This is a genomic window from Bacillus rhizoplanae (assembly GCF_917563915.1).
In the GTDB taxonomy this organism is placed as follows: Bacteria; Bacillota; Bacilli; order Bacillales; family Bacillaceae_G; genus Bacillus_A; species Bacillus_A rhizoplanae.
On the sequence record NZ_CAKJTI010000006.1, the window covers coordinates 114,292 to 171,806 of the forward strand.

A 57,515-nucleotide genomic window follows, 5' to 3' on the forward strand; every position below is an offset into this window, starting at 1 on the left:
GAGAAAAGAACACAGCGTGTAGATGAATTGATTCGTCTCGTTGGTTTAGAAGGACGAGAAGATGCGTATCCATCTCAGCTAAGCGGTGGACAAAAGCAGCGCGTTGGTATTGCAAGAGCATTAGCAAATAACCCGAAAGTACTATTATGCGATGAAGCGACATCAGCACTAGATCCAGAAACAACAGATCAAATTTTAGATTTGCTTCTCGATATTAATAAACGCCTCGGTTTAACGATTGTACTCATTACACATGAAATGCACGTTATTCAAAAAATTTGTAACCGCGTTGCTGTTATGGAAAAAGGAAAGATTGTTGAAAGCGGCAGTGTGTTAGATGTATTTCGTAATCCGCAGCAAGACATTACAAAGCGTTTTGTTAAGCAAATAACAGATTCTGAAGATACAGATGAAGCAATTGAACATTTAGTAGAGAAATACCCGGAAGGAAAAGTTGTGAAACTGCAATTTATTGGTGAAGCGGTAGAAAGACCAGTTTTGCAGGAGTTAATGAAGCAAGCTGGAGTGGAAGTGAGCATTCTGCAAGGGAATATTGCTCAAACAACAAACGGGGCGTATGGAAGTTTAATTGTTCATTTAAAAGGTGACGAAGATGTAGTTGCAGAGGCAGTTGCAACAATTCAACAAGAGCAAGTAGAGCTGGAGGTGATTGCACATGGATAATTTGTTTCAAAATGTCGATTGGGATCAAATGTTAGAAGCAACACAAGAAACTTTATATATGACGGCAATTGCCACGCTTGCAACGTTCGTATTGGGTCTTATTCTTGGATTAGTACTGTTTCTCACAGGAAAAGATAATCTGTGGGAGAACAAGCCAGTCAATATTGTAATTGGCGCGTTTGTAAATATTTTCCGTTCCATTCCGTTCATTATTTTAATCATTTTATTGATTCCGTTTACGAAGTTTCTTCTTAATACGATTCTTGGAGCAAGTGCCGCATTGCCAGCATTAATTGTTGGAGCAGCGCCGTTCTATGCGAGAATGGTTGAAATTGCGCTTCGTGAAATTGATAAGGGCGTTATTGAAGCTTCAAAAGCGATGGGAGCAAAGACGAGTACAATTATCTTAAAAGTATTGATACCAGAATCTTTGCCAGCACTTATTTCGGGTATTACGGTAACGGCAATTGCACTTGTAGGCTACACAGCAATGGCTGGAGTTGTTGGAGCAGGTGGTCTTGGTACACTTGCTTATTTAGAGGGGTTCCAACGTAATAATGGTGATGTCACTCTCATGGCAACAATTCTTGTACTTGTTATTGTATTTATTATTCAAATACTTGGTGATCTTCTTACGAAGCGTCTTGATAAAAGATAAAGGAAATCTAGTTATTACTGGGATAAGGAGTTTTCGTCTCATACGAAAACTCTCTATAGATTTTATATTTAGAATATTGAAAAAAGAGGGTGTCATAACATGAAGAAGGTATTATTTTCAGCACTTCTTGCTGTATTTGTGTTTGCATTAGCTGCTTGTGGCGGCGGCGGAAAAGATAAGAAGACACTTGTAGTTGGTGCTTCTAACGTACCGCATGCAGTTATTTTAGAACAAGCGAAACCACTATTAGAGAAAAAGGGTATTACATTAAAAATTGAAAAATTCCAAGATTATGTATTACCAAACAAAGCATTAGCTGATAAAGATCTTGATGCGAACTATTTCCAGCACATTCCGTATTTAGAGAAAGAAATTCAAGAAAAAGGATATAATTTTGTAAATGCAGGAAAAATTCATTTGGAGCCTATGGGTATTTACTCTAAGAAATATAAAAGTTTAAAAGACCTTCCAAATGGTGCAACGGTCATTATGAGTAATAACGTATCAGAACGTGGACGTATGTTAGGACTTCTGCAAAAAGGCGGCGTTATCAAACTTAAAGATGGTGTAGATATCGTAAAAGCGACAGAAAAGGATATTGTAGAAAATCCGAAAAACTTGAAATTCAAAACAGATGTTGAGCCAGGGCTTACACCGAAATTATATGAAAACAATGAAGGCGATGCATTATTCATCAACTCAAACTATGCAATTGATGCAAAATTAAATCCGACAAAAGATGCAATTGCAATTGAAGGATCAGACTCTCCTTACGCAAATATTATTGCTGTTCGTAAAGGTGACGAAAACAGAAAAGAAATTAAAGAACTTGTCGAAGTATTACATTCAAAAGAAATTCACGATTTCATTAAGAAAGAGTACAAAGGAGCTGTACTTCCTGTAAGTGAATAAGGCAAAAAAAGGGCTGGAATTTTATAGCCCTTTTTTCTTTATATAAGTAGGAAGAAAGGTGTATCATAATATAATGTGCAGAAAATACCTGCTCGTATTTGTAGAAAAATTGTTACATTTTCTTAACGTTTGCGATATCATTTTATTTGATATAAAATTAGAATGAGAATAAAATGAGAATGTGAACGTTTTAGGAATTTTTAAAATGTATATAGATGATTAATGGAGGTATTGAGATGGCTGGTTCTACATTAACGATTAAAGATTTACATGTATCAATCGATGGCAAAGAAATTTTAAAGGGTGTAAACCTTGAAGTAAAAGGTGGAGAAATCCACGCAATTATGGGTCCTAACGGAACAGGTAAATCAACTTTATCTTCTGCAATTATGGGTCACCCAAAATATGAAGTAACACAAGGTAGCATCATCATCGACGGTGAAGATGTATTAGAAATGGAAGTAGATGAGCGCGCACAAGCGGGTCTATTCCTAGCAATGCAATATCCAAGTGAAATTAGCGGAGTAACAAACGCTGACTTCTTACGTTCTGCAATTAATGCACGTCGTGAAGAAGGCGATGAAATTTCTCTTATGAAATTTATCCGTACATTAGATAAAAACATGGAATTCCTAGAAATGGATCCATCAATGGCACAACGTTACTTAAACGAAGGTTTCTCTGGCGGTGAGAAAAAACGTAATGAAATTCTTCAATTAATGATGATTCAGCCAAAAATCGCAATCTTAGATGAAATCGACTCTGGTCTTGATATCGATGCGTTAAAAGTTGTATCTAAAGGTATTAACGAAATGCGCGGCGAAGATTTCGGTTGCTTAATGATCACGCACTACCAACGTTTATTAAACTACATCACTCCAGATCATGTACACGTTATGATGAATGGTCGTGTTGTGAAATCTGGCGGCCCTGAGCTTGCACAACGTTTAGAAGCTGAAGGTTACGACTGGATTAAAAAAGAACTAGGTATTGAAGACGAAACAGAAGAGCAAGAAGCGTAAGAGAGGAGCATAAACATGACAATTGGTACATTACCTTTCGATCAAGAAACAATCCGTCAACGCGCAAGTGAAGCGAATGAAGCTGCTTGGTTGACTGAGTTCCGCTTACAAGCTCTTGCAAAGGCAACTGAACTTCCAATGCCAACGCCTGATAAAACAAAAATTGATAAATGGGATTTTATCGGCAAAGGTCACACTGCAAAGCAAGAGCCTGTACGTTCTTTAGAAGAACTTCCAGAAGCAGTGAAAAATTTAATTGACGAAAATAATAGCGTTCTTGTAGGTCGCAGCGGTACAACTGCATTCGTTTCTTTATCAGAAGAGGCGAAAACAAAAGGCGTTATTTTTACAGATATCGTAACAGCTGCAACTGAACATGCTGAACTAGTACAAAAGTATTTAATGAAAGACGGCGTGAAAGTTGACGAGCATCGTTTAACAGCGCTTCATGCTGCACTAATCAACGGCGGTGCGTTCGTATACGTTCCGAAAAACGTTGTTCTTGAAACACCACTTCAAGCTGTATTCTTAGTAGACGGTGAAGAAGCAAATGTATATAACCACGTATTATTTGTAGCAGATGCAAATAGTTCTGCAACATATGTAGAAAACTACGTGGCAAATGAAAATGTTACTGGTATTGCAAATATCGTGGCAGAAGTAATTGTAGAACAAGGTGCACAAGTGAAATTTGGTGCAGTTGACTTATTAGCAAAAGATGTAACATCTTACGTAAACCGTCGTGGCGTAGTTGGACGAGATGGACGCCTAGAGTGGGCATTAGGTCTTATGAACGATGGAAACACAATTTCTGAGAACGTAACAAACTTAATGGGCGACGGTTCATTTGCTGATACAAAAACAGTAACAATTGGCCGTGGTAACCAAACACAAAACTTTACAACAAAAGTTGTTCACTTCGGTAAACATTCTGAAGGCTTTATCTTAAAACACGGTGTACAAAAAGATAGCGCAACATCTATCTTTAACGGAATTGGTAAAATTGAGCACGGTGCTTCTAAATCAAACGCACAGCAATCTTCTCGCGTTCTGATGTTAAATGAAAAAGCACGCGGCGATGCAAACCCAATTCTTTTAATCGATGAAGATGATGTAATGGCAGGTCACGCAGCTTCTGTAGGACGCGTAGATCCTACACAACTATACTACCTAATGAGCCGTGGTATTCCGAAGAAAGAAGCAGAACGTTTAGTCATCCATGGATTCTTAGCACCTGTAGTAAATGAGCTTCCAATCGAAGGAGTAAAAGCACAGCTTGTTGAGGTAATTGAAAGGAAAGTTCGCTAATGGATATTCATGAAATACGCAAACAGTTTCCAATTCTTGATCAAAAAGTGAACGGCAAACAACTTGTTTATTTCGATAGTGCGGCAACTTCTCAAAAACCAATTCAAGTCATTGAAACGTTAGAACGTTACTATAAAGAATACAACTCTAATGTTCATCGCGGTGTTCATACGCTCGGTACGAAAGCAACCGATGCGTATGAAGGCGCACGCGAGAAAGTTCGTAAGTTTATTAATGCGAAATCTATGGAAGAAATTATTTTTACGCGCGGTACAACAACAGCGTTAAATACAGTTGCGGCAAGCTATGGTATGGAACATGTAAAAGAAGGCGATGAAATTGTCATCTCTTACATGGAGCACCATAGTAACATTATTCCTTGGCAACAAGTTGCGAAGAAAACAGGCGCAACATTAAAATATCTTCCGCTTCAACCAGACGGGACAATTTCATTAGAAGATGCTCGTCAAACGATTACACCAAATACGAAAATCGTATCTATTATGTACGTATCAAACGTACTTGGAACGATTAACCCTGTAAAAGAAATTGCAGAAATTGCACACCAAAACGGAGCAATCATGGTCGTTGATGGTGCACAAAGTACACCGCATATGAAAGTGGACGTACAAGATTTAAACTGTGATTTTTATTCTTTATCCGCTCATAAAATGTGCGGGCCTACAGGTGTCGGCGTATTATATGGTAAGAAGGAATTGCTTGAAAATATGGAGCCAATTGAATTTGGCGGTGAAATGATCGATTTCGTAGACTTACAAGAGTCTACATGGAAAGAGCTTCCGTGGAAATTCGAAGCGGGTACACCGATTATCGGCAACGCAATCGGGCTTGGAGCTGCAATTGATTTCTTAGAAGAAATCGGTCTTGATAATATTGAAAAGCATGAACATGAATTAGCGCAGTATGCTTTAGAAAGACTATCAGAAGTAGACGGTGTTACAATTTATGGTCCAAAGCATCGTGCAGGTCTTGTTACATTTAATATTGATGACGTACATCCACACGATGTTGCGACAGTATTAGATGTAGAAGGCATTGCGGTTCGTGCAGGTCATCACTGTGCACAGCCGCTAATGAAGTGGCTGAAAGCTTCTTCTACAGCACGCGCAAGCTTCTATTTATATAATACAAAAGAAGAAATTGATACATTTGTCGAAGCGCTGACGAAAACAAAGGAGTATTTCACAAATGTCATTTAATAATTTAGATACGTTATATCGTCAAGTTATTATGGATCATTATAAAAATCCACGTAACCATGGCGTATTAGAAGATAGTGTTACGGTTAATTTGAACAATCCAACTTGCGGTGACCGCATTCAACTTACAATGAAAGTAGAAGACGGTATTGTTCAAGAAGCAAAGTTTGAAGGAGAAGGTTGTTCCATCTCTATGTCTTCTGCTTCTATGATGACGCAAGCAGTAAAAGGAAAGAAAATTGAAGAAGCACTTAAGCTTTCTAAAATTTTCTCTGATATGATGCTAGGAAAAGAGTATGATGACAGCGTTGATTTAGGAGATATTGAAGCATTACAAGGTGTATGCAAATTTCCAGCGCGTATTAAGTGTGCAACATTAGCTTGGAAAGCGTTAGAAAAAGGCTTGAACGAAGAGAAGTAATGCAAATGAGTTCCTAAATACGAAGTTTATCCAAGGAGGGATATACGAACATGGCGAAGCAGTTACCAGATATCGGCGATTATAAATATGGTTTCAAAGATAAAGACGTTTCGATTTTCCGTGCTGAGCGCGGTTTAACAAAAGAAATCGTAGAAGAGATTTCACGTATGAAAGAAGAACCACAGTGGATGTTAGACTTCCGTTTAAAATCACTGGATCACTTCTATGAAATGCCAATGCCACAATGGGGCGGCGACTTAAATGATTTAAATTTCGATGAAATTACGTACTACGTAAAACCATCTGAGAAATCTGAGAAGTCTTGGGATGAAGTGCCTGATGAAATTAAAGCAACATTTGATAAATTAGGTATTCCAGAAGCAGAGCAAAAATATTTAGCGGGTGTATCTGCACAGTACGAATCTGAAGTTGTATACCACAACATGAAAGAAGATTTAGAAGAGCTAGGAATCGTATTTAAAGATACAGATAGCGCATTAAAAGAGAACGAAGATATTTTCCGTGAGCATTTCGGAAAAGTAATCCCGCCAACTGATAACAAATTCTCTGCATTAAACTCTGCGGTTTGGTCTGGTGGATCATTTATCTACGTTCCAAAAGGTGTAAAAGTTGATACACCACTTCAAGCGTATTTCCGTATTAACTCTGAAAATATGGGACAATTCGAACGTACGCTTATTATCGTAGACGAAGGCGCACACGTACACTACGTAGAAGGTTGTACAGCACCTGTATACACAACAAACTCACTTCACAGTGCGGTAGTAGAAATCATCATTAAGAAAGATGCATATTGCCGTTATACAACAATCCAAAACTGGGCAAACAACGTATATAACCTAGTTACAAAACGTGCAGTTTGTGAAGCAAACGCAACGATGGAATGGATTGACGGTAACATTGGATCAAAATTAACGATGAAATACCCAGCTGTTATCTTAAAAGGCGAAGGCGCTCGCGGTTTAACATTATCAATCGCGATTGCTGGTAAAGGCCAACACCAAGATGCTGGTGCGAAAATGATTCACTTAGCGCCAAACACATCTTCAACAATCGTTTCTAAATCGATTGCAAAACATGGTGGTAAAGTAACATACCGTGGTATCGTACAATTCGGACCAAAAGCGACAAACTCTCGCTCTAACATCGAGTGTGACACATTAATCATGGATAACCAATCTACATCTGATACAATTCCTTACAACGAGATCAAAAACGATCACGTATCACTTGAGCATGAAGCGAAAGTATCAAAAGTATCAGAAGAACAATTATTCTACCTAATGAGCCGCGGTATTTCTGAGCAAGAAGCAACAGAAATGATCGTAATGGGCTTCATCGAGCCATTCACTCGCGAACTTCCAATGGAATACGCAGTAGAAATGAACCGTCTAATCAAATTTGAGATGGAAGGTTCTATCGGTTAATTTAAAAGTAGAAGCGCCCTGTTTACAGGGCGCTTTTTTAATTGGCGGCAAATATATCGGCGGAAGTGGGGTATTTATCGGCGCTTTTCACGAAATATCGGCGCAAATGGGGCATTTATCGGCGCTTCGACACAATATAAAGACCCTTCAACGACATTCGACATAGGAAAGGATTTTACAGTTAAAAGAAGAAACTTTTGCTTTTTCCATCAATGAGAGTACAATGTAAAATAGCAAGAAAAGACGAAAAGTATTTACAGGATTCGAGCTTACATGTAGCGTAAACAAGAAGTATGGAATTGAGAGGAGGTTTTTTCTCTGCATATAGATACGGAAGTAACAATTCACCTTTATCATACAAATGATATACATAGTCATTTTGAAAATTGGCCGCAAATTTCTCGATTTGTTGTAGAAGAGAAAAAGCGTCGTCTTGCTGCTGGTGAAGCGGTCTTTACATTAGATATTGGCGATCACGTTGATCGCTTTCATATGATTTCTGAGGCAACGAGCGGAAAAGGAAATGTGCAGCTATTAAATGAAGCGTTGTACGATTATGTAACGATTGGGAACAATGAAGGGATTACACTTGCGAAAGAGCAACTGGATCATTTATATGACAATGCGAATTTTGAAGTGCTCGTTGCGAATTTATTTGAAATAAATCAAACACGCCCTAGCTGGGTAAAACCATATGTGCTGCAAACACTTGATAATGGGATTACAATTGCATTTATCGGTTTAACAGTGGCATATCCTGATTTTTATGCGAAGTTAGATTGGCATATTGAAGATCCATATCTACATTTAGAAGCCATTTTAGAAGAGGTGCGTTCAAAGGCGGATGTTATTGTTGTATTGTCTCATTTAGGAAAGAATGCAGATGAATATATGGCAGAGCATTATGATATAGATGTTATTTTAGGCGCACATACCCATCATTTATTTGAGCGTGGTGTATTAGTGAATGGAACGCTTCTTTGCTGTTGCGAGAAGTGGGGACATTATGTGGGGCATGTGCAAATAACGGTGGACTTACAAACAAAGAAAGTGACGAAAAAAGATGGACGGGCAATTAGTGCGAAGCGATTAGGCACATATGGAGAGCACCATGTTTTATTAGGGGAGCTTGAACAAGAAAGTAAGTTCATCATGGCAGAGCCTGTTGTAAGTTTAAAGGAATCGTTAGAAATGGACTGGTTTCAGGAAACGAAATTTGCTCATATGCTTGCCGAATCCCTTAGGGAATGGTGCGATGCTGAAATTGGTATGGTGAATGCTGGTGTATTACTCGAAGGATTACAGGAAGGTGTAGTTACCCGAGGAGATATTCATCGCATTTGTCCACATCCGATTAATCCATGCCGCTTGCAAGTGAAAGGGAAAACATTGCGAGATGTTATTTTGAAAGCACGACGTCCAAACATGGAACAGCTTGAAGTAAAAGGTTTAGGTTTTCGGGGGAAAGTCATGGGGAAAATGATGTATGCTGGCGTAGAAGTTGTACCAGATACGATTCCGGGTAATAAAGTTTTACTCGAGGACGTAATCATTAACGGGGAATCATTAGATCTAGAACGAATCTATACAGTAGGAACGATTGATATGTTCACATTCGGTTACTTATACCCAGAGTTTGCGGTCGTGCCAGAAAAAGAATATTATATGCCGGAATTGCTCCGTGATGTTTTGAAGGATACATTAATGAAATGCGCATCATCTGTAAGATTATAGCCTACTGATTGCAGTAGGCTTTTTGTATTCACATTCTTTTTTCTCTTTTCATACAGATAAAGGAGAGAGGAGTGTGAACTATGGTTAATATAGAACCAATTATAATAAAGGAATACACGTTTATAGCAGTGAGTGTAAAGCTTCCAAAGACAAATTTGTTAGCTGTTATGAGCGATAAAGGATATATTATGTGCGGGGCGTTAGATGTGGCGTTGTTAAACGAAAAGTTAAGCGATCGCGGCATTCTTGCGGGGCGCGCTGTTGGCGTAAGAACGATTGAGCAGTTGTTAGAAGCACCGCTTGAATCGGTTACGATTGAAGCGGAAAGGTTAGGGATTACAACTGGTACAATTGGAAAAGATGCACTGCTAAAAATGATCTAAATATATCGTCCCTCTTTTTTGCATATACATGTGTAAGAAGGAGGGATTTGTTATGCGTGCGTTTCGCCCCCGGACTTCTCGATTTCGGAAAGGGCCGCTGCCATTTCGGTACGTATTACTTATTTCATTTGCTATTTTTATTATACTGACCTTACAGGGATTGTGGCTTGTGAACAAAAGCATTCAGCCAACATTAATGAAATATGCAGAAATGCAGACGAAGCAAACTGCGACAGTTGTGATGACGAAAGCTGTGAAAGATAGGATTGCACAAGGGATCAATGTTGATTCATTAATGAAGGTTCAAACGGATAAGAATGGAAAAGTATCTACAATCGATTTAAATACAGAAGCAGTGAATGAGATTTTAACATCGACAACAACGTATATAGAGAAATATTTACATCAAGTCGAGAAAGGGGATACGAAAGGGTTAGGGTTATCAGAAGATGACGGAACTGCACTATCTGTTCCTCTTGGTAGAATTACGGATAATGCATTGCTTGGTAACATAGGACCAGATATTCCAATTACGTTTACAACAATTGGTCATGTATCCACGAATATTAAACAAGATTTTCAGCAGCAAGGAATTAACAATACGGCTATTAAAATTGTGATGGAAATTGAAGTGGCTCTTCAGGTTATTATTCCGTTTCATACGAAGGAAGTAACTGTGAAGCAAGATATTCCAGTAGCCACGCGCATTATTCAAGGAGAAGTGCCTGGCTATTACGGAAGCGGTGGAGTTGTTGTACCGGAGAAGAAGGAGAAAAAAGCGGATAACTGAGGTTATCCGCTTTTTTTATCCCGCTATTCGCGGGCAGTAAGCCCCCCACCTCAAGATTTAGGGAGAAGCAAAGAAGATAGGTGGGGGATAACTGCTAGCATGCGCCTGATTGGTGAGAGCTTTCCATCAGTGGGGGATGAAGAAAACCCTCACTGATGGAAGTTTCACTTTGTAACCGCCGCACTGCGGTTATTTTTTGGAGTTCATTCGTTCTTTCCGCTCCCATAAGCTTAAATGCATGTACGGATCAAACGCCCATTCTGTATAGCCGTTATCTTTATACAATCCAAAGTGCAAGTGAGGCGGGAATTTACCTGCTGTTCCAGGCGGACCATAACCAGTGCTGCCGACAAATCCAATGACAGTTCCAGGCTCGACGATTTGTCTGAGTTGTATTTCTTTTGAAAATCCGCCTAAATGTGCGTAGTAATGGTAGTTGTTATATAAGTCGCGAATACCAATGCGCCAGCCGCCAAGACGATTCCAACCTTTCGTTTCAATAATGCCATAGCAAGTAGAACGAACAGGTACACCATAGCCGGCAAAAATATCTGTTCCTTCATGCATACGCCGTCCGCCAAAGCTTCGTTTAGCACCAAATGTACTGCGGTAACTATGATCGCTGCGAACAGGCAGAGGGAAAGCGTTACCTTCTAAATTAATCCGATTGTAATGTTTGTACATACGAGCGTAACCTAATATTAACTCTACTGTTTTCGCGCGTTGGTAGTATTCCCACAACATGATTTTTAGCTGTTCTCGATTTGTCCCGCGTTTCCCTAATATAGTAGCCATTGTATAGAGAACATCTTTTTCATTATTTGCGTCTGCCAATCCATCGTTGTTTCCGTCTAACCCCATGCCTCCAAATAAGGAGATTGTGTACAGTTTTGTATCATGAGGGTCTGGATTTGCTGGCCCGGACCATACTTCTGGTTTGAAGTAAATAGAGATAATAGCATCTGGCTTTTTCGGAATATCGCGGCGAACAGCACGGATATTCCGCTCGTATTGATCGATGGCAGCGAAGTAGTACCATGGAATAAGGGAGGCTGTCTCCATTTCTTTATATAATGTCATTCGCTTCATGTATATGTCTTCTTGCTTGTTTTCTTGTCCGTAAACAATGTTTGTTTGGAGAAGAAAACAAATAGAAAGCAGAAGGAAAAATTTTCGATGCACGGCAGTAAGCTCCTTTCGAAATCACTACCTTTAGTGTGGGATATACACGATATTTCATTATAAGTAATAATTGGAAGGAATTCTTAGAATCTTCATTTGAGCAAATCGCTTTCATGCGATAGAATAGATATGTTACATTGAAAGAAGCGAACATGGTAAACTATTTCATATTGTGCGGAGTTGATGAACATGACAAAACAAACAGAATACAAGCGCAAGCCCGAATGGTTAAAAATTAAATTAAATACAAATGAAAACTATACAGGCTTAAAGAAAATGATGCGTTCTAAGAACCTTCATACCGTTTGTGAAGAGGCAAAGTGTCCGAATATTCATGAATGCTGGGCTGTTCGTAAAACAGCAACATTTATGATTTTAGGTGCAGTTTGTACACGTGCATGCCGCTTTTGTGCGGTTAAAACAGGCTTACCAACAGAGCTTGATTTACAAGAGCCAGAGCGCGTAGCAGATTCTGTAGAACAAATGGGCTTAAAACACGTTGTTATAACAGCAGTTGCACGTGATGATTTGAAAGACGGAGGAGCAGCTGTTTTTGCTGAAACAGTGCGCGCAGTTCGTCGTAAAAATCCATTCACATCTATCGAAGTTTTACCTTCTGACATGGGCGGAGTAGAAGAAAATTTAAAAATGTTAATGGATGCACGTCCTGATATTTTAAACCATAACATTGAAACAGTACGTCGATTATCTGACCGAGTTCGCGCAAGAGCAAAATATGATCGTTCATTAGAGTTTTTACGTCGTGCTAAAGAAATGCAGCCTGACATTCCGACAAAATCAAGTATCATGCTTGGGCTTGGTGAAACAACGGAAGATATTATCGAAGCAATGGATGACCTACGTGCAAACAACGTTAATATTTTAACGCTTGGTCAATATTTGCAACCATCTAAAAAGCATTTACCAGTTATTAAGTATTACACGCCAGCAGAATTTGCAGAGTTAAAAGAAATTGCACTTAGCAAAGGATTTAGTCATTGCGAGGCTGGCCCGCTTGTACGTTCTTCTTACCATGCAGATGAGCAAGTACAATCTGCAAAAGAAAATACGGTAGCAGCAAAATAATGAGGAAATCCCTCTTAGTGAATCAGCTAAGGGGGATTTTTTTTTGGACAAGATATAATACGATAGAGCATAAAGGAGGAAGTCTATGAGAGGATTTGTTTTTTTAGCGTTTGCAATTGTGAGTGAAGTTTTTGGGACAACGATGTTGAAGTTGTCAGACGGATTTACGAAAGTATGGCCAAGTATCAGTGTTGTTCTTGGTTTTGCATCTGCATTTTATTGTTTATCTCAAGCGTTGCAATATCTTCAACTTAGTACTGCTTATGCAATTTGGTCCGGAGTTGGTACAGCACTAACGGCATTAATTGGTGTTCTCGTTTGGAAGGACGCTTTTACATGGCAAACGTTCGTTGGCCTAGTGCTTATTATTGGCGGAGTTGTTGTATTGAATATGTCAGGTTCGGGTGCACATGGATGAAGAAAGGGCTGAAATTTTCAGCCCTTTTTTCATCCACATTCTAATACGGTATTTCCACATGTGGATAACACTTTACGTAATTCTTCTGTGGATAAAGCAATTGTAAATTCAGGGACACCAGGTGAAATCAATATTTTTTCGTATTGATAAATAGAAGAATCCACAATAATTGTTACATCCTCTGTATAGCCAAAAGGAGCAACACATCCTGGGATGCATCCTGTTGTCGCTCTTAGTTCATCAGGTGAACAAAGAGCGACGCTTGTACCGATCATATTTTTCATTTGCTTCATATCAAGGTGAGTTCCTTCTAATGTAAAAAAGACATAGTAAGCCCCGGATTTCGTTTTTAAAAAGAGACTTTTACTTGGTTCACCATCTAAACCGAGACGTTCCCGAATCATTCGATCTGTTTCATAATCTAAAACAGGTTCATGTTCAAATTTCTCATATAAAACATTCGTTTTATGTAGTAGCGAGATGACTTCTTCGTACATTGGAATACAAGCTCCTTTCTCTTCACTTTTGTAGTTCTCATGTTTCGATTCAAATTTTATGTGCGATATATTCCTCGTTAGTGCACAGTAAATATGCTTTGATTTAAATTTATCCCGCATTAATGGGCAGTAAGCCCCCACCTCAAGGTTGAGAGAAAAGCAAAGAAGATAGGTGGGGGATAACTGCCCGTAAAAGCCCGATTGGTTCAACTAATCATCAGTGGGGGATGAAGAAAATTCCTACTGATAGAAGTTTCACTTAATCAGTAGCTAACGTAACGATTTTTAAATTGATTTCTCCACAATCTGTGGATAGTTGTTGCACGTTTTTCTAACGTAATTTCGTATACGTCTGGATTGCTTAAGCTTTCCCATGTGGAAAACCCGATATTTTCATCGAAAAGCCTTAAAATGAGTGTGAATAAGTTACCATGTGTAACGAGCAGTGTAACTTTTTTCGTATCTTCTTGTAATATGCTGTGGATAAGTGGCTGTACTCTCTCCGTCGCTTGGCGCGTCGATTCTCCGCCAGGAAATGCGACATCTATTTCTATAAATGTTTGCTCTAGCATTTGTAGCCAATTACTCATTGGAGCGCCGCTCAGTATACGCTCAGTTAACCGCACATCCTCTTGAATAGGGAGCTGCATATGTGACGCGTAAGGTGTAATAGATTGAACAGCACGAGTAAATGGGCTAGAGATAATGTTTTCGATAGGGAGCTGTTCTGTGATGAGAAAACCTGCAAGAGCTTTAGCTTGTTGCTGACCTATTGCTGTCAGTGGTGCATCATGTTCTTGCCCAGTTGCATTGCAATGGCGGACAACAATTAATTTCTTCATAATTCATCCCTCGCTTATAAATAGACGAATTTGTACGTACTTCGACAAATAGAGTGAGGAATCCTCCTTTCTCTAGTTATTGGTAACTGAAATCAAAATAAAAAGCTAAGCCGATTCGGCTTAGCTTGCATGTTCTGCTAGGAATTTTGTTTTCATTTTACGAATTAGGATGTAAGCACCAATGCCGAACAGTATCATAATTCCTTCCGTTACGAACAAATTGATTTGTCCGCGTTGGTAGAGTGCTCCGAAAAAGTCAACAAACGCATGAAGAAATACTGCCAGTCCTACAAACATATACTTCTTATGCTTTACACCATATAAGACAAGCATTGTAAGAGCAATTTGCATGATAAAAGCAACGATTCGCTCTACTCCGCCAAGTAAATAGAAGTAAGGCGGAGTATGTAGTAATGCGTCTTGGACAGCACTGAGCTGAGGTACCTTTTCAATCATTTTGGAGAAGGTTCCGTTATTAATAGAGAAAGCAAATACAAGACTTTGCACTCCGGCAGTCGCCCCAATTAATAATGATTCAATTCCTCCGTGACCGATTCCATAAGCAAGGCCGTCTTTATACCCCTGGTACTTCTTGAGTAAAAAGAAAAAGGCGATAAAACGTGCAAGTTCTTCAAAAATACCAGCAGTTAATCCGCCATATATAGCATAGATAAACGGATTTTTTAGTAGCTCAGTTGCTGCTGGATTTCCAAATACATAGACATGTAACGTTTTTTCTAAAATTTGTGAGAATCCAAGAAAGAATACAATCCCGACACCGACAATTTTTAAAGAGATTCCATATTTCTTTCGACAGTAAACGAGAGCAATGATTGGGATAAGAACTGAAATAGCAATTTGCACAATCATACTTCCAATTGTTGCATTTGAAACCATACATTTCACCACTTTCTAATATATATACTATTTCTATTATGCAGGAAAAACGGTGAAATGTTTAGTAAATAACCTGAGAGTATATTCTCAGGTCATTTACTGTATCCTGTTATTAGTAATATTTTAGCAAAAGTAAAGGAGTACTAACTGCCGGCATGCGCCCGATTGGTTCAACTAACCTTTTGGAGAAGAACGCTCCAAAAGGAAGTTTCACTTTACCCCGCACTAACGGGCAGTAATATTTAGCAAAAGCAAAGAAGTGCTAACTGCCCGTAAGAGCCCGATTGGTTCAACTAACCTTTTGGAGAAGAACGCTCCAAAAGGAAGTTTCACTTTATTTCATTGTGTTAGGCAGTGTAGTATTTTGCGTGTTGTTTAAATGCGGATTTTTACTCATTTCATGCTTGAGCATATCGAGTGTTTGTGCATATTCTTTATCATTTAATGTGCCGGATTTGAGTCCTTGGATTTGTGATATTAATTTTTGATCTGTTGATACATATGCTTTGTAATAGCGGGGAACAACGGACAATGCTGCTTTTTGTACTTGATCAGCGACTAGAGCCGGATCTGTCGTGTTTGCTCGGTATACAACAAATACTTCATCATCTGTTACAAGTGTTGCGGCATTTATAACGTCTGGAAGTTTCACCGTTATATCTGTAATCATTTCTGCTAATCGTTCCTTGTTAATTGTACCGACTTGGCGATTCGACACTTCATCTTTTTGTTTTTGAGAATAGCCGACTCTTGTCAGCATTCGGTTTGGCACGTCCTTCCCGTATATGTCTTTATGCTCAGACACGAGTACACGGCTTCCTTCTTCCTGTTTCATTTCCGCTTTGTTGTTTGTTTGGCATCCAGCAAAGATGGAAAGAGTGAGAAGGGATAGGAGCAGTTGTTTTTTCATGATTGTTTCCTCCTTATTGATCTCGCTATTTGCGGGCAGTAATACCCACATCTCAAGATTCAAGGAAAAACGAGGAAGATAGGTAGGGGATAACTGCCCGTAAAAGCCTAATTGGTGAGAGCTTTATTCATCCCGCTCTAACGGATAGTAAGGCTCCCCCTCAAGATTGTGAGAAGTCAAAGAAGATGGGGGGGAGATAACGGTCCGTAAGAGCCCGATTGATTTAACTAACCTTTTGGAAAAGAACGCTCCAAAAGGAAGTTTCACTCTATAGCATTTCCCACTTAGGAGGTTTTTTGTATTTGAAATTGTTGGTTTTGTGGCTTTATGATACGATAAAAAGAAGAAAGAATAGGAAAGGGAATGGAAGATGGAGCAGAAGCAGGAGATTCGCACTACAGTTTACGTGAATAATATCCACTATGAAGTCATAGAAGAAAAGCGAAATGGATTTAATGAAGAAGCATTTAAAGCTCGCTACGCAGAAATTTTAAATAAATATGATTATATCGTAGGTGATTGGGGGTATGATCAGCTGCGATTGCGCGGTTTTTTTGACGATAGCAATCAGCGTGCAACGTATGATACGAAAATTAGTACGTTATCGGAGTACTTATACGAGTATTGTAATTTTGGATGTGCGTACTTTGTACTACGAAAAGTGAAGAAGTAAAAAAGAATTCCTCTTACATCGGGTAAGAGGAATTCTTTGATTCAAATATGGTGAGACTACCTACATGTATATAGAAATAAAATCACCAGCTTTGTTGCAAGCTGGTGATTTGGGTCACATCAGTTCAAATAAAAATGAACGTAATTCTTCTGCATTTTCTTCTGAAATAGAAAATGCATGTTCTAAGTATCCAGGTTCTTCCAAGTCATCACGACCGATAATGGCAAATTTATTGCGCTGTATATCAAGGACGATTGTTTTACCATAATGACGGTCAGAATACAAAAGTGCTAAATCGTGGCGCTCGTTTTCTCCCATAAAGCTTACGAAACGCGTTTTTGTTTCTACTGTATCATCATAAAGAAAAAAGCGTTCTCCCATGAACATGACTCCTTTTTAAATATCTAAATTTAAGTGTGGTTTATGATCTAAATGGTGGTGCGTTTTAATAAAGCGCACTGTTCTTGTTTTATAGCGCATAACGATAGAATATGTTTCTGCTAAGTCTCCGCCAAGGAATTTCACACCATCTAATAACTCGCCAGCAGATACACCTGTTGCTGAGAAGATTGCATCGTCACCAGATACTAAATCATCTAGCATAAGAAGTTGACGTGGGTCTTCTAAGCCCATGGCATGGCAACGTGCTTCTTCTTCTTTATTCATTGGAACGAGACGTGCTTGCATTTCTCCGCCAAGACATTTGAGTGCAGCAGCAGAGATAACGCCTTCCGGAGCACCGCCAGTACCGATAAATAAGTCGATTCCTGTTCCAGGAAGGGCCGTTGCGATAGATGCACCAACATCACCGTCGCCGAATAATTTTACACGTGCACCCTTTGCGCGTACTCGTTCGATGATGTCTTGATGACGTTCACGCTCTTGTATGATAACTGTTAAGTCACGAATTTTTTTATTGTTTGCTTCTGCTACAATTTCAATTGTCTTTTCGATTGGATCATCTAAGCTAATTTTACCAGCTGCATTTGGGCCAACTGCGATTTTTTTCATGTACATATCAGGAGCGTGTAGAAGGTTTCCTTTATCAGCGACAGCGATAACAGCCATTGCGTTTGCAAGACCTTTTGCTACGATATTTGTTCCTTCTAACGGGTCAACGGCGATATCTACTTCTGGACCGTTTCCTGTTCCAAGTTTTTCACCAATGTAAAGCATTGGTGCTTCATCAAGTTCCCCTTCTCCAATCACAACAGTACCAGCCATGTTCACAGAGTCAAACATCGTACGCATTGCAGTTGTTGCAGCATCATCTGCTTCATTTTTCTTACCGCGGCCCATCCATTGTGCTGATGCAAGGGCTGCTGCTTCTGTTACACGGACAATTTCTAATGCGAGTTCACGTTCCATGGTGTCATTCCTCCAATTCCGAAAATCATACACGTATAACTATAACAAAGAAAGAGAAAAAGGTGAATTCGAAAAATTGTCGATTTTTTTTGAATAAAGGGGTACAATTGGGAATGAAAATGCTTTAATTTCCAGGTAGGTGACATATATGTACTTTGTAGACCGTAAAAAAATTGAACAAATGTTACAGTGTTTAGAGAAAGTTGTTGCAGCATTTCAAACAAAACAAGAGTACCGCGGAGCGCTTGATGAATATGCATTAGAGCGCATGGCGCACCTTATGATCGATTGTATTTTAGACGTAGGCAATGCCATGATTGATGGATTTATTATGCGCGATCCAGGTAGTTATGAAGATATTATTGATATTTTAATGGATGAAAAAGTGGTTACGAATGAAGAAGGAGAACGTTTAAAAGAAGTCGTTCGTCTTCGTAAAATGATTGTGCAGGAGTATGTAAATATGAATCATACAGAAGTGTATGATACAGTGCAAAAACATATTGATATGATTAAACAGTACCCTGCCAATATTCGCCGTTATTTGGAGCAAGAACTTGGTCCTGTATCTGCGTTTGCAGGAGAGTAAAGTGAAAATTCCAACAGTGGGGGATTCCTCCTCACTGTTGGAAAGCTCTTATCAATCGGGCGCATGCCAGCAGTTAGTCCCTACCTCTCTTCTTTGTTTTGTCAGAATTTTGAGGTAGGGGTTTTACTGCCTGCGAATAGTGGGATAAAGTGAAACTTCCATCAGTGGGGGCTTCATCCCCCACTGATGGAAAGCTCTTACCAATCGGGCGCATGCCAGCAGTTAGCCCCACCTCTCTTCTTTGTTTTCTCACAATCTTGAGGTGGAGGTCTTACTGCCCGCGAATAGCGGGATAAATACATGTGGCTCTAATGGACCGTGATTTACTTTGTTCATTAAAGCTTGATAAAGGGAAGAAGGTAGAGACATGGGGGAAGCAGCACGTTCTACAAAAGAAGAAATACTTCAACTTTTGAAAGTAAGGGGAGAACAGACTGTTGCAGTATTAGCGGAAGCATTGCAAATTACGGAGATGGCAGTGCGTCGTCATGTAAGTAAGCTTGAAAAGGAAGAGTTGATTGAAACGAAGATGGTGCGTCAACATGTCGGGAGACCGATGTATGTCTATCGTTTAAGTACGAAAGGAGAAGACTTGTTTCCGAAACAATATAAGCAGTTTGCAGTCGAAATATTAGAGGACTTGCTGCATATTGGCGATGAGGAACTCGTTAAAAAGCTTTTAAGGGCACGTACGAACCGTATGGAAGAACAATTGGCAAACCGTATAAATCGAAAAGAAACAACATTAGAGCGATTAAAAGAAATTGCAGTCATGCAAGAGAAAAATGGTTATATGGTGCGTGTGCAGCGAGAAAGTGAGCGCTCCTTCCTATTACAAAAGCAAAATTGTCCGTTAATAGAGGTAGCTGAAAAATTTCCGCAAATTTGTCATGATGAGAAAAACATGTATAATACACTGTTGCCAGATGCTGATGTGAAAGTATTATCTAATATGTGTGATGGAGATTGCTTCTGTTCGTATCAAATAATAGAAAAAAAATGAACATTATGGGACGCTTTTCGAAAAAGCGTTTTTTTCTTTTGGAAAAAAGGATACGATAAGAGGAGAGTATGTATCAAGAAGGAGTGGCACCTATGTATAAAGGCTATTTAATTGACTTAGACGGAACAATGTATCGAGGCGAAGAACGAATTGAAGAGGCAAGTGATTTTGTAAAGGCGCTGCAAGAGCGTAACTTACCATATTTATTTGTTACGAACAACTCAACACGTAAACCAGAGCAAGTTGCAGACAAGCTTGTGCAGTTTGATATTCCAGCTAGCGCAGAACGAGTATTTACGACAAGCATGGCAACAGCAAACTTTATATATGAAAGAAAGCAAAATGCTTCTGTATATATGATTGGGGAAGAAGGTTTGCGTGATGCCCTTGTGGAAAAAGGATTCACACTTGTGGATAATAATCCGGATTTTGTCGTCGTTGGATTAGATCGCGAAGTTACATACGAAAAGCTAGCAAAAGCGTGCTTAGCCGTTCGTAACGGGGCAACATTCATTTCAACAAACGGCGATATTGCGATTCCAACAGAACGCGGCTTATTACCAGGGAACGGTTCTTTAACGTCTGTTGTAACGGTATCCACAACGGTAAATCCAATCTTCATTGGTAAACCAGAATCCATTATTATGGAACAGGCTCTAAAAGTTCTTGGTACAACGAAAGAAGAAACGTTAATGGTTGGGGATAACTACGATACGGACATTTTAGCTGGTATGAATGCGGGGATGGATACGCTTCTTGTCCACACAGGAGTCACATCTGTGGAAAAATTAACAGAATATGATGTACAGCCAACGCATGTTATCCACAGTTTAACAGAGTGGATTGAAAAAATGTGAAAAACGAGATGATAATCATCTCGTTTTTCTTTATTTACACGTGACAAATTTCTTAGAATAATCGATTCACTAGTTCTTTCACTTCTTCAAGGTATTGTGTTCTCGTCTCGTTATCCACAGAAGGAACACTCGTATAGAAAGCGTGCTCTACTGCTTCAATACCAGTAAAATCAAAAATACCTGCATCAGTTGTTTTCTTCATTGCTTCAAACATACCGCTTGCATCGTAATTCTCTTTTGAATTGCCCATTGTGGATAATAATACCCCTTTTTTACCTGTTAAAAATTTATCAACGCCATTTGGTCCGTATGTAAAAGCAAATCCTTGGCTAAATACACGTTCTACATACCCTTTTAAGATAGCGGGAAGGCCTGTCCACCAAACTGGATAAATAAATGTGATCACATCTGCCCACGTAATATGTTCTTGTTCTGCCTTAATATCAGCGGGCGTATTTCCTTGTGAAAAGGAAATGAAATCATTGGCAGCTAATACAGGATTGAAGTTTATAGCATATAGATCGCGAACACGTACTTCGTGTCCTTTTTCCTGCAACTGTCCTTGAAATGTTTCTAGAATTGCATGATTAAAGCTTTGTGGATTCGGGTGTGCATAAACGATTAAATGTTTCATTACAATTCCTCCTGTCTGTGGATATGTTAGTAATATGTCCAAAAGTGTAAATAAAACATATTTTGTAACAATTGTAGTTACATTGTATTAAGAAGTCAAAGAAGACGCTTCTTACAGATTAAGAAACAGGATTTTTCCTAGCGTGAGCGAATATGTACAAGGAAAGAGAAGGGGAACGTAGGAATGAACATTCATAGACTTACGCTAAAGGAAGCGCAAAACATAAATGTGTGGCAATATGATGCACCGTATGAATTATATAGTTTTACCGGAGCGTCTGAAATGCTGGAGGAATTGTTGAACGGTACATATTATGGCGTTCGTAATGAGCGTAATGAAATCGTCGGTTATTTTTGTTTTGGGGATAACGCACAAGTTCCGGGCGGAAGAGAGACAAAGTTATACACAGGTGAGCGTGTTGTGGATATTGGGCTTGGAATGAAACCGGCGTTAACTGGAAAGGGATTGGGGATATCTTTTTTACAAGCTGGACTGCAGTTTGCAAAGGAGCAATTTAGACCAGAGAAAATTCGTTTAAGTGTCGCCGTTTTTAATGAACGTGCTATTCATCTCTATATGAAAGCAGGTTTTCAAAAGAAGGTTTCTTTCATGAGCAGGGAAAGGGAATTCCTGCTTATGGAGTATGACGCGGCGGCTAACTGCCCGTAAAAGCCCGATTGGTTCAACTAACCATCAGTGGGGGGAAGAAAGCCCCACTGATGGAAGTTTCACTTTATTCAGCATGTGCAGCTCTATGCGCTAAACGACTTGATGCAGCAGCGGCAATCGCTCCGACGATATCATCGAGGAATGTATGAACTTTTCCTGTTGATTTGTCATTTAAGTATTGTAAAATACCGGGTTTTAACTTATCAATATAGCCGAAGTTTGTGAAACCGATTGAGCCGTATACGTTGACGATAGATAAGGCAACGACTTCATCTACACCGTATAATCCTTCGTCACGATGTATGATGTCTTGAAGAGGTGCACTTAACAACCCTTTTTCGGCAAGGACGTCCAGCTCAATTCCTGTAATGAGTGCATTTTGCACTTCGCGTTTGGATAAGACGCGTTCTACGTTATAACGACACTCCTCCATTGCTAAATTGGGATGATATTTTTTTTGAAGAAAATGAACGAGCTCTGCAATGTCGTCAATTGTTACACCGCGTTCTTGTAGTAATTGAAATGCTCTTTCTTGTAGTTCATTTCGTTGTGTCATGATTATCACCTTTTTTTCTTTTTAATATTGTATACGTATAGGTGTACTATGTGCATAGGAATGAAAGTTAGTCAGAAGCTCATATATATATAGAAAAAATATAGGTGGCGAGTACGATGATTCAACATATTTATGAGCATTATCATATACACGTCAAAGAATTTACAACCCTCGGTCCCTATAAAAGCTTTTGGGTTCGAAATAAAACTTATGTGCTTCTTGCTACGGGAAACTTGCAAGAAGAAGAGCTTTTTGAAATGAAGAAGTTAAGTGATTATATGAATCAGCAAGGCGATATTACAGTTGCGACGTTTGTTCCAAACATACAAGGTTATTATGTTAGCGAGATAGAAGATACAAATTATTGTTTGCTGAAAGGAATGCGTATGTTAGAGCGCAATGTAATGTCTCCAGGAAACGAGCTATCGTTATTTCATAAGCGCGGAGCATTCTTTTCTGATGATATTGAACATCTCAGCCGAATTGGTGAATGGAAGGCGCTGTGGGAAAAACGATTAGATCAGCTCGAACGCTTTTGGCAATCAAAAATAGTGAGTCACCCTACTGACATGTTTGAACAATTATTTATCGAATCATTTCCTTACTACTTAGGTCTTGCCGAAAATGCGATTCAATATGTAATGGATACAGAAATTGATGATATTCCTCAACTCGCTGACGCCGCAACGATTTGTCAGGAACGATTTACGCCATTACTTTGGCAGCAAACGAAGCGATTAAAGCTGCCTGTTGATTGGGTATACGATCATCCAAGCCGCGACTTAGCAGAGTGGGTCCGTCACGTTTTTTTTGAAAAAAAAGCGAACTGGGAAGAAGAAATTGTTCAATTTGTAACCGACTATGAACGTAACTATCCATTATCTTCTTTTGGATGGCGGCTGCTATTTGCGCGTCTTCTCTTTCCTCTTCATTACTTTGAAACAATTGAAGGGTATTACTTAACTGGAAGCGAGACGCAGAAATATGTATATCAAGATCGGCTAGAAACCATTTTGCAGCGGGTAGATCAATCGGAACAATTTCTTCAGCACTTCTATGACCTTATTCATTTACCTGTTGATAAGTTAGGAATTCGTAAGCTGGATTGGTTAACATAATATGTAATTTAGAAAAAAGAGACCATAGTGGGTCTCTTTTCTTTAGCTTTAGTGGCTATTTAAAATAATCCACTAAAGGTTTTACATTAAAATACTTGTTCTACTTCGATTACTCCTGGTACTTCTTCTAAAAGTGCGCGTTCGATACCAGCTTTTAATGTGATTGTAGAACTTGGGCAGCTGCCGCAAGCACCTAGAAGGCGTAATTTAACGATACCGTCTTCAACATCTACTAATTCTACGTCACCGCCATCGCGAAGTAAGAATGGACGTAATTTATCTAATACTTCTGCTACTTGTTCGTGTAAGTTTTCGTTTTCCATTTTTATCGACTCCTTTCATTAGTTTTATTATAATCAAGATACAGGGGAAAATCTATTTTTAATATCTTTCTTATGTTGTCAAAATAGTTTATGGAAATTTCCTTCTTATATGTGACAATAAGATGCAGAAAAGAATGTATGTGCAAATGGGGGAAAGAATATGATAAAAGTTAGCGTTTACGGGGCAAAGGTTGTGTGTGCTAGCTGTGTTGGGATGCCGTCATCAACGGAAACGTATGAATGGCTGCAAGCAGCAATTGGCCGGAAGTATGAAGGACAAGAAGAGAAATTTCATTTTGAATATGTGGACATTCACGAGCAGCAAGAAGAGGAAGAAAAACGAGCTTTTGCTGAGCGTGTGATTGAAGAGGACTTATTTTATCCTGTGGTTCTCGTAAATAATGAGATTGTCGGAGAAGGCAATCCTCGCTTGAAGGATGTATACGAAGAAATTGAGAAATATTTATAATATAACTTATAACTCACAGAGCTCTTGCAACGTAGATTACGAAACGCAAGGGCTTTTTCTGTGTTCGAAAGGGTGGGAGAGATGAAGAAGGGCTTTGTAATGGGAAGTATTGGGCTTTTTCATATAAGCAGTATTGCTTATATGAAAGGGGATGCAGCAGCAATTTACTCGTTAGCAGGTTGGCTGAGCGTCTTTTTCTTAGCTAGTGCAGCATTTCTTTGTATAGATGGATTCATTTTAGGAGCACGGGGGACATTTGCTTCAGCAAAGCCAACGCGAAAAGAATCCCGTTTTCAATCTGCTAAAACGAATGCGTTTGCTGCGATTCCAAATGTGGTAGCTGCGTTAGGGGTATACTTATGGGTATCGTAACGGAGCATTCTATACCAGAAGAAGTGAAACTCTTATTAGATAAATATGTGAATGGACTTCAGGAAATCATTGTTAAAGAAAAGCTAGTTGGTGTGTATTTGTATGGTTCATTAGCATTGGCTGCGTTTCAGCCGGAAACGAGTGATATTGACTTTGTAACGGTGATGACAGAACAAGTCAGTAAAGCAGAGAAAGTGAAAATACGTGAACTACATAAGAAGTTGTATAAACATGATCTTGGAAAACGAATGGACGGTATGTATATTCCGCTTGTAGATGTAGGAAAGCAAAATCATGAGATGTCTCCGTATTTATATTGTTCGGATGGAAAAATGAATGAAGGGCATTGGGATATTAATTCTGTGACGTGGTGGACATTAAAAAATCAAGGTATTACTGTTTGGGGTAAACAAGCAAACGAACTTCCGTATGCAATAACGTGGAATGATGTTGTGAACACAATGAAATACAATGTGGAACAATATTGGAGTGAGAAAGTAAAGCGTCCGTATTTATTTTTATCTACAGAATGGGTGGAGTTTGCAGTTGTGACAATGGGACGTATCATATACACGTTAGAGACGGAACGGATTGTTTCTAAAGATGAAGGGCTGCAATACGCGATGCAATCTTGTAATCAATGGGAACCACTGCTGCAAGACGTATATCGAATTCGTCACAAAGGAGGAATGAAACCGTCCTTATCGAGATGGAGACGTGCTGAGATGACGAAGAAATACTTATTGTTTGGGATAGAGGAATGTAAGAAGAAGTGGGGAAGATAAAGCGAAACTTCCATCAGTGTTTTTTTCATCTCCCACTGATGGAAAGCTCTCACCAATCGGGCGCATGCCAGCAGTTATCCCTCACCTATCTTCCTCGTTTCTTTTTGAATTTTGAGGTGGGAATATTACTGCCCACGAATAGCGGGATAAAAGAAGTTCACATTTTTTGTAAACTTCTTTTATCTTTTCATCATGTATTAAGCATTTTTCCATCTTTCTAGTTTGTGGATATTTCTTGTGAAGAACTTAGATAGAAATCGTGGGAAGCCGAATGAAACAATTTTATCTTCAACGAGTCGTTTCATTTCGTCTATTGTGATATTAGGTAGAGTGAATTCTCCGTATTCATAGCAATGGCTACAATATAGTTTGCTTTTTTGGCCATCTTTTTCTGTGCCGCCGCCTTTTTCGTCTTTTGAAAAGGGCATACCACAGCTTTGGCAGTTTTTATGTGTTTTCATTGAAATTACCTCTAATATATATAATCTTAATTATTATAGTATGGTTAAACAAAAAAACAAGAGCTACACTTGGGCTCTTGTTTTTTTGTTTAACCATTATGATGTTTATACATCCAAAGAATACCTGATTTTAAAAGGCGAGGTACACGGCCCATTAACGGCTGATTTGCGAGTAAACCGAAGCCGTGTTTTTTACCAAGAGAACCAAGAACACCTTTTAATTTAATAACAGGTAGCTCTTCTGGTAATGCTTCATTATTCCAACGTTTTAACAATATTTGGACAATTTGCTCGCCTTGTCCTTCTGCAAGCTGAGCAGATGGTGCATGCGGTAACGCTGCACAGTCACCTAACACATACACGTTCTCATAGTCCGGAATATTATGATGTTTTGTTAATACAACCCGACCGCTATTATCGTGCTCGACAGGTAGATTACGAACAACCTCATTTGCTTGAATGCCAGCTGTCCATACGATTGCGTCGCATTCAAGTGGTTCATCGTGGTTATACACAATATTTGGCTCCACTTTTGTAATGTTCGAGTTGCGAATGATTGTAACATTATGTTTCAAAAACCACTCTTCTACGTATCTACTTAATTTTTCTGGGAATGGGAAAAGAATGCGATCTTTTCGGTCAAATAAATAAATGTTTAAGTCTGGACGGCTTTCACGAAGTTCACTTGCTACTTCAACACCGCTTAGTCCAGCCCCTACAACAGCAACTGTTGCGTGTGGCTCTAAACCATTTAGTTGTTGATATGTTTGACGAACTTGTTCAATGGATTGAAGGCTATACGTATGTTCTTGCGCTCCTGGAACGTTGTGATAGTTGTCTTCACAACCAAGCCCAATAATTAAGTCATCATAATTCACAATTTCACCGTCATCAAGATGAACGGCTTTGTTTTCTAAATCAACATTAGTTATCGTCCCGTATTGAATATTAAGTCGTGGATGTTCTGGAAATGGAATGCGAATATGCGTTTCAGAAATCGTTCCTGCTACTAATGCGTAGTATTCTGTTTTAAAACAGTGATACGGTACCTTGTCGATTAATGTCACTTGAACATCATCCGGAAGTTGGTTGCTCGGAAGAAGACGCTGTAAAACTCTCATTCCACCGTAGCCCCCACCAAGTATTACGAGGTGCTTCATGATGGATTACCCCTTTTCTGTTGAAATATCCCCTAATCATAAAAAGTTTTTATATTACAAAAATATTTTGACTTTACCCACTCAAATTATATCGAATTTAGAAGCAAATAACAATGTATGAATGAATAATCTGTTGTACAATAAGAAGAAAAGTGGGGCGATTTGTGAAAAAATTGTAGAATGTTGCAGTTTTCGACCGAAAAGTGCCTTTTATTAAGGATTAACGCATAAAACGATTGAAAATTTTAGTCGTTTCAGCTCGATTTATACAACATCTTAGTTTTACTGTTATAAAACAAGGGTTAATATATAGATGTAGGGGGGGAATAAGGGTGATTAAACCGTTAATTGAATTTTGTGTTGGCAACCTTGCAAGTGGTGCGCAAAAGGCACGGGAACAACTGGAGAAAGATCCGAATTTAGATGTGATTGAGTATGGTTGTCTTGGCTATTGCGGCGTTTGTTTTGAAGGGCTGTATGCACTTGTGAATGGTGAAGTTGTAAAAGGCGAAACACCGGAGGACCTTGTGAAAAACATATATGATTATTTAGATGAAAATCCGATGTTCTAAGGCGTTGCAACGAAGCAGCGTCTTTTTTATTTGATGAAGGATAAACGTATAAAATCATTTCGAAGGAACAGGCTAACAAGTGCAGCAATTACTGATATGCACATATAAAAAAAGAAAGCCCTTTGTTGAAGGGCTTTTTTCTTACACGATACGTGTAAGCACGACTTTGTTACGCCAAAATTGTCGTTGAATATGAGAAACGGGGGACATTCTTATTGTTTTCCAAAAGCGCTCATTTTATACTTATAACAATAAAAAATTTTGGAGTGAAACAATATGGGACAACTTTCTTTCACGAAAATGCATGGTCTTGGAAATAATTATATTTATGTGAATATGTTTGAAGAGCAAATTGCAGAAGAGCATCTAGCGAAAGTTGCTGAAAAAGTGTCAAATGTGAATACGGGAATCGGTTCTGACGGAATGATCCTAATTTGTCCATCTGACGTTGCTCCTGTGAAGATGCGTATTTTTAATAAAGACGGTTCAGAAGGAAAGAGCTGCGGAAATGGACTGCGCTGCGTTGCAAAGTACGCATATGAGCATAAATTAGTAGAAGAGACTGTTTTTACAATCGAAACGTTAGCAGGAATTGTTACAGCAGAAGTAACAGTTGAAGGTGGAATTGTAACTTCCGCTACAATTGATATGGGTGCGCCGCGATTAAAACGCACGGATTTACCGATGTTAGGTGAAGGAGAAACACCATTTATTCGTGAAGATTTCCTTTACAGCAATCACCGCTATGCCTTTACAGCTGTCTCAATGGGAAATCCGCATGCTGTTATTTTTGTAGATGATATTGGGGAAGCACCGCTTACAACATTAGGCCCTGTGTTAGAAACACACGAGATGTTTCCAGAAAGCGTGAATGTGGAATTTATTGAAGTCCTGAATCACCATGAAATGCATTTCCGTGTATGGGAACGCGGTTCTGGTATTACACAAGCGTGTGGAACAGGAGCGTGTGCCGCAGTTGTAGCTGCAATCTTGAATGGAAAGATGAAGCGCGGACAAGAAATCACTGTTCATTTAGCAGGCGGAGATTTAATGATTACGTGGACAGAAGAAGGAACAGTTTTAATGAATGGTCCTGCAGAAGTCACTTGCAGCGGTGTATATTATTATAAGATTGAAGAGTAAAGATGTATAATAAAGTGAGAGAAGAAAGGAAGGTGGGTTCTATGATTAATGTAACAGAACAAGCGGCATATCAAATTAAAGATATGTTAAAAGATGCCGAAGATGGAGAGAAATACGTTCGTCTTGCAGTGCACGGCGGTGGATGCAGCGGTCTTTCTTACGGCTTAGGATTTGAAAGAGAACCAAATGAAGACGACACAGTTCTTGAATTTTTCGGTGTTGAATTTGTTATTGATAAAGAAAGTGCTCCGGTTGTAAAAGGAGTAAAAATCGATTATAAGCAATCAATGCTTGGCGGCGGATTCACAATCGATAATCCGAACGCAATCGCATCGTGCGGATGCGGATCATCTTTCCGTACAGCAACGAATGCTGGTAAGCCTGAAGAGTGCTAATGCAACGAGTATTGAGTATTTAATGGAATATGAGATGCTGCTAAAGAAGCCTTATTAAGGGTTTAATCAAGTAGGTATCTAATTCGTTATAAATGAAAAACGCTTGGATTCGTTCAAGCGTTTTTTTATTGTTGATTTCTAATAAAATCATGACAAAAATTCAATACTAATAAAAAAGAGGTGATTTTGATGGGAAAATGGAATGAACAGGCGGCACCGAATAATAATTTGCCAGCTAGCACAATTCGTTCATCTGAACTCCTGTTAGGGAAGAAAGCGGACCATGAATTTTCAGAGGAGCTTTCCGATGGCGGAGAAAGAGATAAAAACATTCAGATACTCAAAAACAGTTCTAAATAGAAAAAACTGATGCAGCGGTGACGATGAAAAAATCGTCACTATTTTTTTACTTTGTCCCCCATATTCTCTCAACATATGCTTCAAAAAAATATGCCAAAATCAAAAAGATTATTGTATAGTTTAAATATTAAATCGCCTAGAAGAACTATACAGCAGTTAGTGATGTTACATAATCACTTTCGAGAAAAAGATACTAACTTTGTTTCTATTTTATTACTAAAGGGGGATTAGACATGGCACAACAACAATTGAAACGCGAACTGCAACCGCGTCACATCAGGCTTATGGCAATAGGTGGGATGATTGGGACAGGAATTTTCAAAGGAAGTGCAGATACAATTTCAGCTGCAGGACCCGGCATCGTTTTTTCTTATTTATTTGCAGGATTTCTTCTTCTCATTGTTATGAGTGCAATAGCGGAAATGGCTATTGCTTATCCTGGTTTAAACATTCAAGGGATGATTCAAAAAGCTTTCGGTTCTCGTTTCGCCTTTGTCATTGGTTGGCTCTACTGGGTCGACTGGATTTTAGTTATTATTGTTGAGGTTTTGGCAGGGGGGAGCTTTTTACAATACTGGATTCCATCCGCTCCTTTATGGCTGCTTAGTCTAGCATGTACTGCGCTTCTTCTTCTTATCAATTTGTTTAGCGTCAAACTTTACGGTGAAATAGAGTTTTGGCTTGCGAGTTTCAAAATTATTACTCTTGTTTTATTTATTTTGCTTGGTTTTGCCTTATTATTTGGCTTCATTCCAAATCATGAAGCAGCATATTTTACAAACTATACAAGTCACGGCGGATTCTTTCCAAAAGGATTGGGAAGTATTTTCACAGCACTCTTAATAGTTGTTTTTTCTTTCGGAGGTTCAGAATTAATCGGATTAACTGTAACAGAAACGAAAAACGTGGAACAGACGCTTCCTAAAGTAATAAAAGGGGTTATGTTCCGAGTGGTTTTATTTTACACACTACCTATTCTCATCATCACTGGACTTATCCCTTGGGACGAAGTAGGAAAGCAAGGCAGTCCTTTCGTACAGGTTTTCTCTGCAACTGGATTACAAGGTGTAGCACATATTATGAACTTCATTTTATTGACCGCTGTGTTGTCGGCTGCCAATTCAGGAATGTATGCTACTTCTCGAATTTTGTACTCTCTGGCGCAAAATAAAGAAGCTCCTGCTTTATTCTCGCGTCTTACTAAGCGTGGTGTTCCTGTCTGGGGAGTTCTTGTCAGTTGCATTGGTTTATTAATTGGATCTTTTATCGCGTTCCTTACGCCAGAGCATGTTTTTGGCTATTTGATGTCTATCCCGGGCTTTACTGTTTTGCTCATTTGGACTAGCATTTGCCTTGCGCAATTCAAGTTGCGTAAACAGTATTCTAAAATGCCGTATTTTCGCGTGTGGTTGTTCCCGTACAGCACTTTGTTTGCAGCAGCTGCCTTGTCAATTATTTTTATCTTCTTCTTGTTCAATTCAGGCAATATAATTAATTCTATTGTATGCGTAAGTATTCTCATCATTTTATCCGTTCTATCCATTTTGGTTGGTAGGAAGGAATCGAAATAAAGATTTTCAACTTAAAAGGAGCATTAACTTTATAAGAGAAAAAAGGCCGTGTAAAGCGGCTTTTTTTTGTCTTAGCATTTCCATTTTATAAAAAAAAGCTTCTGCAAGACTTTAACAGAATGTATATTCCATACATGATTAGCTAAGATGACGTTTTTACAAAAAAATCCAGATGTTTAATAGTAACTATGGAAAAATAATTCTTCACATAGCGTTCGAATAAAATGTTTGAAAAATCAAAAAAATATAGTATTATTTAGGTAAGTAGAAGTTTTCGACAAATAAAGACAAATATTTACAAATGGTGAGAGGTTTTATGGTTGTATTTTTCATTCTGCATCTTTGATTCCAAAGAAAATAAGGAGGAATGATTATGACAAAAAAGCGCCGTAAATTACTCAGTAAATCATTTAAAGAATTAGTGCAAGAGAATAAACAACAGATACTTAATGATAAACAAGAATTGGAAAGAATTGAACAACGAATTGAACAACGTCATATAATTAAAACACCAGCCTCATAATGGCTGGTGTTTTAATTTATCCCGCTATTCGCGGGCAGTAAGACCCCCACCTCAAGATTATGAGAAAGCGAAGAAGGTAGGGGGGATAACTGCCCGTAAAAGCCCGATTGGTTCAACTAACCGTCAGTGGGGGATGAAGAACCTCCCACTGATGGAAGCTTCACTTTATTAAAAAAAGCTTCTGCAAGACTTTAACAGAATGCATATCCCATACATGATTAGTTAACATAAAATTTTCGAAAAAAATTCCCAGATAATTAATGGTAACTTGGGAAAAATAATTTTTCACATAACGTTCAAATAAATAATGTTTGAAAAATCAAAAGTTATAGTATTATTTAGGTAAGTCGAATTTTTCGACAAATAAAGACAAATTTTTTATAAAGATCGAGAAGTTTTATGGTTGTATTTTTCATTCTACATCTTTGATACCAAAGGAAATAAGGAGGAATGATTATGACAAAAAAGCCCCGTAAATTACTCAATAAATCATTTAAAGAATTAGTACAAGAAAATAAACAACAGATACTTAATGATAAACAAGAATTGGAACGAATTGAACAACGAATTGAACAACGTTATATAATTACAAAACCAGCCTCATAATGGCTGGTTTTTTCTTTCACTGAAATACTTGAGGGAACTGCTTTACTATTCCTTCAGTAAGCGCATCCGCCATTTCTAAGGCTTCCTTCTCAATTTTGTCATACAATTGCACACCTGATTGATAATCTTTCTTTAGCATGGATACTGCCTCAGCTTTCGTCAATGCTAGATGCTCATAAAACATTTTTCTAAATTTTTCTTTAGGTATATAAGGATTGATACTGCTTAAGAATTCAACAATTTCGTCTCCATTGGCGTACCATTTTTTCTCTGCGATTGATGCAGCGTGTTGATCGCCAGCCTTTGCTGCCTTGACAAGGTCTGCGGCGATTACTAAGTGGTCTTTTATCAAATTACTATATTTTGTCGCTGCATTTTGACCGTAGAAAGGTTTGAGTGAATTACCCATATCTGGAGCGTTTTTAAGGAGTCGCGTAATAGTAACGTTAACATCTGGTAAATTAAAAATAATGCTAATGATAGCCAGTCTTGTCCAAGCGACATGCTGTTCCTATAGTGAGCGCATATAACTTTTCAAATCAACTTCATTTTTACTGATACGGTAATTTCGTGCCATTGGAAACGCAGATTGCGGATCCCAATTTACATAAGGTATATCATATGTGAAATAATTGGATTGCCAATAAGGGTACATAATGATTACACTCCTTTGAACATATATACCTCACGATATGATAAACTTCATTCTTAAGTTCCGTGTCCAAATGCTTTTATACAGTTAGGAAATCTAGGATGTTCCAGAAATGTATCTATAATAACACTCAGTCGGTGATACGTGGCACTAACGTTATAATAACCTTCAAATGGAATCTTAAGGTTGGGGCCTTACTGCTCGCGAATAGTGGGATAAAAAAGAATGCTCATTAGTTGGCGTCCTCTTCATCTTCTATAACGATTTCTCCGTTTTTTTGTTCATATCGTTTGATTTCTTCAATCTCATTACGTTCGTATAAAGTGAAACTTCCATCAGTGGGGGTTTTTCTTTATCCCCCCACTGATGGTTAGTTGAACCAATCGTGTTCTTACGGGTAGTTATCTCCCACCTATCTTCTATGTTTTCTCAGAACCTTGAGGTGAGAGTTTTACTGCCTGTTAGTGCGGGATAAAATCATCTTCCGAAATAACCGTAAAACCGTGTCGTCTGAATAATGCAGTTGTAACGCCGTAACCGTCTTGTTTTTGACCATTAAATTCACCTGTGTAAATGACGGAACTTCCGCAAGATGGACTGCGTTCTTTCAGAATAATATACTCAGGATTTAAATCTTTTATTTGATGTAATGCTTTGTAGGCTCCCGCAATAAAGATTTCTGTCACGTCATTTCCCTTTTGGTCTATTACTTTTGCAGTTCCGTTCAATACATCGTCACCGTTTCCTCCGATAATTTCGGCAGGTGTACGAGGCGTTGGTAATCCGCCTAATACTTCCGGGCAAATAAGAATTGCTTCTTCTTTTTCTAGTAGTTCTTGAATCTTTGCAACGAGATTATCATTTCCGTCATAACGACAAGCAATTCCAGCTAAACATGCACTAATTACAATCATTTTTTCACCTCAGTTTGATGAATTTACTTTCATCATACAACAAAATCTTTCGCCACTTTTATGCTTTTCTTCTTATTTATAAAGTGAAACTTCCATCAGTGGGGGGGGATTGCCTGCGAATAGCGGGATAAACAGGGGTGATAAATATGAGTAAACTGTATGAGTTAATGAAAGAATATAGTGAGTTTCAAAGTAAAGAAGAGTTTAATACATATCAAAAGCAAATTTTGACGCGGTATCAAGCTCATATGAATAAAACAGATTTTCTCGTGATTCGTTTGTTAGGAAGGTATGCAATAAACGAAAAGCAAAAAACGGTTGGTGTCGCATGTCCTTTAATGGAAACAATTGCAGTGAAAATAGGGAAGAGTGTACGGACTGTACGCCGTTCTGTCGCAAAGCTTGAGCAGCTTAGTATTATTAAGCGTGTGTTCACGAAGGAAAGATATAAGCGAGGGGGATATAGTGCGAGTTTGTATGTGTTTCGTAAGCGGGCAGTTGACCGCATGAGTGACCGTATGCAAATGACCGCATGTGAAAATAGCGAGAATGCAGGAGAGTGTAAGAAGGAGCAGTTGAATGAGGAAACGGAAATTAGTGTTTATGAAAACAATTTAAAGATACAACAGAAAATAAATACGTATGATATGGACGAAACGTATTGCCGTCATGATATTCCAGTGCGATTTGTAGATGCGATTTCACCAATGTCTCGTCATCCACAAACGATTAATTTTGCTTGGAGCAAAGTGGAACTTGCTTACAAAAAGAGTGGTTTGCTTGAGGGAGGGTTGTTGTGGGAGCAGCTTATGACGCATGATGATATACAAATGCAAATCATTCGGCGGACAAAAAGTGTTGTAAGGGCGTATAAGTACGGTGAGATTCGCAAAGATTTCGGTGCGCTCTTATATAGTACGATGCAGGCGTTATTTTTAGATATTGCATTAGAATGGGGAGCGGCAGTGAGAAGGCGCAGTAGGGCTTCGCTATATGATCCATTTGAAAGTAAACAAAGAAAAGAGTCATGCGTGTCAGGCATGACTCTCTAGTTTTAATCAAACTTTCGCACAGTTGGAACACGAATGGCGATAAATAATACAAACAGAATGACAGCAATTGCACCGCTTTTCATAATCGTCACAATTGGTATCCCGGCAGCTAATGCAAGTGAGGTAATGGCATAAGAAATAGGGATAAAGCCCATCGATGATAACATGAGTAAGCTCATGACTCGTCCCATCATTTCTTCCTGCACAGTCGATTGAATCATGGCCATTAACGGTACGATTGCCATGGCGATTGTAATGCCGTAAAAGCAGCCTGCTAGAACTGCTTGCCAAAGTGTTGTACTAAAGTTAATAGATAAGAAGAAAACACCGGATAACAGCATCATAATAATGCAAAATAAACCGCGGCGCCGAGTAATATTTCGCAGCCCGACGATAACTGCACCAATGGCCATTCCTCCGCCAACAGCAGCTTCTAAGTAACTAAAGTGGAGCGAGTCGCCGTGCAGTACATTTTTAACAAACAGCGGAAAACCGACTTGCATCGGTCCAATTAAAAATAAATTCAAAAAGGCGCTGCAAATAAGAAACGTTGATAAAAACGATGATTCTTTCACATAAAGGATGCCTTCTTTAATAGAAGTGAACATGCCTTTGTTTGGTTTTCGTTCTTCTTGCCCTATACTTGTGTGAATTTTTTGGACGAGTATGGCAGAAGTAAGTAATAATAAAATCGTTATCGTAAAGATCGTTTCATAATTACTGAATTCAATCAGTATCCCGCCAATGACAGGACCAAGAATAACAGATGCTTGGTTTGTCATTTGCGTGAGTGAATTTGCTTGTGTAAGGCGATGCTTCTCTACGAGCTCCGGTAAGATAGAGCCATCAGCTGACCAGAAAAAGGCATCGGCTAAACCGAAGAAGAGCGCAAAGAAAGCAAATGTGTATAATGTGACGTGACCAATGATGAACCAAATGAGAATAATCGTTACAAGAAGCGCGCGCACAATATTAGAATAAAACATGATGTTTTTTTTCTGGAATTTGTCTGCAAAGGCTCCGCCGATAATCATAAAGATTAGGCGCGGAACACTAAGGGCAACAAATACAATTCCAAGTGATGCTTCTAAGTTTAATGTTTTTGCTATGTACCACGTTTGCGAAAACGTAAAAAATGCTAAGGCAAAGCTTGAAAATAGGGTAGCGGCCCAAAGAAACAGGAAGTTTGTATTTTTTAATAAAGGTGTCCCCATTTCTTTTAAAGCAAGTTTACTTTTATGTAATTCCTCCATATGAATCCCTTTCTGTCATATGTCTTTTTATCTTTGTTAACAGTTTCTAATCTTTCTATACAGATACTTTCCATTGTATTCAAAAAAGCAGAATTTGCCCAGCGGATTTTTGAAGCATAAAAATAAGAAGGTGCCGAGGCACCTTCTTATTTTACACTTTAAACTAACGCAATATAAATATCAACTTGTGCATGATTTGGATCGAAAGTTCGTTTATCCCGTTATGTTGTATTCTACTTTACACTGTATTACAAGTTCCTCGAAAAACCCTGTAATATCATTATTTTTGGTTATAACGTTTAAGTATTCTAAAAGAGTGGGGATTGTAATTAATTCTTCAAAACAATCGATGTATTTTTGATATGTTTCAGAATACAATTCATACAGAGCTGAAGCATCTTTAGTAATTCTTTCAAGTGCTTGTTTAGGTGTTAAAGTTGTTAAGTCAATACAGTAATAGTACAAGTGTGTATATTTTGTAGTAATTGACCATAATTATTTGTAAGAGGTGATTAATGTATGGAACAAAAAATAATATGTTTTAGTGCTTGTAGTTCAGAAGCTTATAAAAATTTTCAAGAATCTGTTGAGCAACCAGTATCAGTTAATCAATTGGGCAAAAATATTAAAGTAGCTATTCAACAAGTTGATAGTTCTTTAGATTCTGTATCGATATGGGCTATGCGTTACAGCCCTAAAAATCAAAAGCTTTGGGAGAAAATTGATGAAGGCGATATTGCCCTTTTTTATGGAAGCAGGAAATTTATTTCGTACGGTAAAATTATTAAAACGTTAATGTGTGAACAGGCAGCAAAAAATATTTTTGGTGATACCATTTACAAGTTACTTATCATAATGGAAAAAAATAAAGCTATAGATCAAAAAAGAGATAAGCTTTGGAATACATTTAAGTATTCTGAAATAGCTCGTATTCAAGGTATGATGATCCCAAATGTAAAAGTGCAAAATGAACTTTTACAACTTCACAACAATAATATAAATAGTTTATTAAATGATTTATTAGAAATAAAAGATAATGTAGGTTGATATTAAACTGTTCCATTAATAGACACTTCGAAAAAAGTTGATTAATTTTTCGAAGGATTCTTTTGATTGATTAAGTACCTAATCATTTTGATATTTGTTCAAATTTCATATAGGTATTGACCGTATTTGGGAATTTATATCTTTTATGATTGTTTTTTTTATAATAACAGCTTGATTTGCATAAGTTGTTTAGAGGTCACCACAAATATAGCATATCGCCTAAAACATACAATACTGAATCCCACATATAAGAATATATCTAATATGTGGGATTCAGTATTGTATTGTTATTTGTCGTACTGTTATTGTATGTTAAAGTAGCCTAGCCCATGAATTATCCGTTTGACAAATTATGAGGTGATTATAAATGTGGAACAAAGTTTTCAAAAATATGGAATTCGAAAACCTTCACAATAATGATAGCTTTGTAGGATTGGGAGATAGTGTAGATCTACTTAAGAAAGTTAATGATAAAACGATTGATTTAATATTTGCAGATCCTCCTTACAACATCGGGAAAGATTTTGGTAATAATAAGGACAAGTGGGATAGTACTCATGAATACATTAATTGGTGCAAGCAATGGATTGACGAATGTTTCCGTGTATTAAAGGATAATGGAACATTTTATTTTATGACAGCAACACAATATATGCCTTACTTAGATGTTTATATTAGTGAAAACTACAATGTACTATCTAGAATTATTTGGACATACGATAGCTCAGGTGTTCAGTCTAAAAAAATGTTCGGTTCACTTTATGAACCCATTCTTATGATAAATAAGGACTCTAAAGCAGCTTATACTTTTAATGCTCAAGATATTTTAGTTGAAGCAAAAACGGGTGCAAAAAGAAAACTAATTGATTATCGTAAGAATCCACCACAACCTTACAGTACTGAAAAAGTTCCTGGGAATGTGTGGGAATTTCCGCGTGTTCGATTTAAGATGGAAGAATACGAAAATCATCCGACTCAGAAACCAGAAGCTCTTTTGGAAAGAATTATAAAAGCTTCTTCTAATCCGGGTGATATTGTTTTAGATCCATTTTCTGGTTCGTTTACTACTTCTGCGGTTGCTGTTAAGAATGGCAGAAAAGCATTGGGGTTTGAGTTCAATAAAGACTTCTATTTAATCGGTTTGAGAAGAACGAGAATAACAGAAAGATATGACGGAATTAAATTAGAAAAAGATAAGAGTCGAAAAACAACCAATAAATCTAAAAAAGACCACGTAGTTAGAGAAGATAAAATTACTTCTGAAGTTGAAGAAATAGAACAATTTGAAATGTTTTCAGGAGCTGATTTAAAAGTCCGCTAAATGCGGGCTTTTAAATTAGCTCCTTTTGGTTTCAGTAAAACTAAGTTGGTATCCTATATCAATCTATTTTTAATGAATATTTCCTTCTACTTTTCGATATTATCCAGTTCCAGCGGCTCGGCCACTCGCATGTCGAACATCGTCGAAGGGTCTTTATATTATGTCGAAGCGCCGATATATCACAAATAACGCCGATAAATGCACCATTTCCGCCGATATCTTACAAATAGCGCCGATAAATGCACCATTTCCGCCGATATATCACAAATAACGCCGGTATATCGGCGGACACGTAAAAAAGGGACTGATCTCAAAAGGCACCTATGTGCCTTTTGGATCAGCCCTATATTAAAACATGCTAGAACTATGCATTGGTTGCAGCTTCGCATTTGGATCGAAGTACGCTTTTGCATTGTTTACCGCTGTTGGCGCTTCGCCAAATCCGCATGCAATTAGTTTTACTTTTCCTTCATATGTACAAATATCACCAGCTGCGTAAATGCCAGGGATGTTTGTTTCCATTTTAGAGTTCACAACGATGCTGTTTTTTTGGATATCTAAGCCCCAGTCTTTAATTGGACCAAGAGAAGATACGAAGCCGTAGTTTACGATGACATCATCAACATCAATGACAACTTTTTCTTCCGTTTTCACATGTTGAAGTACAACTTGTTCAATTTTCTCTTCACCAATCAGTTCAACAGGAACGTGTGGTGTTTTGACTTGTGCACGCGAGTTCATTAACGTTTCAACGCTATGCTCATGTGCGCGGAATTTATCACGACGATGAACGATTGTTACTTCTTCTGCGATTGGCTCTAACATCATTGTCCAGTCTACCGCAGAGTCTCCGCCGCCAAACACGACAACGCGTTTGCCAGCAAATTTATTCATATCCTCAACGAAATAGTGTAAGTTTGCTTTTTCGAATTTCTCTGTACCTTCTAATTCTAAACGGCGTGGTTGGAACGCACCGTTTCCAGCTGTAATGATAACTGATTTAGAGTAGTGTGTTTCTTTATTTGTTACAAGCTTGAACACGCCATCATCTTGTTTTTCTAACGTTTGAACAGCTTCTTCTAAGCAAACAGTTGGTTCGAACTTGCTCATTTGTTCTTTTAAGTTGTTAATGAGTTCTTGTGCACGAATTTTAGGAAAACCTGCGATATCATATATGTATTTTTCAGGATATAATGCAGATAATTGACCACCGAGTTGTGGCAAGCTTTCGATAATTTTTACGCTTGCTTGTCTCATACCGCCGTAAAAAGCTGTGAATAGTCCAGTTGGGCCTCCACCAATAATAGTGATGTCATATACTTTTTGATTTTCTGTCACTGTTTACTCCCCCTATAATTAGGAAATCTTTCGTGATTCTCCTATATACACTCGTATGTATGTTATACGGAACTTCCGTGAACGGAGTGCAAGCGCACTCAAGACAAATGATATCATATTTTATAAAAAAAAGCGTTAGAAAACGACTGAATTGTGTATACACTTCGCATAGATTTGTTAGAAAAGAAAAACTAGCCAATAAGTGAAGTATATATCATTTAGTAATTATAACCATTTTTGGTTAATTGAACAGATTTATAGATAATGATTCCACATTTGAAGGTGAGAAGACTGTAATTGTCTCTTAAATTCTGAGCAAATAAGGGAATGTCAAAAAACTTGAAAAGACCGCGTTATTTTAAAATATTGATAATTCTACAATTGCTTGAAAAGTAAAGAGAAAACGACTAATATAGGAAAGTGAATGTGTTAATTTTTTATGACAAATTTCGTAACATTTTTCAAACTTAATTTTTTTATTTTGTCTAGATTGTGAGAAAGTCTACATTCTTAGCATTTAAATTGCTTTAGCATTATTTTTATTATTTTTACTATCTATATAAAGAAGAGGGTTGTGATTAGGGTGAAGAAGCCAAAAATCGTAGTTCTAGGCGCAGGTTATGGCGGAATGATTACTACTGTACGTCTGCAAAAAACATTATCTGTAAGTGAAGCTGAAATCACATTAGTAAATAACAACAGCTATCATTATCAAGCAACTTGGTTACATGAAAGTGCAGCTGGTACGTTGCATCATGATAAAGTTCGCTTAGACATTAAAGATGTAATCGACACAAACAAAGTAAACTTCGTGCAAGACACAGTTGTAGAAATTAAAGCAGCTGAAAAACGCGTTATCTTAAAAGATGGCGAGCTAGAGTATGATTACTTAGTAATCGGTCTTGGTTTCGAATCTGAAACGTTTGGTATTAAAGGATTAAAAGAGCATGCATTCTCTATCGCTAACATTAATGCAACTCGTCAAATCCGTGATCATATGGAGTACATGTTCTCTTTATATGCTTCAGAAAAACGTGACGAGTTAGTTACAATCGTTGTCGGTGGTGCTGGATTTACAGGTATCGAGTACGTAGGTGAACTTGCAAACCGTGTTCCTGAGCTTTGCAAAGAGTATGATGTTCCTCGCGAAAAAGCACGCATCATCTGTGTTGAGGCTGCTCCAACAGCGCTTCCTGGTTTTGATCCAGAGCTAGTTGAATACGCTGTAAAACAATTAGAGAAAAAAGGCGTAGAATTCCGCATTGGTACAGCAATTAAAGAAGCAAATGAAGAAGGTATCATTGTTGCAAATGGCGACGATGTAGAATTACTGAAATCTGCAACTGTAGTTTGGGCTGCAGGTGTTCGCGGTAATGGTATTGTAGAAGAGTCTGGCTTTGAAGCAATGCGCGGCCGTGTAAAAGTGGACGAGTACATGCACGCTCCAGGTCATGAAGAAGTATTCATGGTTGGTGATGCAGCGTTACTCATTAACGAAGAAATTAACCGTCCATACCCACCAACAGCACAAATCGCAATTCAACAAGGTTACAACATTGCACATAACTTAGCTGTTCTTGTTCGTGGTAAAGGCGAAATGCAGAAGTTTGTATTCGATAACAAAGGTTCTGTATGTTCATTAGGTCATGACGATGCAATGGGCGTTGTAATGGGCAAAAAATTAACTGGTTGGAAAGCTTCATTCATGAAGAAAGTAATCGACAACCGTTACCTATTCATGCTTGGCGGACCTTTATTAGTTCTTAAAAAAGGTAAGTTAAAGTTATTTTAATACGTAATGTAAAGCAGAAATGGCTGTAAGCTGTTTCTGCTTTTTTTATTATAGTAATTATTTCATTTGCTAACTCAATAAGGAGAATGATTCGAGGTATGTTTCATTTTAATTTTACTGAAAATTCCGAAACAAATAAAGACCTTTTTACAAAAATCGCATATTTCCCATCATTCTCCTTTTGAAGGCTTTATCCCGCTATTCGCGGGCAGTAAGCCCCCACCTCAAGATTCAGAGAGAAGCAAAGAAGCTAGGTGGGGGATGAAGAAAACCCCACTGACGGAAGTTTCACTTTATAGTATAATGAAAGAAAAGAATGAATATTCTGTTCGTTTAATTGGAAGGGGTTTGCAGTGATGAGTAAGCGAGGAAATGTGTGGCTAGCGGTAAGCGGTCTCGTTATCACAGCAGATGGAAGATGGCTTGTCGTTAAGAAAAAATATGGTGGATTAAAAGGGGAATGGTCATTGCCTGCGGGTTTTGTGAACGAAGGAGAAACAATCGATCAAGCAGTGCAGCGTGAAGTATTAGAAGAAACAGGAATTGCCACAAGTGTAAAAGGAATAATGGGTGCACGATCTGGCGTGATACGCGGTGAGATTAGTGATAATATGATTATTTTTCTTTTAGAGCCAAAAGGAGAAGACATTGTCGTTCAAGAGCGAGAATTGTATGAGGGAGCGTTCTTATTTCCGGAGGATATTGTAAATGATGAAAATGCCTCAGTATTAATTCGTTATTTGTTAGAAGCGATGCCAGCACCGCTTTTAAAAATGGACGAGACGTTAAATCCAGGGGAACAGTTTGATTATACGGTATATAACGTTTTTGTAGGAAGAGTAGATTGATAAGTAAGAAAGGGTGAAGAAATCATGAGCATACCTGTTTTATTAATTTCAATGATGTTATTTTTAGTCTTATTTTTTGGAATTGGTTTTTTATTAAATATGATTTTACGAGCAACATGGGTGATGGCCGTTGTATATCCGCTTATTTGTGTGTTTATTATTGATAAAGTTGATTTCTTCGATTATTTTGTACAGCCGAAAGAGGCTTTCTCTTCATTAGGAACAAGTTTTCTTCATCTTGGACAAGCTGATATTATGATTTTATCAACTGGCTTAGTTGGTGCTGCTTTATCTGGTGTTGTGATCAAAACATTGCGGAAAAATGGATATCAAATGTTTTGAGGCTCCTTTCGGAGGAGCTTTTTTTAGAGATGTCCAACTTCAGTGCTTGTCTTTGCTAAACAGGGCACTTACGTTTTTTATGCGTATTTTCTTCATCGTTTAGGGAACAATGACGATGAAGGAGTGTGAAAAATGATAAAACGATTTAGCATTCGCATGATGATGGTTTGCTTATTTTTAGTTGCATTATGTGTAACTTGGCAAGCTGTGTCAGGAATCTCTCTTTCTGAAATGATTCATATGTATAAGAAAAATGAAGTGAAAGAAGTTCACGCAGCTGAGCAAAGTAAGCAAGCGATTCCAAATACCTCAGTCATTCATGCTTTAGAGAATGAAAAAGATTGGTCAAAATATCGTTCGATGGAAGTTATGGCAACAGGATATACAGCTGGCAGGGAGTCAACAGGGAAGACAAAAGGACATCCTGAGTATGGGATTACATATTCCGGTGTAAAAGTAAAACGGGACATATACTCAACAATTGCGGCTGATTTGCGCGTATTTCCGATTGGGACAATCTTGTTTATTCCTGGATATGGCTATGGTGTTGTAGCGGATAAAGGCGGTGCTATTAAAGGAAATCGACTTGATTTATATTATGAAACCGTGCAAGATGTATACAGTCAATGGGGAAAGAAGAAAGTGAATGTTTACATTGTGAAAATGGGAAATGGAAAATTTACAGAACAAGAGTTAACACTTTTAAACGAAGCGGAACCGATGCAAGTGTTTCGCGGACAATATTTAAACCAACGATAGTCTAGACGCTTAAAGCGCTAGACTTTTTTTCATTCTCTTGTCATCATGAAATAAAGTGAAACTTCCATCAGTGGGTCTTCATCTCCCAATGATGGTTAGTTGAACCAATCGGGCTTTTACGGGCAGTTATTCCCCGCCTATCTTCTTCGCTTCTCTCAACCTTGAGGTGGGGGTCTTACTGCCCGTTAGTGCGGGATGAAATAGAGGAGAAAGAAAATATAGCAAAGGGAGAGCATATATGGAAGACTATCCTTTAGCGTATTATGAGTTTTTTATAAAGTATAACGAAGGCGATTATTATACGTGTCATGACTTATTAGAAGAAATGTGGCTTGAAGATCGGGGGAATTTGTTTTTAAAAGGTTTATTGCAAATGGCAGTCGCTCAGTATCATTACAGCTATGGGAATATAAAGGGAGCACGAATGATGATGGAAGTAGCGGAAGAGTATTTAACTCCATATTGTCCTGTTTATTGGAATTTGAATGTTGAAAAGGTCGTACACTTTATTCAATTGTGCCGCAAAATTTTACCAAAAGAGATAAATCGAATTCCATACGAGCAAGTTCAGAATTTGCCGCAGCTCCCAGAGTTTATTTTATATATGGAAGAAGTTTGAATTGTCGCATTTTCGCGAAAATAAAGCTATAATAGAAACAGAAAAAATATGGGGGTGCTAGCATGTTTCAAGTACAAAAAGAACTAGCAAGTCATGAAGCGGTAGTTGTTGCCTTATTTGAAGACGAGGTAATGAGTAGTTTTGTAAAAGAATTAGATCAGGCGTTTGATGGACATTTACAAGTGCTACTAGACGAGAAAGAAATTTCTCCGAAGAAAAAAGTAATTTCGAAAGTACATAGCTTAGGAAAAACCGATGCAAAGCGTTACTACTTTGTTGGTCTTGGCAAAAAAGAAAGATATACAACAGAAACATTGCGCGGTGCACTTGGAAAGTTAGCGAAAACGTTACAAGGTGCAAAAGTAAAAAATGTTGCATTTGTATTAGATTCATTCGTTACTGAAAAAATGGATGCAACTGATGTTGCACATATTGCAGCAGAAACATATTTCCTTGGTACATATGAATTAGTAACATATAAAACAAATCAAAAAGAAGCACATCAATTAGAAAGCTTTGCTGTCATTACAGAAGAAGATCCGCAAGAAATTGAAGCAGCATTAACAGTTGGCTATGTACATGGCCGTGCTACAAACTCTGCGCGTACGCTTGTGAATCTGCCGCCAAACGTATTAACGGCAACAGCTTTAGCAGACTATGCGGTTGAACTAGCGGAAAAATATGATATGGATTATAAAGTACTTGAAAAAGAAGAGATGGAAGAGCTTGGAATGGGTGCGCTGCTTGCAGTTAACCAAGGTTCTACAGAACCGCCAAAAATGATTGCTCTTTTATACAAAGGTAAAGAAGAGTGGACAGATGTAATTGGCTTAGTTGGTAAAGGGATTACATACGATACAGGTGGTTATTCTCTGAAACCGCGCGAAAGCATGGTTGGTATGAAAGGCGATATGGGCGGCGCAGCAGCTGTTCTTGGCGCAATGGAAATTATCGGTGAACTTCGCCCAGAGAAAAACGTTGTTGCCGTTATCCCTTCTACGGACAATATGGTGAGCGGCACTGCATTTAAACCAGATGATGTGATTACATCGATGAGCGGTAAAACAATTGAAGTATTAAATACAGACGCAGAAGGCCGCTTAGCGTTAGCTGACGGTATTACGTATGCGAAAAAGCTTGGTGCAAATTACCTTGTTGATGTCGCGACATTAACAGGCGGCATTATTGTTGCTCTTGGAAACCATACGACAGGTGCAATGACAAATGATGAAGCATTTTATGAACAAATGTTAGAAGCAGCGATGGAAACAGATGAGCCAATTTGGCAATTACCGATTTTTGAACGTGATAAAGAACGTGTTCGTAACAGTAAATTTGCAGATTTAAACAACTCACCAGGACGCGATGGTCATGCAATCATGGCAGGAACATTCCTTGGGGAGTTTGCAGAAGAAACACCTTGGGTGCATTTAGATATTGCAGGAACATCTGATACAAAGGGCTCACACGACTTAGGTCCAGCTGGTGGAACAGGCACGATGGTGCGTACATTAGCAACACTTGTTGAGCGTTTTGGGGAAGAGTAAATGAGGAAAGGATTGGCAGATGCCAATCCTTTTTTTGATGCGTGCCAGCGTTTTTCTTTGATAAAGAAGGAGTTAAATGTTGTAAAAAGATAAAAAATATTTGAGGAAAGCGCTATTTTTTTCATATAATGGGATTATGTCTATTGAGAGGAGAGAGCAACATGAAATGGAAAAAAGAATATGAACGTTGGATTTCCTTTGCGAATTTAGATGCAGAGCTAAAGCAGCAACTAGAAGCAATGCAAAGTGATGAAAAGAAAATTGAAGATAGTTTTTATAAAGATTTAGAATTTGGTACAGGTGGTATGCGCGGGGAACTAGGTGCTGGCACAAATCGTTTAAATGTGTACACTGTCCGCAAGGCAACAGAAGGTTTAGCCCGTTTCATTGAAAACCAAGGTGAAGAAGCAAAAGCACGTGGCGTAGTTGTCGCATATGATTCTCGTCACAAGTCTCCAGAGTTTGCGATGGAAGTAGCAGCAACACTAGGTGCTCATGGCATTAAAACATATGTATTTGAAAGCCTGCGCCCAACACCAGAGCTTTCTTTTGCAGTACGTTATTTACATACATGCAGTGGAATCGTTCTTACAGCAAGCCACAATCCGCCGGAATATAATGGCTATAAAGTGTACGGAGATGATGGCGGGCAATTGCCTCCAAAAGAAGCGGATGAGTTAATTAGTTATGTAAATGATGTAAGTGACGAATTGACAGTAGAGGTTGCTGATGTAGAGCAATTGAAACAAAATGGTCTCTTACAGATTATCGGTCAAGAAGTTGACGATGCGTATTTAGAACAATTAAAAACAGTTATTCTTAATAAAGAGCTTGTGAAGGAAGTTGGACAAGATTTAAAAATTGTCTTCTCACCTTTACATGGAACATCTAATATTCCGGCTCGCCGCGGATTAGAGGCTGTTGGATTTAAAAATGTAACTGTTGTGAAAGAACAAGAACAGCCAGATCCAAACTTCTCAACAGTAAAATCACCAAATCCAGAAGAACATGCTGCATTTGAATTGGCAATTCGGTACGGTGAAGAAATTGATGCAGATGTATTAATTGCAACAGATCCAGATGCTGATCGCCTTGGCGTAGCAGTTCGTAATCATGATGGCAAGTATCAAGTGTTGACAGGAAATCAAACAGGTGCTTTAATGTTGGATTACTTATTAACACAAAAGAAAGAACAAGGTATTTTACCAACAAACGGTGTTGTATTAAAAACAATCGTTACATCCGAATTAGGACGCACAATCGCAAAGGCTTACGGACTTGATACAATCGATACGTTAACTGGATTTAAATTCATCGGTGAAAAGATTAAGCAATATGAAGCGAGCGGAGAATATGAGTTCCAGTTTGGTTATGAAGAAAGCTACGGTTATTTAATTCGCCCGTTCTGCCGTGATAAAGACGCAGTACAGTCTGTATTATTTGCATGTGAAGTTGCCGCATATTATAAAGCGCAAGGTAAAACATTATATGATGGTTTACTTGAAGTATTTGAAAAGTACGGATATTTCCGTGAAGGACTTGTTTCCTTAACGTTAAAAGGAAAAGATGGAGCAGAGCAAATTCAAAATATGATGACATCTTTCCGTGAAAATAGGCCGACAGAAGTGGCTGGCTTAAAAGTAACGATTGCGGAAGATTATAAAGCAAGCGTTAGAACAAAAGTAAAAGAAGCTGCGACAGAAGAAATTGAATTACCAAAATCAAATGTATTAAAGTATTATTTGGCAGATGGATCTTGGTTCTGCCTGCGACCATCAGGAACAGAGCCGAAGATTAAGTTTTACTTTGGTGTACAAGGAGATTCACTACAACATAGTGAAGAGAAGCTTGAAGCGATTAAAGAAGATATTATGAATCGTTTTTAATATGAGTAAAGAGGGAATATTTTCCCTCTTTTTTTACGTTTTCATATAAAAATGAGGAAGATTGTAAGACAAGCATGAAATTTCTCTTATTTTATGATAGAATTTTATTCCGTGCGGGATAAGTATGCGCTTTCAAATTGAAAGTTTAGAAGGATTACGTTTTATCCATACATGTTAAAAGTAGTGAAAAAATATCAAAATATTCGTAATGTTCAAAGATAAGCCCGGAAGTGGCTGTTGATTCAGCCGATCATCAGTACAGGAGAATTTCTACTGATGAAAGTTTCATTTTCTATCTAGGTTTTAATTCATAAAAAGAGAGTTGAGTGTATGAAAGCATCTACTAAAAATTATGTGTTTTTACATGCAGCCTTTTTTTTATACTCTATTATAATGGTGTATATGAAATGGGCGGCAAAATTTTCAGTTACTTCAATTAGTTTTTTCTTAGCTTACATGGGACTTATTATTCTTTTGTTTGGATATGCAATTATTTGGCAGCAAGTAATTAAACATTTTGAAATATCTAAAGCGTATTCACATCGAGGAGTTATTATTTTATGGGGACTTCTATGGTCCGTAGTATTTTTTGGAGATGTTATAAAATGGAATAATTTACTAGGTGCAGCTATCATTATAATTGGAATTGTTGTGGTGACAAGAGATGAATAAATTTGTACTGCTTTATATTTTTGGGATTATTTTGGCAAATTACTCACAAATTTTATTAAAAAAAGCAACGTTAGCTGTTTATGATAAGAAATGGAAAGAATATGTGAATCGTTATGTAATTATTGGATATTCTTTATTTGTGATAAATGCAGGTTTAAATGTAATTGCGATGAAAGGTGTCCCGTTAAAGCAAGCACCTGTTTTAGAGTCGCTTAGTTATGTTGTTATTTTAATATTCAGTTGGTATTTTCTTGGCGAGAAAATTACGAAAAGAAAAGTAATAGGAAATATTATTATCATTATAGGAATTGCTGTGTTTTGTATGCAGTGAAAGGAGTGTATTTCTATAATAAGTAGTGTTAATTTAAGGAAAATAATATAAATGGAGTGTTATGTTGTATGGTAAATAGGAAAAAGATATTTTTGTCTTTTTTGATAGTTTTTTGTGCAGTTTTTTATGTATTCCTGACGGGACCTATTCATACTGTAAACAAAAGCCTTGCTTATAGCAATTATAAGATGGTTGATTTAGCCGAGGGCGATGAATTACGACAAGAGTTTCGTTTTGCTGGGGAAAACCCAAAGTATTTGTTATTACCTCTTACAAGCGAAAGCTATCATAAAAACGCACTATTGGAGTATGAACTTTCAGTTAAAGGAAGAGTAGTAAGTAAAGAGACAATCGATTTGAAAAAATGGGGTGGAGAAGACTATATTAAAGATCCTCATTTTAAAAGTAGTATCATAGTTCCTATTGCAAAAGATTTAGATAATGATGTTGTCTTAAAAGTGAAAATCGTGAAAGCGGAGAATGGTGAAAAAATTTCTATTCGTACTGGGGCATCATTATCATCAGATGGAAAATTGATTGTTAATGGTAAAGAAGATAAAGGACAAGCAGTAGCGGCTAAAGTATTATACGATCAACTGGATTGGCTAAAAATTAGACAAGCTGCAATTACCGCATTAGTTACCTTAGTTGTTTTAGCTTTAATTGGGAAAAATACAATTAAGAATTTTGTTGTTGTGGCTGGAGCAATGGGGATTATGTTTAGTTTTAATAATCCGCTTTTTGAAGCAACTGATGAGAATTTTCATTTTGCAAAAGCTTATGATATTAGTTTAGGGCATCTTCTGTCTACGAAACAAGGTGATAAAGTAGGCGTTAACTTGCCAGAAAATATAGACGACATGCCACGACCAAATCAATTTGAAACAACTTATGGATTGCTTCAAAAAGGCGAAAGATACGATAGAGCTAAGAGCGAGGCTTGGGATACGTATACTTTTGCAAATAAAACAAAATTCGTCGAGCAGCCGACAACGGCTGTTTATACACCAATTCCATATATTCCACAAGCTCTTGGCTTGTTTATTGCCAATATATTAGGTTTAAAAGCTTTCAGTGCTCTAATGTTAGGAAGAATTTTTAACTTAATTGTGTATATTGTGTTGACTGCAATGGCGATAAAAATAATTCCAAGATTGAAAAATACGCTAGCGTTTTTAGCTTCATTTCCGTTATTTGTATCATTAGCTGCATCATTTTCGGCTGATGCAATGTTGATGGGGTTAACTTACTTATTTATCGCTATTATATTACAGAAACTTATGTGTTCGGAAAAGGATGTATTACGAGTTAAGGACTTTGTTATTCCAACCTTGTTATTAATCCTTATTGTATTGTGTAAATTTACGTATTGGCCATTATCATTCTTAATGCTGTCATTTGTTGGACGGGACCTATTCCGTACGAAAATGCAAGGTATTATTTCTTTCCTTACGCTTGCAGGTATATCCGGTTTACTGATGAGTTCTTGGAATTTATTTGTGATGAAGTTTGTTGGAACAATTAATCCAAATGAAAAAATTAATCCAGTTGAGCAATTGAAATTCATGTTTGGACATCCAGTTGATGCTATGAAAACATTCTTTGGAACTTTTGAAGACGGAATGAGTACGTGGCTGACCATGTTAAATCAAGTTGGATGGGTAACGCATTTAATGAGCGGTATTGTAATTATTAGTTTGGTTGGGCTTGTTATGACGGCAATCTTTGATTATACAGAAGATAAGTTTAAATTACGCAACATTGATTATTGGATTTTTATTTTAACAAGTATAAGTATAGTTGGACTAGTTATGTTAAGTTTATATTTAACTTGGTCTGAAGTTGGTGCAGATTTTATAAATGGGCTACAAGGAAGATATTTCTTACCTATTTTGCCAATTATATTGTTTATGTTTAATGAAAAAATGAATGTAAAACAGCATTCGGAGTTAACGGCACAAAGGTCAGCGAAGTTAGCATGTTGGATGTTGTTGTATGCCAATGTTTTTATGTTGGGTTATTTATATTAAAGTGGAGTGGGGGATTACTTTTGTTTAAAAAGAAGCTCATTATTATTCCTGCCTATAATGAATCAACGAACTTAATTCATGTTGTAGAGGATATAGAAGCGAATGCACCGGATTTTGATTACGTCATTATTAATGATTGTTCAAAGGATGATACAGAGCAAATTTGTAAAGATAATAAATTTAACTACGTCAGTTTGCCAATTAATTTAGGAATCGGCGGAGCGATGCAAACGGGGTATAAATATGCGCAGCGCTACGGTTATGATATTGCTGTACAATTTGATGGTGACGGTCAACATGATGCTGCCTATTTAGGCGTTCTTCTTCAGACGATGGAAGAAAAACAGGCAGATATGGTTATTGGTTCACGTTTTATTAATAAAGAAGGCTTTCAGTCTTCCTTCACAAGAAGATTAGGAATTCGTTTCTTTGAAAAGTTAATTAAAGCTGTATCTGGAAAAATAATCACAGATGCTACTTCTGGATTTAGAATGGTGAATCGCGATATTATTAATGAATTTTGCGATTACTATCCAAAAGATTATCCAGAACCAGAAAGTATTGTTTCTGTATTAAGAAATGACTATAAAATAGAGGAAGCCCCTGTACTTATGCGAGACAGAATCGGTGGCACATCTTCGATTGTAAATTACAAAGCAATTTATTATATGATTAAAGTGACACTTGCGATTACAATCGACAGATTAAAACCTAAACGAAAGGAGAATGCTTCATGACAATTCGCCTTCAAGTATTAATTATTTTAGGTGTATTAGTAGGATTGATTATTTTTACAAACTTAGTGCGTAAAGAGAAATTAGACCTGAAGTATGTACTGACATGGTTTGGCGTTTTAATCGGTATTCTCATCATTGGAATCTTGCCAAAAACGATTAATGTTGTATCGGATATGTTAGGTGTTGCAACGCCAATTAACGCATTGTTTTTTTTCGGATTTATATTTGTAACATGTGTATTGTTCTTTTTAACGATTGTTGTTTCGAGATCCTCTGCTCGTATTAAAGAGTTGACGCAAATCGTAGCGATTCATCAGCATGAAAATGAAAAAATGAAGAAAAAATTGGATAACTATTATAAAGAAGAGAACCAAAAAGTGACTATGTAATAAAGTGAAATTTTTCATCGGAGCGCTTTCCCTACTGGTGGTTAGTTGAACGAATCGGACTCTAACAGGAAACCTAACTTTTTGGATTGCTCAGGACTTTGAGTGGAGGGCTTATTGCCTATTAGAGTGAGATAAAGAGAACAAAAAGGAGTGAATCTTGCATTCACTCCTTTTTGCATGCGTGTAATTCAAACTCATTTAGGTTAATATAAAGTGGGAATATTATGATTATTGGTGATGTTTATATAATAATTAGGGTTGCTTCATTTTCTTACTATTTAAGTGGATTTTTTCGTTGGAAAAGTATAGTAAATTCTTATTTTATTGAAGTAAAAAGAATGAAGAAGTAACGGCAGGAGCATATGGTAATGCTAGAACAAAGCATGTTACATTATGTGCGCTTTTAGATATTAACTGTTTATTAAAGGAAGTGACAAATAAAGGACAACTATAAAGTAACCTTGACGAATAAAGAAGCAATCATGTAGAATTTGTAGGAAGTGTCATTTTCGGTAAGTGAGAAACAAACATGTAAGAAAACTGTAATATGACACTCAGATTAATAGATATATAATATAGAAGTTGCGTTTTTTCTATAAGAGATGTCTTGTCAAGGAATAAAATTTATTCAATAAATATACTTTGACGGGGCAAATTAAAAAATAAATATTTGTATAAATGCGCATATAGACCAACAAAGAAAGAGGTTATAAGCATGAAAAAGGTAAGAAAGGCCATTATCCCAGCTGCTGGTCTTGGAACACGTTTTTTACCAGCAACGAAGGCAATGCCAAAGGAAATGTTACCGATTGTTGATAAACCAACAATTCAATATATCGTTGAAGAAGCAGTTGCTGCAGGTATTGAAGATATTATTATCGTTACAGGTAAAGGAAAACGTGCAATCGAAGATCATTTCGATAATGCTTTTGAATTAGAGCAAAATTTATTAGAAAAGAAAAAGTATGAGCTACTTGAAAAAGTACAAGCTTCTTCTAAAATGGTGGATATTCACTATATCCGTCAAAAGGAACCAAAAGGTTTGGGCCATGCAGTATGGTGCGCGCGCAAATTCATTGGTGATGAGCCGTTTGCTGTATTACTTGGAGACGATATTGTACAAGCAGAAACACCTTGCTTAAAACAGTTAATCGATGAGTATGAAAAAACACTGTCATCCGTAATTGGTGTACAAACAGTTCCAGAAGATGAAACACATCGCTACGGTATTATTGATCCATCAGAAAAAGATGGACGCCGTTATCAAGTAAAACAATTCGTTGAAAAACCAGCACAAGGTACAGCACCTTCAAATTTAGCGATTATGGGTCGTTATATATTAACACCGGAAATCTTCCGTTTCTTAGAAGAGCAACATATCGGTGCTGGCGGTGAAATTCAATTAACGGATGCAATTCAAAATCTAAATGAAATTCAACGCGTATTCGCTTACGATTTTGAAGGAAAACGTTATGATGTTGGTGAGAAGCTTGGCTTTATTCAAACAACAATTGAAATGGCGCTGCAACATGACGAATTAAAAGAAGATTTACTACAAATTATGCAAAACCTTGTGAAAGAACAAGGAGAAGCGATTAAAAACTAATTATTGATAGATGTGTAAGATTAGACATAGTGAATTGGAGAATGAGGTATTCTAAGGAAAACATCCAATTTACTATGTCTAATCTGTGCTTATAAATTGTTCTTTACTTGGAAAATTTGAAAAAGAAAGGGGTACCTACTTTGAAGACCATTACAATTTTAGTACCGGCCTACAATGAAGAAGAAGTGTTAGATCAATTGTATAGTCGGTTGACAGGAGTAATTGAGTCGGTGCCAAATTACGACTTTGAGATTTTGTTTGTGAATGATGGAAGTAAAGATAATACATTAAATATTATTAAAGAGTTTCGAGTACACGATAAACGCATTTCTTATGTAGATTTATCTCGTAACTTTGGAAAAGAAACAGCAATGATTGCCGGACTGGATCATGCAATGGGAGATGCGGTTATCATTATTGATGCTGATTTACAAGACCCACCGGAATTAATCCCAGAAATGATTCAATATTGGGAGCAAGGCTATGACGACATTTATGCCAAAAGACGTTCTCGTGCAGGAGAATCTTGGGCGAAAAAATGGACAGCTGGTAAATACTATAGTCTATTAAAGAAAACAACAAGAATTCCAATTCAAGAAAATACAGGAGATTTTCGTTTATTGGATAGACGTTGCGTGGAAGCATTAAAGAAAATTCGTGAAACACAGCGTTATACAAAAGGAATGTTCAGTTGGATTGGTTACAATAAGAAAGAAATTTTATTCGACCGCGATCCGCGCGCAGCTGGTGAAACGAAATGGAACTACTTTAAGTTAATGGATTTAGCAATTGAAGGACTTACATCCTTTACTACGTTTCCATTACGTCTTGCATCCTTCACAGGGTTTACCGTATCATTCTTTGCATTTTGTTACATGGTGTGGATTATTATTAAAACGATGATTTATGGTGAACCGGTAAGCGGCTATCCATCTATGATGACAGCGATTTTATTCATTGGCGGCGTACAGTTAATCGCAATTGGAATTATCGGTGAATATTTAGGTCGTATCTTTAACGAAACGAAAAATCGTCCACTATACTTTGTAGATGAGTATAATGATGATAAAGTAACAAATTTGGATGAAAAGCCGACAGCAAAGTTATATCGCGTAGAAGATCATAAAGTAAAATCAAATCGTTAGGAGATTACAAACGTGAATAACAAAACGAAGGAAATCTTTAACTATTTGGTTTTTGGTGGTTTAACGACGCTGGTCAACATTGTTACGTATTATGTTTGTGCAACTTTAGCTGGAATGGATTACAAAGTTGCCACGACAATTGCATGGATTGTATCTGTGTTGTTTGCGTATATTACAAATAAAAAATATGTATTTAGCAGCCAACAAACAAGTGTTGCCCATGCAATGAAAGAATTCTTCTATTTTATGGGCTTTCGCGTATTGTCGTATTTCATTGATCTCTTCTCCATGATTGCATTAGTTGAGTGGTTAGGTATCAATGATTTAGTATCTAAGATTATAGCGAATGTTATTGTTGTAGTTGTTAATTATTTTGCAAGTAAATATATAATTTTTAAAAAAAAGGTCGAAATTCAGTAAGGCCAAAATGCATGAAAAACAAATAGCTTGGCTCTATGCCGGCTATTGTTTTTTATACATATATACTTCGAACTAGGAATAACATGGAGGCGTATAATGCAGCAACTGTTGGATTTATTTAAGAAAAAGAAATTTTTGTACGCATTAGCTTTTTTCCTTCCATTTTCTATTTATGGTGTAATGTTTATACTGCTGGGTATTGCCCCGTTTGGAGACAAATCAATTCTTGTTACTGATTTGCATACACAGTATGTACAGTTTTACACATATTTATATGATGTTATGAAAAATGGAAAAAGCATTTTTTATAGCTGGGAAGGTGGAATGGGACTAAACTTCCTTGGCGTATTTGCTTATTATTTAGCAAGCCCGTTTTCTATTTTAATTCTCTTTTTTGATCGTGCACATATTCCGGAAGCGATTATGCTCATGACATTATTAAAAGTCGGGTTAGCTGGTATGACAATGACGTATTATTTAAGTCACATGATGAAGCGTCGTGATATTACAATTGCAGTATTCTCAACTTTTTATGCATTAATGTCATTTGTAACAGTCTATTCTTTCTGTATCATGTGGTTAGATGCAATTTATCTACTTCCACTCATTATGCTTGGAATTGAGAGGTTGCTGACGACTAAAAAATACGGATTGTTTATTTTTAGTTTAGCTCTTACATTTATTACAAACTTCTATATTTCTTATATGGTTGGAATCTTTACATTTATTTACTTTATCGTGCGCTTTTGTGTCCTTTATGACATTCGCAATGTAAAGCAATTCTTTCAAAAGTTTGTATGGTTCTGTATTGGGACAGGTTTAGCAGTTGGAATGTCAGCATTCATCACGATCCCAACGTATTTGGACTTAAAGAGCAATTTTGCGGAACGTGCGAAAATTCCATTTTCTACAACATTTAATTTTGACCCATTTGACTTTTATAGTCGTTTCTTTAATGGAGTTGTAGATACAACGGTTAATGGAATGCCAAACGTTTATGCTGGTGTATTAACAGTATTGCTTGTACCATTGTTCTTTGTAACAAAGAAAATTTCATTAAAAGAAAAAATTGCGTATGGGGCAGTGATGCTGTTTTTAGTTATTTCTTTTGAAATACCGTTTTTAAATATTGCTTGGCATGGTTTTGAGCCGCCAACGAATTTCCCGTATCGTTATTCGTTTGTATTTTCATTTTTGCTTGTTTATGTAGCTGCTCGAACATTTATGATATTTGGGGAAGAATTATTACCAGCATTGAAAAAAGTAGTTTTCTTCAACATATTTATGATCATTTTACTTGGGAAAGTAGCACCTTCTTATATGCAATCCAATAAAATGATGGCAAACATCTTTTTGGTTGTTGTTTATGCGTTGTTACTATACTTAAAGGTTCGACTAAAAAACAAAAAAGCATTAGTATCTTTTGCCTTGTTAGCTATAGCCTCGCTGGATGTTGCACTGAATACAATGTATTCGATTAAGCTAATGGGTTATGAGTATGGTTACATTAATCGTCAAGAATATGCATCTCCATATCCGGGATATGAAGAAACGATTCAAAAAGTAGCTGAAAAAGATCCAGGGTTATATCGCATGGAAACGACAATGGGGAGAACCTGGAATGATGCGATGCGCTTCGGGTATAAAGGGATTACTCATTTCAATTCTGTTGCGAATGGGCATTTGAATTTATATATGCAAGATTTAGGTTACGGTTATTTGGACGCATTAATTTTACAAAACGGCAAAGGAATTGTTTCAACTGATGCCCTGTTTGGTATGAAATATATGATCTCGGATAGTCCATTAAATAAATATGGTTTTGAAAAAATCGACAGTGTCGGTGACTTCTCCATATATGAGAATAAAAATGCCCTTCCGTTTGGATATATGGTCAATAAAGAAGAGTTTGATACAAAAGGAAAAGATAAGTTAAAGGTTCAAAAATACAATTATACAAACTCATTTGAAGAGCAAAATAAACTAATTGGCAAGTTAAATGGACAAAGTGTTGACTATTATAAAGCGCTTCAACCGGTTTCTGTTCAATATAACAACTTACAAGTAGTAGAAACAGAAAAAACCAAGAAGCAACTTGCTAATCAAAAGCAAAAAATGGCTCTTACAAACCAAAAACCAATTGAGTTGGCAAAACTGCAAGATGATAAGCCAGCAAGCATTAAATATGTGTTTGAT

64 protein-coding genes and 1 pseudogene (2 of these 65 only partly in view) are annotated in these 57,515 nt (G+C 37.4%); 48 read left to right on the forward strand and 17 right to left on the reverse strand.

Annotation, left to right across the window (positions count from 1 at the left end; all coding sequences use genetic code 11):
- The 11 genes from LRP84_RS08525 to yunB form a co-directional block, all read left to right on the forward strand.
- Positions 1–684: the 3' portion of a methionine ABC transporter ATP-binding protein gene (locus tag LRP84_RS08525; RefSeq protein WP_230574692.1), read on the forward strand. 342 nt of this gene lie to the left of the window's left edge; only the last 684 of its 1,026 coding nucleotides appear in the window; the start codon falls outside the window, past its left edge; its stop codon occupies positions 682–684.
- Positions 677–1,342: a methionine ABC transporter permease gene (locus LRP84_RS08530; RefSeq protein ID WP_230574693.1), complete on the forward strand. Its 666-nt coding sequence runs from the start codon at positions 677–679 to the stop codon at positions 1,340–1,342. Before LRP84_RS08525 ends, LRP84_RS08530 begins: the two co-directional genes overlap by 8 nt.
- A gap of 99 nt (positions 1,343–1,441) precedes the next feature.
- Positions 1,442–2,254: a methionine ABC transporter substrate-binding lipoprotein MetQ gene (gene metQ / locus LRP84_RS08535; protein WP_230574694.1), complete on the forward strand. Its 813-nt coding sequence runs from the start codon at positions 1,442–1,444 to the stop codon at positions 2,252–2,254.
- Positions 2,255–2,490: 236 nt separating this feature from the next.
- Complete coding sequence (gene sufC / locus LRP84_RS08540) at positions 2,491–3,276, forward strand: Fe-S cluster assembly ATPase SufC (protein ID WP_035433106.1); 786 nt, start codon at positions 2,491–2,493, stop codon at positions 3,274–3,276.
- Between the two features lie 15 nt (positions 3,277–3,291).
- Positions 3,292–4,584 carry a Fe-S cluster assembly protein SufD gene (gene sufD, locus LRP84_RS08545; protein ID WP_230574695.1) on the forward strand — a complete coding sequence of 431 codons (1,293 nt, stop codon included), beginning with the start codon at positions 3,292–3,294 and terminating at the stop codon, positions 4,582–4,584.
- Complete coding sequence (gene sufS / locus LRP84_RS08550) at positions 4,584–5,804, forward strand: cysteine desulfurase SufS (RefSeq protein WP_230574696.1); 1,221 nt, start codon at positions 4,584–4,586, stop codon at positions 5,802–5,804. The genes sufD and sufS overlap by 1 nt, the downstream gene beginning before the upstream one ends.
- A complete protein-coding gene (gene sufU / locus LRP84_RS08555) occupies positions 5,794–6,225 on the forward strand; it encodes a Fe-S cluster assembly sulfur transfer protein SufU (protein WP_230574697.1) in 432 nt (143 codons plus the stop codon). Before sufS ends, sufU begins: the two co-directional genes overlap by 11 nt.
- A 50-nt stretch (positions 6,226–6,275) precedes the next feature.
- A complete protein-coding gene (sufB, locus tag LRP84_RS08560) occupies positions 6,276–7,673 on the forward strand; it encodes a Fe-S cluster assembly protein SufB (RefSeq protein WP_230574698.1) in 1,398 nt (465 codons plus the stop codon).
- Between the two features lie 324 nt (positions 7,674–7,997).
- The gene (locus LRP84_RS08565) at positions 7,998–9,407 is read left to right on the forward strand and encodes a bifunctional metallophosphatase/5'-nucleotidase (protein ID WP_437438771.1); all 1,410 of its coding nucleotides are present in this window, start codon (positions 7,998–8,000) and stop codon (positions 9,405–9,407) included.
- Between the two features lie 80 nt (positions 9,408–9,487).
- Positions 9,488–9,790, forward strand: a complete 303-nt coding sequence (locus LRP84_RS08570; RefSeq protein ID WP_230574699.1) for a YunC family protein — start codon at positions 9,488–9,490, stop codon at positions 9,788–9,790.
- Positions 9,791–9,842: 52 nt separating this feature from the next.
- Positions 9,843–10,580, forward strand: a complete 738-nt coding sequence (gene yunB, locus LRP84_RS08575; RefSeq protein WP_098308824.1) for a sporulation protein YunB — start codon at positions 9,843–9,845, stop codon at positions 10,578–10,580.
- A 189-nt stretch (positions 10,581–10,769) separates the two neighbouring features.
- Here yunB and LRP84_RS08580 read toward each other — a convergent pair whose 3' ends face one another.
- Entirely contained in the window at positions 10,770–11,762 is a 993-nt protein-coding gene (locus tag LRP84_RS08580; RefSeq protein WP_230574700.1) for a M23 family metallopeptidase, read from the reverse strand.
- 189 nt (positions 11,763–11,951) lie between these two features.
- Between LRP84_RS08580 and lipA the strand changes: the two genes are divergently transcribed.
- The gene (lipA, locus tag LRP84_RS08585) at positions 11,952–12,848 is read left to right on the forward strand and encodes a lipoyl synthase (RefSeq protein WP_230574701.1); all 897 of its coding nucleotides are present in this window, start codon (positions 11,952–11,954) and stop codon (positions 12,846–12,848) included.
- Positions 12,849–12,933: 85 nt separating this feature from the next.
- Positions 12,934–13,266, forward strand: coding sequence for a DMT family transporter (locus tag LRP84_RS08590; RefSeq protein ID WP_230574702.1), 333 nt, complete (start codon positions 12,934–12,936; stop codon positions 13,264–13,266).
- 29 nt (positions 13,267–13,295) lie between these two features.
- Here LRP84_RS08590 and LRP84_RS08595 read toward each other — a convergent pair whose 3' ends face one another.
- The 4 genes from LRP84_RS08595 to LRP84_RS08610 form a co-directional block, all read right to left on the reverse strand.
- Positions 13,296–13,763 (reverse strand): YbaK/EbsC family protein, encoded by a 468-nt coding sequence (locus LRP84_RS08595; RefSeq protein ID WP_230574703.1) that lies wholly within the window; start codon positions 13,761–13,763, stop codon positions 13,296–13,298.
- Between the two features lie 263 nt (positions 13,764–14,026).
- Complete coding sequence (locus LRP84_RS08600; RefSeq protein ID WP_230574704.1) at positions 14,027–14,605, reverse strand: histidine phosphatase family protein; 579 nt, start codon at positions 14,603–14,605, stop codon at positions 14,027–14,029.
- Positions 14,606–14,725: 120 nt separating this feature from the next.
- The gene (locus LRP84_RS08605) at positions 14,726–15,502 is read right to left on the reverse strand and encodes a YhfC family intramembrane metalloprotease (protein WP_230574705.1); all 777 of its coding nucleotides are present in this window, start codon (positions 15,500–15,502) and stop codon (positions 14,726–14,728) included.
- Between the two features lie 334 nt (positions 15,503–15,836).
- Positions 15,837–16,412: a YhcN/YlaJ family sporulation lipoprotein gene (locus LRP84_RS08610; RefSeq protein WP_098308810.1), complete on the reverse strand. Its 576-nt coding sequence runs from the start codon at positions 16,410–16,412 to the stop codon at positions 15,837–15,839.
- A gap of 370 nt (positions 16,413–16,782) precedes the next feature.
- On the opposite strand from LRP84_RS08610, the gene LRP84_RS08615 reads away from it, so the two are divergent.
- Positions 16,783–17,085: a YutD family protein gene (locus tag LRP84_RS08615; protein ID WP_230574706.1), complete on the forward strand. Its 303-nt coding sequence runs from the start codon at positions 16,783–16,785 to the stop codon at positions 17,083–17,085.
- Positions 17,086–17,199: 114 nt separating this feature from the next.
- Here the strand turns inward: LRP84_RS08615 and LRP84_RS08620 are convergent, their stop codons facing one another.
- The gene (locus LRP84_RS08620) at positions 17,200–17,466 is read right to left on the reverse strand and encodes a DUF3055 domain-containing protein (RefSeq protein WP_098308804.1); all 267 of its coding nucleotides are present in this window, start codon (positions 17,464–17,466) and stop codon (positions 17,200–17,202) included.
- Between the two features lie 15 nt (positions 17,467–17,481).
- Positions 17,482–18,453 carry a class II fructose-bisphosphatase gene (gene glpX / locus LRP84_RS08625; RefSeq protein ID WP_230574707.1) on the reverse strand — a complete coding sequence of 324 codons (972 nt, stop codon included), beginning with the start codon at positions 18,451–18,453 and terminating at the stop codon, positions 17,482–17,484.
- Between the two features lie 148 nt (positions 18,454–18,601).
- On the opposite strand from glpX, the gene hepT reads away from it, so the two are divergent.
- The 3 genes from hepT to LRP84_RS08640 all read left to right on the forward strand — a co-directional run bounded on the left by hepT (position 18,602) and on the right by LRP84_RS08640 (position 20,902).
- Entirely contained in the window at positions 18,602–19,042 is a 441-nt protein-coding gene (hepT, locus tag LRP84_RS08630; RefSeq protein ID WP_098308800.1) for a type VII toxin-antitoxin system HepT family RNase toxin, read from the forward strand.
- Between the two features lie 367 nt (positions 19,043–19,409).
- Complete coding sequence (locus LRP84_RS08635; RefSeq protein WP_230574708.1) at positions 19,410–20,045, forward strand: helix-turn-helix transcriptional regulator; 636 nt, start codon at positions 19,410–19,412, stop codon at positions 20,043–20,045.
- A 92-nt stretch (positions 20,046–20,137) separates the two neighbouring features.
- The gene (locus LRP84_RS08640; protein ID WP_230574782.1) at positions 20,138–20,902 is read left to right on the forward strand and encodes a TIGR01457 family HAD-type hydrolase; all 765 of its coding nucleotides are present in this window, start codon (positions 20,138–20,140) and stop codon (positions 20,900–20,902) included.
- A gap of 52 nt (positions 20,903–20,954) precedes the next feature.
- Here the strand turns inward: LRP84_RS08640 and LRP84_RS08645 are convergent, their stop codons facing one another.
- Positions 20,955–21,536 (reverse strand): NAD(P)H-dependent oxidoreductase, encoded by a 582-nt coding sequence (locus tag LRP84_RS08645; protein WP_230574709.1) that lies wholly within the window; start codon positions 21,534–21,536, stop codon positions 20,955–20,957.
- A 183-nt stretch (positions 21,537–21,719) separates the two neighbouring features.
- Here LRP84_RS08645 and LRP84_RS08650 point away from each other — a divergent pair, with 183 nt between their 5' ends.
- Entirely contained in the window at positions 21,720–22,205 is a 486-nt protein-coding gene (locus LRP84_RS08650; RefSeq protein ID WP_230574710.1) for a GNAT family N-acetyltransferase, read from the forward strand.
- A gap of 64 nt (positions 22,206–22,269) precedes the next feature.
- On the opposite strand, the gene LRP84_RS08655 is transcribed toward LRP84_RS08650, so the two are convergent.
- On the reverse strand, positions 22,270–22,761 hold the full coding sequence (locus LRP84_RS08655) for a phosphatidylglycerophosphatase A family protein (RefSeq protein WP_230574711.1): 492 nt from the start codon (positions 22,759–22,761) through the stop codon (positions 22,270–22,272).
- 116 nt (positions 22,762–22,877) lie between these two features.
- On the opposite strand from LRP84_RS08655, the gene yutH reads away from it, so the two are divergent.
- Complete coding sequence (gene yutH, locus LRP84_RS08660) at positions 22,878–23,879, forward strand: spore coat putative kinase YutH (RefSeq protein ID WP_230574712.1); 1,002 nt, start codon at positions 22,878–22,880, stop codon at positions 23,877–23,879.
- An 86-nt stretch (positions 23,880–23,965) separates the two neighbouring features.
- Here the strand turns inward: yutH and LRP84_RS08665 are convergent.
- A pseudogene (locus LRP84_RS08665) lies at positions 23,966–24,184 on the reverse strand (NifU family protein); the annotation flags it as partial.
- Between the two features lie 178 nt (positions 24,185–24,362).
- Here LRP84_RS08665 and LRP84_RS08670 point away from each other — a divergent pair.
- From LRP84_RS08670 to LRP84_RS08680, 3 genes are all read left to right on the forward strand, one after another.
- Positions 24,363–24,671, forward strand: a complete 309-nt coding sequence (locus LRP84_RS08670; protein ID WP_230574713.1) for a YuzD family protein — start codon at positions 24,363–24,365, stop codon at positions 24,669–24,671.
- An 81-nt stretch (positions 24,672–24,752) separates the two neighbouring features.
- Positions 24,753–25,043: a hypothetical protein gene (locus tag LRP84_RS08675; protein ID WP_230574714.1), complete on the forward strand. Its 291-nt coding sequence runs from the start codon at positions 24,753–24,755 to the stop codon at positions 25,041–25,043.
- The gene (locus LRP84_RS08680; RefSeq protein WP_230574715.1) at positions 25,031–25,828 is read left to right on the forward strand and encodes an aminoglycoside adenylyltransferase domain-containing protein; all 798 of its coding nucleotides are present in this window, start codon (positions 25,031–25,033) and stop codon (positions 25,826–25,828) included. Before LRP84_RS08675 ends, LRP84_RS08680 begins: the two co-directional genes overlap by 13 nt.
- 197 nt (positions 25,829–26,025) lie before the next feature.
- Here LRP84_RS08680 and LRP84_RS08685 read toward each other — a convergent pair whose 3' ends face one another.
- Positions 26,026–26,289 (reverse strand): zinc ribbon domain-containing protein, encoded by a 264-nt coding sequence (locus LRP84_RS08685; RefSeq protein ID WP_230574716.1) that lies wholly within the window; start codon positions 26,287–26,289, stop codon positions 26,026–26,028.
- Positions 26,290–26,378: 89 nt separating this feature from the next.
- A complete protein-coding gene (locus LRP84_RS08690) occupies positions 26,379–27,449 on the reverse strand; it encodes an NAD(P)/FAD-dependent oxidoreductase (RefSeq protein ID WP_230574717.1) in 1,071 nt (356 codons plus the stop codon).
- Positions 27,450–27,781: 332 nt separating this feature from the next.
- Between LRP84_RS08690 and LRP84_RS08695 the strand changes: the two genes are divergently transcribed.
- The 7 genes from LRP84_RS08695 (at position 27,782) to LRP84_RS08725 (ending at position 32,619) form a co-directional block, all read left to right on the forward strand.
- Positions 27,782–28,021 (forward strand): YuzB family protein, encoded by a 240-nt coding sequence (locus tag LRP84_RS08695; protein ID WP_230574718.1) that lies wholly within the window; start codon positions 27,782–27,784, stop codon positions 28,019–28,021.
- 276 nt (positions 28,022–28,297) lie between these two features.
- Entirely contained in the window at positions 28,298–29,164 is an 867-nt protein-coding gene (gene dapF / locus LRP84_RS08700) for a diaminopimelate epimerase (protein WP_230574719.1), read from the forward strand.
- Positions 29,165–29,205: 41 nt separating this feature from the next.
- Complete coding sequence (locus tag LRP84_RS08705; protein WP_230574720.1) at positions 29,206–29,559, forward strand: HesB/IscA family protein; 354 nt, start codon at positions 29,206–29,208, stop codon at positions 29,557–29,559.
- Positions 29,560–29,748: 189 nt separating this feature from the next.
- A complete protein-coding gene (locus LRP84_RS08710) occupies positions 29,749–29,919 on the forward strand; it encodes a hypothetical protein (protein ID WP_230574721.1) in 171 nt (56 codons plus the stop codon).
- A gap of 233 nt (positions 29,920–30,152) precedes the next feature.
- A complete protein-coding gene (locus tag LRP84_RS08715; protein WP_230574722.1) occupies positions 30,153–31,490 on the forward strand; it encodes an amino acid permease in 1,338 nt (445 codons plus the stop codon).
- Between the two features lie 373 nt (positions 31,491–31,863).
- On the forward strand, positions 31,864–32,013 hold the full coding sequence (locus LRP84_RS08720) for an FbpB family small basic protein (RefSeq protein ID WP_230574723.1): 150 nt from the start codon (positions 31,864–31,866) through the stop codon (positions 32,011–32,013).
- Positions 32,014–32,469: 456 nt separating this feature from the next.
- Positions 32,470–32,619 carry an FbpB family small basic protein gene (locus tag LRP84_RS08725; RefSeq protein ID WP_230574724.1) on the forward strand — a complete coding sequence of 50 codons (150 nt, stop codon included), beginning with the start codon at positions 32,470–32,472 and terminating at the stop codon, positions 32,617–32,619.
- Positions 32,620–32,635: 16 nt separating this feature from the next.
- Here LRP84_RS08725 and LRP84_RS08730 read toward each other — a convergent pair whose 3' ends face one another.
- The 3 genes from LRP84_RS08730 to LRP84_RS08735 form a co-directional block, all read right to left on the reverse strand.
- Positions 32,636–33,106, reverse strand: a complete 471-nt coding sequence (locus tag LRP84_RS08730; RefSeq protein WP_437438772.1) for an acetylglutamate kinase — start codon at positions 33,104–33,106, stop codon at positions 32,636–32,638.
- A 24-nt stretch (positions 33,107–33,130) separates the two neighbouring features.
- Positions 33,131–33,274 carry a hypothetical protein gene (locus LRP84_RS22660; RefSeq protein ID WP_437438769.1) on the reverse strand — a complete coding sequence of 48 codons (144 nt, stop codon included), beginning with the start codon at positions 33,272–33,274 and terminating at the stop codon, positions 33,131–33,133.
- Positions 33,275–33,732: 458 nt separating this feature from the next.
- Positions 33,733–34,185: a 2-thiouracil desulfurase family protein gene (locus LRP84_RS08735; RefSeq protein ID WP_230574725.1), complete on the reverse strand. Its 453-nt coding sequence runs from the start codon at positions 34,183–34,185 to the stop codon at positions 33,733–33,735.
- A gap of 146 nt (positions 34,186–34,331) precedes the next feature.
- On the opposite strand from LRP84_RS08735, the gene LRP84_RS08740 reads away from it, so the two are divergent.
- Entirely contained in the window at positions 34,332–35,237 is a 906-nt protein-coding gene (locus LRP84_RS08740; protein WP_230574726.1) for a helix-turn-helix domain-containing protein, read from the forward strand.
- 2 nt (positions 35,238–35,239) lie between these two features.
- Here the strand turns inward: LRP84_RS08740 and LRP84_RS08745 are convergent, their stop codons facing one another.
- On the reverse strand, positions 35,240–36,490 hold the full coding sequence (locus LRP84_RS08745) for an MFS transporter (protein ID WP_230574727.1): 1,251 nt from the start codon (positions 36,488–36,490) through the stop codon (positions 35,240–35,242).
- 519 nt (positions 36,491–37,009) lie between these two features.
- Here LRP84_RS08745 and LRP84_RS08750 point away from each other — a divergent pair.
- Both LRP84_RS08750 and yhdJ read left to right on the forward strand, forming a co-directional pair.
- Positions 37,010–37,537, forward strand: a complete 528-nt coding sequence (locus tag LRP84_RS08750; RefSeq protein WP_230574728.1) for a hypothetical protein — start codon at positions 37,010–37,012, stop codon at positions 37,535–37,537.
- Between the two features lie 367 nt (positions 37,538–37,904).
- Positions 37,905–38,858: an adenine-specific DNA-methyltransferase gene (yhdJ, locus tag LRP84_RS08755; protein WP_230574729.1), complete on the forward strand. Its 954-nt coding sequence runs from the start codon at positions 37,905–37,907 to the stop codon at positions 38,856–38,858.
- A gap of 348 nt (positions 38,859–39,206) precedes the next feature.
- On the opposite strand, the gene LRP84_RS08760 is transcribed toward yhdJ, so the two are convergent.
- Positions 39,207–40,196 (reverse strand): NAD(P)/FAD-dependent oxidoreductase, encoded by a 990-nt coding sequence (locus LRP84_RS08760; RefSeq protein WP_230574730.1) that lies wholly within the window; start codon positions 40,194–40,196, stop codon positions 39,207–39,209.
- A gap of 583 nt (positions 40,197–40,779) precedes the next feature.
- On the opposite strand from LRP84_RS08760, the gene LRP84_RS08765 reads away from it, so the two are divergent.
- The 16 genes from LRP84_RS08765 to LRP84_RS08840 all read left to right on the forward strand — a co-directional run.
- Complete coding sequence (locus LRP84_RS08765) at positions 40,780–41,988, forward strand: NAD(P)/FAD-dependent oxidoreductase (protein ID WP_230574731.1); 1,209 nt, start codon at positions 40,780–40,782, stop codon at positions 41,986–41,988.
- A 356-nt stretch (positions 41,989–42,344) separates the two neighbouring features.
- Complete coding sequence (locus tag LRP84_RS08770) at positions 42,345–42,836, forward strand: NUDIX hydrolase (RefSeq protein WP_098309258.1); 492 nt, start codon at positions 42,345–42,347, stop codon at positions 42,834–42,836.
- Between the two features lie 24 nt (positions 42,837–42,860).
- Positions 42,861–43,178, forward strand: coding sequence for a YuiB family protein (locus LRP84_RS08775; RefSeq protein ID WP_230574732.1), 318 nt, complete (start codon positions 42,861–42,863; stop codon positions 43,176–43,178).
- A 132-nt stretch (positions 43,179–43,310) separates the two neighbouring features.
- Positions 43,311–43,937 (forward strand): stationary phase survival protein SpsC, encoded by a 627-nt coding sequence (gene spsC, locus LRP84_RS08780; protein ID WP_230574733.1) that lies wholly within the window; start codon positions 43,311–43,313, stop codon positions 43,935–43,937.
- 238 nt (positions 43,938–44,175) lie between these two features.
- The gene (locus LRP84_RS08785; RefSeq protein ID WP_098309255.1) at positions 44,176–44,556 is read left to right on the forward strand and encodes a DUF309 domain-containing protein; all 381 of its coding nucleotides are present in this window, start codon (positions 44,176–44,178) and stop codon (positions 44,554–44,556) included.
- Between the two features lie 62 nt (positions 44,557–44,618).
- Positions 44,619–46,103 carry a leucyl aminopeptidase gene (locus tag LRP84_RS08790; RefSeq protein ID WP_230574734.1) on the forward strand — a complete coding sequence of 495 codons (1,485 nt, stop codon included), beginning with the start codon at positions 44,619–44,621 and terminating at the stop codon, positions 46,101–46,103.
- Between the two features lie 161 nt (positions 46,104–46,264).
- Positions 46,265–47,989: a phospho-sugar mutase gene (locus tag LRP84_RS08795; protein WP_230574735.1), complete on the forward strand. Its 1,725-nt coding sequence runs from the start codon at positions 46,265–46,267 to the stop codon at positions 47,987–47,989.
- Between the two features lie 330 nt (positions 47,990–48,319).
- On the forward strand, positions 48,320–48,661 hold the full coding sequence (locus LRP84_RS08800) for an EamA family transporter (protein WP_230574736.1): 342 nt from the start codon (positions 48,320–48,322) through the stop codon (positions 48,659–48,661).
- Positions 48,654–48,992, forward strand: coding sequence for an EamA family transporter (locus LRP84_RS08805; RefSeq protein WP_098309251.1), 339 nt, complete (start codon positions 48,654–48,656; stop codon positions 48,990–48,992). The genes LRP84_RS08800 and LRP84_RS08805 overlap by 8 nt, the downstream gene beginning before the upstream one ends.
- A 92-nt stretch (positions 48,993–49,084) precedes the next feature.
- Positions 49,085–51,022, forward strand: coding sequence for a DUF2142 domain-containing protein (locus tag LRP84_RS08810; RefSeq protein ID WP_230574737.1), 1,938 nt, complete (start codon positions 49,085–49,087; stop codon positions 51,020–51,022).
- A 20-nt stretch (positions 51,023–51,042) separates the two neighbouring features.
- Positions 51,043–51,759, forward strand: a complete 717-nt coding sequence (locus LRP84_RS08815) for a glycosyltransferase family 2 protein (RefSeq protein WP_230574738.1) — start codon at positions 51,043–51,045, stop codon at positions 51,757–51,759.
- A complete protein-coding gene (locus tag LRP84_RS08820) occupies positions 51,756–52,148 on the forward strand; it encodes a DUF2304 domain-containing protein (protein ID WP_230574739.1) in 393 nt (130 codons plus the stop codon). Before LRP84_RS08815 ends, LRP84_RS08820 begins: the two co-directional genes overlap by 4 nt.
- 715 nt (positions 52,149–52,863) lie before the next feature.
- Complete coding sequence (galU, locus tag LRP84_RS08825) at positions 52,864–53,754, forward strand: UTP--glucose-1-phosphate uridylyltransferase GalU (RefSeq protein WP_230574740.1); 891 nt, start codon at positions 52,864–52,866, stop codon at positions 53,752–53,754.
- 140 nt (positions 53,755–53,894) lie between these two features.
- On the forward strand, positions 53,895–54,899 hold the full coding sequence (locus LRP84_RS08830; protein WP_230574741.1) for a glycosyltransferase family 2 protein: 1,005 nt from the start codon (positions 53,895–53,897) through the stop codon (positions 54,897–54,899).
- Positions 54,900–54,911: 12 nt separating this feature from the next.
- Positions 54,912–55,319: a GtrA family protein gene (locus LRP84_RS08835; protein ID WP_230574742.1), complete on the forward strand. Its 408-nt coding sequence runs from the start codon at positions 54,912–54,914 to the stop codon at positions 55,317–55,319.
- A gap of 96 nt (positions 55,320–55,415) precedes the next feature.
- Positions 55,416–57,515, forward strand: partial view of a YfhO family protein gene (locus tag LRP84_RS08840; RefSeq protein ID WP_230574743.1) — the 5' portion only. Its footprint extends 597 nt past the window's final position; only the first 2,100 of its 2,697 coding nucleotides appear in the window; it begins with the start codon at positions 55,416–55,418; its stop codon lies off the right edge, out of view.

Excerpts from the sequence above, each read along its gene's own strand:
- LRP84_RS08530 (WP_230574693.1), top strand. The coding sequence starts at position 677 with ATGGATAATTTGTTTCAAAATGTCGATTGGGATCAAATGTTAGAAGCA.
- metQ (WP_230574694.1), top strand. The coding sequence starts at position 1,442 with ATGAAGAAGGTATTATTTTCAGCACTTCTTGCTGTATTTGTGTTTGCA.
- sufC (WP_035433106.1), top strand. The coding sequence starts at position 2,491 with ATGGCTGGTTCTACATTAACGATTAAAGATTTACATGTATCAATCGAT.
- sufD (WP_230574695.1), top strand. The coding sequence starts at position 3,292 with ATGACAATTGGTACATTACCTTTCGATCAAGAAACAATCCGTCAACGC.
- sufS (WP_230574696.1), top strand. The coding sequence starts at position 4,584 with ATGGATATTCATGAAATACGCAAACAGTTTCCAATTCTTGATCAAAAA.
- sufU (WP_230574697.1), top strand. The coding sequence starts at position 5,794 with ATGTCATTTAATAATTTAGATACGTTATATCGTCAAGTTATTATGGAT.
- sufB (WP_230574698.1), top strand. The coding sequence starts at position 6,276 with ATGGCGAAGCAGTTACCAGATATCGGCGATTATAAATATGGTTTCAAA.
- LRP84_RS08570 (WP_230574699.1), top strand. The coding sequence starts at position 9,488 with ATGGTTAATATAGAACCAATTATAATAAAGGAATACACGTTTATAGCA.
- yunB (WP_098308824.1), top strand. The coding sequence starts at position 9,843 with ATGCGTGCGTTTCGCCCCCGGACTTCTCGATTTCGGAAAGGGCCGCTG.
- lipA (WP_230574701.1), top strand. The coding sequence starts at position 11,952 with ATGACAAAACAAACAGAATACAAGCGCAAGCCCGAATGGTTAAAAATT.
- LRP84_RS08590 (WP_230574702.1), top strand. The coding sequence starts at position 12,934 with ATGAGAGGATTTGTTTTTTTAGCGTTTGCAATTGTGAGTGAAGTTTTT.
- LRP84_RS08595 (WP_230574703.1), bottom strand. The coding sequence starts at position 13,763 with ATGTACGAAGAAGTCATCTCGCTACTACATAAAACGAATGTTTTATAT.
- LRP84_RS08600 (WP_230574704.1), bottom strand. The coding sequence starts at position 14,605 with ATGAAGAAATTAATTGTTGTCCGCCATTGCAATGCAACTGGGCAAGAA.
- LRP84_RS08605 (WP_230574705.1), bottom strand. The coding sequence starts at position 15,502 with ATGGTTTCAAATGCAACAATTGGAAGTATGATTGTGCAAATTGCTATT.
- LRP84_RS08610 (WP_098308810.1), bottom strand. The coding sequence starts at position 16,412 with ATGAAAAAACAACTGCTCCTATCCCTTCTCACTCTTTCCATCTTTGCT.
- LRP84_RS08615 (WP_230574706.1), top strand. The coding sequence starts at position 16,783 with ATGGAGCAGAAGCAGGAGATTCGCACTACAGTTTACGTGAATAATATC.
- LRP84_RS08620 (WP_098308804.1), bottom strand. The coding sequence starts at position 17,466 with ATGGGAGAACGCTTTTTTCTTTATGATGATACAGTAGAAACAAAAACG.
- glpX (WP_230574707.1), bottom strand. The coding sequence starts at position 18,453 with ATGGAACGTGAACTCGCATTAGAAATTGTCCGTGTAACAGAAGCAGCA.
- hepT (WP_098308800.1), top strand. The coding sequence starts at position 18,602 with ATGTACTTTGTAGACCGTAAAAAAATTGAACAAATGTTACAGTGTTTA.
- LRP84_RS08635 (WP_230574708.1), top strand. The coding sequence starts at position 19,410 with ATGGGGGAAGCAGCACGTTCTACAAAAGAAGAAATACTTCAACTTTTG.
- LRP84_RS08640 (WP_230574782.1), top strand. The coding sequence starts at position 20,138 with ATGTATAAAGGCTATTTAATTGACTTAGACGGAACAATGTATCGAGGC.
- LRP84_RS08645 (WP_230574709.1), bottom strand. The coding sequence starts at position 21,536 with ATGAAACATTTAATCGTTTATGCACACCCGAATCCACAAAGCTTTAAT.
- LRP84_RS08650 (WP_230574710.1), top strand. The coding sequence starts at position 21,720 with ATGAACATTCATAGACTTACGCTAAAGGAAGCGCAAAACATAAATGTG.
- LRP84_RS08655 (WP_230574711.1), bottom strand. The coding sequence starts at position 22,761 with ATGACACAACGAAATGAACTACAAGAAAGAGCATTTCAATTACTACAA.
- yutH (WP_230574712.1), top strand. The coding sequence starts at position 22,878 with ATGATTCAACATATTTATGAGCATTATCATATACACGTCAAAGAATTT.
- LRP84_RS08670 (WP_230574713.1), top strand. The coding sequence starts at position 24,363 with ATGATAAAAGTTAGCGTTTACGGGGCAAAGGTTGTGTGTGCTAGCTGT.
- LRP84_RS08675 (WP_230574714.1), top strand. The coding sequence starts at position 24,753 with ATGAAGAAGGGCTTTGTAATGGGAAGTATTGGGCTTTTTCATATAAGC.
- LRP84_RS08680 (WP_230574715.1), top strand. The coding sequence starts at position 25,031 with ATGGGTATCGTAACGGAGCATTCTATACCAGAAGAAGTGAAACTCTTA.
- LRP84_RS08685 (WP_230574716.1), bottom strand. The coding sequence starts at position 26,289 with ATGAAAACACATAAAAACTGCCAAAGCTGTGGTATGCCCTTTTCAAAA.
- LRP84_RS08690 (WP_230574717.1), bottom strand. The coding sequence starts at position 27,449 with ATGAAGCACCTCGTAATACTTGGTGGGGGCTACGGTGGAATGAGAGTT.
- dapF (WP_230574719.1), top strand. The coding sequence starts at position 28,298 with ATGGGACAACTTTCTTTCACGAAAATGCATGGTCTTGGAAATAATTAT.
- LRP84_RS08705 (WP_230574720.1), top strand. The coding sequence starts at position 29,206 with ATGATTAATGTAACAGAACAAGCGGCATATCAAATTAAAGATATGTTA.
- LRP84_RS08710 (WP_230574721.1), top strand. The coding sequence starts at position 29,749 with ATGGGAAAATGGAATGAACAGGCGGCACCGAATAATAATTTGCCAGCT.
- LRP84_RS08715 (WP_230574722.1), top strand. The coding sequence starts at position 30,153 with ATGGCACAACAACAATTGAAACGCGAACTGCAACCGCGTCACATCAGG.
- LRP84_RS08720 (WP_230574723.1), top strand. The coding sequence starts at position 31,864 with ATGACAAAAAAGCGCCGTAAATTACTCAGTAAATCATTTAAAGAATTA.
- LRP84_RS08725 (WP_230574724.1), top strand. The coding sequence starts at position 32,470 with ATGACAAAAAAGCCCCGTAAATTACTCAATAAATCATTTAAAGAATTA.
- LRP84_RS22660 (WP_437438769.1), bottom strand. The coding sequence starts at position 33,274 with ATGTACCCTTATTGGCAATCCAATTATTTCACATATGATATACCTTAT.
- LRP84_RS08735 (WP_230574725.1), bottom strand. The coding sequence starts at position 34,185 with ATGATTGTAATTAGTGCATGTTTAGCTGGAATTGCTTGTCGTTATGAC.
- LRP84_RS08740 (WP_230574726.1), top strand. The coding sequence starts at position 34,332 with ATGAGTAAACTGTATGAGTTAATGAAAGAATATAGTGAGTTTCAAAGT.
- LRP84_RS08745 (WP_230574727.1), bottom strand. The coding sequence starts at position 36,490 with ATGGAGGAATTACATAAAAGTAAACTTGCTTTAAAAGAAATGGGGACA.
- LRP84_RS08750 (WP_230574728.1), top strand. The coding sequence starts at position 37,010 with ATGGAACAAAAAATAATATGTTTTAGTGCTTGTAGTTCAGAAGCTTAT.
- yhdJ (WP_230574729.1), top strand. The coding sequence starts at position 37,905 with ATGTGGAACAAAGTTTTCAAAAATATGGAATTCGAAAACCTTCACAAT.
- LRP84_RS08770 (WP_098309258.1), top strand. The coding sequence starts at position 42,345 with ATGAGTAAGCGAGGAAATGTGTGGCTAGCGGTAAGCGGTCTCGTTATC.
- LRP84_RS08775 (WP_230574732.1), top strand. The coding sequence starts at position 42,861 with ATGAGCATACCTGTTTTATTAATTTCAATGATGTTATTTTTAGTCTTA.
- spsC (WP_230574733.1), top strand. The coding sequence starts at position 43,311 with ATGATAAAACGATTTAGCATTCGCATGATGATGGTTTGCTTATTTTTA.
- LRP84_RS08785 (WP_098309255.1), top strand. The coding sequence starts at position 44,176 with ATGGAAGACTATCCTTTAGCGTATTATGAGTTTTTTATAAAGTATAAC.
- LRP84_RS08790 (WP_230574734.1), top strand. The coding sequence starts at position 44,619 with ATGTTTCAAGTACAAAAAGAACTAGCAAGTCATGAAGCGGTAGTTGTT.
- LRP84_RS08795 (WP_230574735.1), top strand. The coding sequence starts at position 46,265 with ATGAAATGGAAAAAAGAATATGAACGTTGGATTTCCTTTGCGAATTTA.
- LRP84_RS08800 (WP_230574736.1), top strand. The coding sequence starts at position 48,320 with ATGAAAGCATCTACTAAAAATTATGTGTTTTTACATGCAGCCTTTTTT.
- LRP84_RS08805 (WP_098309251.1), top strand. The coding sequence starts at position 48,654 with ATGAATAAATTTGTACTGCTTTATATTTTTGGGATTATTTTGGCAAAT.
- LRP84_RS08820 (WP_230574739.1), top strand. The coding sequence starts at position 51,756 with ATGACAATTCGCCTTCAAGTATTAATTATTTTAGGTGTATTAGTAGGA.
- galU (WP_230574740.1), top strand. The coding sequence starts at position 52,864 with ATGAAAAAGGTAAGAAAGGCCATTATCCCAGCTGCTGGTCTTGGAACA.